Here is a 57,671-nt window from a genome sequence, read left to right as displayed (position 1 = left end):
AAGCGCGGTATTTTGGCAACCATTACCATGAAGTTGGCTGAAGGCGTGACAGAAAAACAGATACAAGAAGCCTTTGAGAAAGCTTATCAAGGTAAGCCAGCAGTGAGATTACTCGAAGAGACACTGCCAAGAATTCAAGATGTAGAACAGACACCTTTCTGCGATTTAGGTTGGAAGGTTCAAGGTCAGCACATCATCGTTGTTTCAGCGATTGATAACTTATTAAAGGGTGCATCTAGTCAAGCGATGCAGTGTTTAAATTTACGTTATGGTTTTGCACCATTAACTGCGTTAGTGTAAAGGAATCCAGATATGAGCCTGAATAATCAACCATTAATCATAAAGTTAGGTGGCGCTGCGCTATCTTGTGGTGAAACACTTAGCAAGTTATTTGGTGCAATTTCTGCTTACCAACAACAGGCACAACGACCAATCGTGATTGTGCACGGTGGCGGCTACCTTGTTGATGACTTGATGAAGAATTTAAACCTAAAGACGGTGAAGAAAGAGGGGCTACGTGTTACCCCTTACGACCAAATCCCTGTGATCGCCGGTGCACTAGCGGGCACGGCTAACAAACTGCTTCAAGGTCAGGCGATTAAAGATGGCATCAACGCTGTTGGTTTGAGCCTAGCAGATGGCGGCTTATGTAAAGTGAGCGAACTGGATCCTGAACTGGGCGCGGTAGGCAAAGCGGAGCCGGGAGACTCAACTGTTCTACAAGCCATTCTTAATGCTGGCGCATTGCCAATCATTAGCTCGATTGGTTTGACTGAACAAGGCCAACTGATGAACGTCAATGCAGACCAAGCGGCGGTTGCCGTTGCTGGCGCACTCGATGCTGAATTGGTGCTACTTTCTGATGTCAGTGGTGTGTTGGATGGCAAAGGCCACCTCATTCCAAGCCTTAACCAAAAACAAGCCGATGACCTGATTACCGGTAAAGTGATTACCGATGGCATGATCGTCAAGGTACAAGCCGCACTAGAAGCTGCTAACGACTTAGGACGACCTATCGAAGTTGCTACTTGGCGATATCCAGAAAAACTAACACAACTTTTTTCAGGTAAAAGTATAGGAACACAGTTTTTACCTCAGTAGGCCTCACAACGAGTTACTACTTAAAGAATTTAGACAAAAAAATTTAGTACAAACATATAACTATTAAAGTCATTTCCAACGCTGACCGCCATGTGCAGTATGGAAACTAGGAGAAAGAAAATGAGCAAAGTTAACGTAAAGAAAGTTGTAGTAGCCTACTCTGGCGGTCTAGACACATCAGTAATCATTCCATGGTTGAAAGAGAACTATGACTGCGAAGTTATCGCATTTGTTGCTGATGTAGGCCAAGGTGATGAAGAGCTGATTGGCATCGAAGAAAAAGCAAAAGCGTCTGGAGCATCTGAATGTTACATCGCTGACCTTAAAGAAGAAATGGTCGCAGACTACATCTACCCAACGCTAAAAACAGGTGCTTACTACGAAGGTAAATACCTACTAGGCACTTCAATGGCGCGTCCAATCATCGCGAAGGCACAGGTTGAAGTAGCGCGTAAAGTTGGCGCTGACGCACTTTGTCACGGTTGTACAGGTAAAGGTAATGACCAAGTTCGTTTTGAAGGCGCATTCGCTGCACTGGCACCAGATCTACACGTAATTGCGCCATGGCGTGAGTGGGATCTAGTGAGCCGCGAAGAGTGTCTAGATTACCTAGCTGAGCGTAACATTCCTTGTACTGCTTCTCTTACTAAGATTTACTCACGTGATGCAAACGCATGGCACATCTCTACAGAAGGCGGTGTTCTGGAAAATACATGGAATGCACCTGATGAAGATTGCTGGGCTTGGACGGTAGATCCAGAGCAAGCACCAAACGAGTCTGAAACAGTAACGCTGAAAGTTGAAAAAGGCGAAGTGGTAGCGGTAGATGGCGAAGCAATGACGCCATACAACGCACTGGTTTACCTCAATGAGAAGGGTGCTAAGCACGGTGTTGGTCGTATAGATATCGTAGAGAACCGTCTTGTTGGTATGAAGTCTCGTGGTTGTTACGAAACTCCAGGTGGCACAATCATGATGGAAGCACTGCGTGCAGTAGAGCAACTGGTTCTTGATAAAGCGGCATTCGAATTCCGTGAAGAGCTAGGTGTTAAAGCTTCTCACCTTGTATACGATGGTCGTTGGTTCACTCCGCTATGTAAGTCAATTCTTGCGGCGACAGATGAACTAGCACAAGACGTAAATGGTGAAGTGGTTATTAAGCTTTACAAAGGCCATGCAACGGTGACTCAGAAACGTTCTGACAACAGTTTGTACTCAGAAGAATTTGCAACCTTTGGTGAAGATGAAGTTTACGACCAAAGCCATGCTGAAGGCTTCATCCGTCTTTACTCACTATCAAGCCGTATCCGTGCTTTGAATAGTCAAAAGTAATCCTAACTATGAGTTAGTGAGCTAGCCTCCGCGAAAGGTTGAAGGCCAGTAAACAGACATTATTATGCAAAGCCCATTCACTATTGATTAGTGAGTGGGCTTTTTGCTTTCTGTTTGTTTAATAAATCAGCTTCGGTTTTTACTATCGAATGGCATATAATTCACGCTCCACAATGAAATAATCAATGGATTGAACTTTTTGTGAATAAATATGTGAAAATAATGAATTAATACTTTATTTTCATTTTGAATTGCCGTAAGTTTAAACCATCAGAAAAATACTGAATCTTAATCAGAATTATCATTTGCAAAAACAGTGAGCACTGTGCAATTAGGAGATACACAATGGCATTATGGGGCGGTAGATTTACCCAAGCAGCAGACACCCGGTTTAAAGATTTTAACGATTCTCTTCGTTTTGATTACCGATTGGCTGAGCAAGACATTGTGGGCTCAATTGCCTGGTCAAAAGCTCTACAATCGGTCAACGTATTAACAGAAGAAGAGCAACAGAAGCTTGAGTTAGCGCTGAATGAGCTAAAACTTGAAGTGATGGAAGACCCTGAACAGATCTTACGTTCTGATGCAGAAGATATTCACAGCTGGGTTGAGCAACAACTTATCGGCAAAGTCGGTGATTTAGGTAAAAAGCTCCACACTGGCCGTTCTCGTAACGACCAAGTGGCGACAGACCTTAAGCTATGGTGTCGTCAACAAGGCAACCAACTGTTGCTAGCGCTTGATCGTCTGCAGAGCCAAATGGTGAATGTTGCTTCTCAGCATCAAGAAACCGTGCTTCCTGGCTACACTCACTTACAGCGTGCTCAGCCGGTAACTTTTGCTCACTGGTGCTTGGCTTACGTTGAAATGCTTGAGCGTGACTATTCACGTTTGAATGATGCGATTAAGCGTCTAGATACATGTCCGCTGGGTTCTGGTGCCCTTGCAGGAACTGCTTACCCGATGGACCGTGAAGAGTTAGCTCACAACTTAGGTTTCCGTCGTGCAACGCGCAACTCTCTAGATTCAGTTTCTGACCGTGACCATGTGATGGAGCTGATGTCGATCGCTTCTATTTCAATGCTTCACCTTTCACGTCTTGCAGAAGATATGATTTTCTACAACTCAGGTGAATCAAACTTCATCGAGTTAGCGGATACCGTGACGTCAGGTTCATCTCTGATGCCACAAAAGAAAAACCCTGATGCGCTAGAATTGATTCGTGGCAAAACTGGCCGTGTTTATGGCTCATTAGCCGCAATGATGATGACAGTGAAAGCTCTGCCTTTGGCGTACAACAAAGACATGCAAGAAGATAAAGAAGGTCTGTTCGACGCTTTAGATACTTGGAATGATTGTATGGAAATGGCGGCATTGTGTTTTGACGGTATTAAAGTGAACGGCGAGCGTACACTTGAAGCGGCAAAACAAGGCTACGCGAACTCAACTGAACTGGCTGATTATCTAGTAGCGAAAGGCATTCCTTTCCGTGAAGCTCACCACATTGTCGGTGTAACGGTAGTGGCGGCGATTGCAAAAGGCTGCGCATTAGAAGAATTAACCATCGCAGAGATGAAAGAGTTCTCTGAGGTGATAGAAGAGGATGTGTATGACATCCTAACCATTGAATCGTGTCTTGAAAAACGTAGTGCGCTAGGCGGTGTATCACCACAGCAGGTGGCTTACGCGGTTGACCAAGCAGAGAAACGTTTATCACAGCGTGACACTTCTATTGTGAAGGTTCGTCCTGCTCGTCTGACCGATATTGAAGCATTAGAAGGCATGGTGGCCTACTGGGCGAATATGGGTGAAAACCTACCTCGCTCTCGTAATGAACTGGTGCGTGATATTGGCTCGTTTGCGGTCGCAGAACATCATGGTGAAGTCACTGGTTGTGCATCACTCTATGTGTATGACTCTGGCTTAGCAGAAATTCGCTCACTTGGTGTGGAAGCTGGCTGGCAAGGTCAAGGGCAGGGTACGGCGATTGTGCAACACTTGGTTGATAAAGCACGACAAATGGCCATCAAGAAGGTGTTTGTACTGACGCGCACTCCTGAGTTCTTTATGAAGCATGACTTCTTACCAACTTCAAAATCTTTGTTGCCAGAGAAAGTACTGAAAGATTGTGACCAGTGCCCTCGTCAACATGCATGTGATGAAGTGGCCTTGGAAGTAAACTTGGTAGAGCAGATTATCGCAAAGGTTAATGTGGCATAACGCATTGATTTTGTAGCTCCCTAAAAAAAGATCAAAAATCTGATCTTTTTTGGGAACAAATTAAGAAAAGTCCGGTCTATTAAAGTACCACTGCTTTTTCTTAGAATTTTCTAAGAAAGCCCTAGAATCGATTGGTTCTGGGGCTTTTTTCTATCTGTTGTTTGAGAAGTGATGATAACTCGAGTTGAGATTAATTCTTTGTGTATTGAATCTAGCACTTAGCCGTTATCCTCTATCCAACCAATCTCGTTATTAATGCTTTTTGTTCCTTAAAGGCAGCACGACAAACTTCATGAACCAATGCAGCGACAACAAACCACTGAACGCGAAAGCGGCCATCATCAAAGCGATGGCATTGATGGTTTTTGGATCTTCTCTGAAAAATAGCCACCATACTCCCCAACTCAAAATCGACAACACCATCAGCTGATTCATGCAACGCTGGCAGCGACCGAGTTTGTTACGGATTTTTTCACTTTTATTGCAATGAATGCATGTCATCTTGGGTTTGATTCGCGTTATGCTTGTTGCCCTGATAATAACACGTCACAAGATATTGGATCACGGTGACACAGAGAGAGAAAGTCGATGATTGAGCGCCAAGACACCAAACAACGCATGAGCCGTATTGTGAAACACAACGGCACTATCTACCTATGTGGCCAAGTGTGTGCTGATGCAACCAAAGACATCACTGAGCAAACACAGACGATGCTAGATAAAGTAGAAGTGCTACTTGAGCAAGCAGGCAGCGACAAAGAGCACATGCTGTCAGCAACGATTTACTTGAAAGACATGAAAGATTTCCAAGAAATGAACGCAGTTTGGGATGCATGGGTACCAGAAGGTCACGCTCCAGCTCGCGCATGTGTGACTGGCGATATGGCTCGCGAAGCGCTACTTGTTGAAATCTCTGTGATTGCTGCTGAGAAGTAACTGCTAAGTATTTAGCGACAGGCTATGGCTTCAAGAGACTCCAGATACCTCGTCCCTCGGTTCTGGAATGACGTAGAGGATTTTGTTCCTACCATATTGTGAAAATTATCGTCATTTCCGATAGTGACGAAGGAGCGTAATAGGGAGTCTGTTATTTGCTCGTTGCAAAAAAAGGAAAGCCAATGGCTTTCCTTTTTAGTATCTAGTGTTTGCTAACTGCTAACGATAATCTGAGATTAACAGCCCGGTCCGCAATCTAGACAGTGTTTCACCGTCTCTGGACCTAGGTGCAGTTTCGCATTCAAGTCACGTAGTGCTGTCCGTACACCTTCTTCAATCACTGGGTGGTAGAAAGGCATGTCTAGCATTTCCGAAATCGTCATCTTATTCTGATGTGCCCAAGCTAATAGGTGCGCCAAGTGTTCCGCATTTGGTCCCATCATCTCAGCACCAAGGAAGCGACCAGTGCCTTGTTCGCCGTAAACGTGCAGGATACCTTTGTTGCGTAGCATCACTCGTGAACGACCTTGGCTCTCAAACGACACTTCACCTGTTGCGAAACAACCACATGTGCCCAATCGTGTTGTGATCTCTTTGTACGTTTCACCAACCATCGCGATTTGCGGGTCAGAGAATACCGCTGAAATTTTAGAGCGGCGTAAGCCTGCTCGAATTTCAGGAAAACGACCTGCGTTGTCGCCCGCAATACGAGCTTGGTCTGCTGCTTCATGTAGTAGAGGCAGTTGGTTGCTTGCATCACCTGCAATGAATACTGATGGTAGCGATGTTTGTAGCGTGTAGTGGTCTGCGATTGGAACACCACGCTCATCAAGTTCTAGAGAGGTATTTTCTAGTCCAAGCTTGTCTGTATTAGGACGACGACCTGTTGCTGCCAGTACGAACTCAACGATGTTGGTTTCTAGTTCACCTTGCTTATTGATGAACTGGATTTCGACGCGAACTTCGCCTGATTCAGTCATAATACGCTTCATGCTTTCGATTTTTACGTCAGCATCTAGGTAGAACTCTTCATTGAAAGCTTTGTCTGCGTAAGCCATGATCTCTGGGTCGGTTACTGGGCCTACTTGACCACCTAAACCGAACAGTTTTGTTTTTACACCCAAGCGGTGCAGTGACTGACCAAGCTCAAGCCCAATAACACCAGGTCCAAATACTGCGACTGATTCCGGTAAATCATCCCAGCTGAACACGTCGTCGTTAATGATCAGACGGTCACCAAGCTCATTCCAAACTGCAGGATATGCAGGGCGAGAACCGGTTGCTATAACAATACGTTTAGCGGTGACAACCGTGTGATCATCAATTTGTAGCGTGTTGTCATCTAAGAACTTTGCGTAACCAGAGATCTTGTCTTGCTCTGGGATTTCATCAACACCTTCTAAAACAAAACCAACAAAACGGTCACGCTCAAACTTCACTCGATCCATCACTTCACGGCCGTTAATCACGATATCACCTTGTGGGTGAACGCCAAAAGCCGGAGCTTTCTCTATTTGGTGTACGCTTTCTGCAGCTGCAATAAGCAGTTTCGATGGCATACAACCAACACGAGCACAGGTTGTACCGTAAGGGCCGCCTTCAATCATCACAACACTGTCAGTGTGTGCTTTTGCAGCGCGGTAAGAACCTAGACCTGCCGTACCGCCCCCGATAACTGCTACATCTACATTGACTTGTTTCATAATAATCTTCTCGCAATGGCTAAATTTAGTTTGAACAAACCCCTCCAACTCTGGTGATTTGTTGAGAGTCAGGATAGCGGTTCAGTTTTGTGATTCTGTTTTATTAGGTTTAGCTTGTGATTCAGCTTTTTGTTACTAACTGCTTCTTGTTACTAACTATAGGTTAGTTAAAAGTTCGCGAGTCAGAAGCTTTATCTTTTCCAAAGCTCATATAAGAGTGATTTGGAATAGCTAACCCACAAGAGGTTGGGTTAGCTGGTATTACTTAGGTTATTTAATTGCTAGGCGTTTATTAGCGACTAAGTGATTAACCTAGGAAAGCTTCTAGTTCTTCGCTGCCACCGATGTGTTTGCCACCGATGAATACTTGAGGAACGGTAGTGCGACCAGAGATTGCACGTAGGCTTACTGTTGTTGCGTCTTTACCTAACACCACTTCTTCGTAGTTTAGACCTTTGTCGATTAGGTTTTGTTTCGCTTTCATACAGAAAGGACAGCCTGGCTTAGTGAATACTGTGATCGACTCTTGCTCTTTGTGCTCAGGAGCAATGTAGTTAAGCATAGTATCTGCATCAGAAACCTTGAACGGGTCGCCTGGTACATCTTCTTCGATGAACATTTTTTCTACCACGCCGTTTTTAACCAGCATGCTGTAGCGCCATGAACGTTTGCCGAAGCCGATGTCGTTTTTCTCAACCAGCATACCCATGCCGTCTGTGAAGTCACCGTTGCCATCTGGGATGAATGTGATTTTTTCAGCTTCTTGGTCTGCTTTCCATGCGTTCATTACGAACGTATCGTTTACTGAAACACAAAGGATGTCATCAACGCCGTTTTCTTTGAACACTGAGTGTAGTTCGTTGTAACGAGGTAAGTGGCTTGAAGAACATGTTGGTGTAAACGCACCTGGCAGGCTGAATACGATAACTGTCTTATCTTTGAATAGTTCTTCCGTCGTTACGTTAACCCATGCATCACCTTGGCGAGTTGGGAATGTTACTTGAGGGATTGATTGACCTTCTTTAGATGCAAACATATTGATTTCCTTAAATAGTATTTTAATTTTGTTCTATCAGAGCTTAACGTTTTTCTTTGCTCTGTTTCGTTTCGTTGAGCCCATTATTAGATAAAACCTTTGATAGTTCTAATCGTTTGATGTTATGGTTTTGATAGGTAAATTCTATCAAAAGTATTTTATTCCAAAATATTTATATTCAGACCTTTGTTCTTTTTAAAACTTGAGGTAAGAGACAGATCATGAACATTCGTGACTTTGAATACTTAGTGGCTCTTGCAGAGCATAAGCACTTTAGAAAAGCGGCAGAAGCGTGCTTTGTCAGTCAGCCCACCTTGAGCGGACAGATACGTAAACTAGAAGATGAAATTGGACTTCAGTTAACCGAGCGTAGCCCAAGGAAGGTAATATTTACAGAATCGGGTTTACAACTTGTCGAGCAGGCAAAGCGCATTCTTAATGAAGTGAAAACTTTTAAAGATATGGCGAGCGGGCATGGTGAAGCGATGACGGGGCCAATGCATATTGGTTTTATTCCGACCGTTGGCCCATACATCTTGCCGAAAATTATTCCTCATCTGAAAGAGTGCTTTCCAGATCTTGAGCTTTACTTGCATGAAGCACAGACAAATCAATTAGTGAGTCAGCTAGAAGATGGCAAATTGGATTGTTTAGTACTGGCTGCGGTTGATGAAACGGCTTCTTTTAAAGAAATTGATGTTTACGATGAGCCATTGAGTGTTGCCGTGCCATGCGACCATGAATGGGCGAATCAAGACAGTGTGGACATGTTGCAGCTTAACGGGAGAACGGTACTGGCTTTGGGCGATGGGCATTGTTTACGAGACCAAGCGTTAGGGTTTTGTTTTGCCGCAGGTGCAAAAGATGATGAACGCTTTAAAGCGACCAGTTTAGAGACGCTTCGTAACATGGTCGCCGCAGGGGCAGGCATTACCTTGTTACCTCAACTTTCCGTTCCAAAGGAAAAAAAGAAAGACGGTGTGTGTTACGTACCGGCTGTTAATCCAACACCTTCACGTCGTATTGTGGTCGCATATCGACCGGGCTCTCCATTGAAGGGACGTTTTGAGCAACTGGCGGACACTATCCGAGTTCAATTAGAGAAAGCAGTTTAGCGGTTTGTATTAAATAATAGATATAAAAAAGGGTTGATATGAATTCATATCAACCCTTTTTGTTGGTTCATGTTGCTAGGTTCAACAAACCCTAGTTAGAACAGCTCTTCTACGGCTTCACCTGATGATGTTGAGTAGATGTCATTGAAACGTTCAGTGATGTATTCGGTTGGCTCTGTGCCTTTCTCGAAGTACTCGAACATTGATGAACTATCGAACTTGTTTGTCAGTAAGCCAGTTTCGCGGTCGATACGAACACGGATGATGTTTTCCGGAAGTTCTTTACGTTGTGCTGGCACGCCAGCTAACGCTGTACCCATGAAATCTACCCATGCAGGCTCTGCTGTTTTAGCACCAGCTTCTGCACCTGTAATCTGGTTCTTGCCAAGGTTTGAGTTCGCTTTGGTTCTACCTAGGTTGCGGTTGTGGTTATCAAAACCCACCCATACCGTTGCAACCATGCCTGGGCCGTAGCCGCTGTACCAAGTATCTTTTGAATCGTTAGTGGTGCCAGTTTTACCGCCAATGTCACGACGCTTCAATGGCTGAGCACGCCAGCCTGTACCGTTCCAACCAGTACCAGCACTCCAATCTCCGCCACCCCAGATGTTGCTGTACATCATTTCACGAACAAGGAAAGCGTTCTGCTCAGAGATAACTTGAGGCGCGTATTGTACTTTCGCGTCAACATCTTGCTCTGCAAACTCATCGGCCATTGGGTCTGTAGCGACGTTCTGCTCGCAATTATCCTTACACACCACTTTTGGTGTCGCTTCAAATTCAATTTCACCAAATGGCGTTTCAATACGACTGATGTAGAAAGGCTCTACGTAGTAGCCGCCATTCGCAAATACTGAGTAACCTTGCGCTACTTTCATTGGTGTTAAGCTGCCAGCACCTAGAGCAATAGTTTCTGAGCGAGGTACTTCATCAATATCAAAACCAAAACGAGTTAGGTAATTACGAGTGTCATCCAACCCCACTTCACGTAGTACACGGACAGCCATTACGTTTTTAGATTGAGCTAAGCCAATACGTAAACGCGTAGGACCCACGTATGTCGGTGGTGAGTTCTTTGGTCGCCATGCCGTACCTTGGCTCTTATCCCATTGGTTGATAGGCGCATCGTTGATCAGTGATGCCAGCGTTAAGCCTTTATCAATCGCCGCCGAGTAAATAAATGGTTTGATACCAGAACCGACTTGACGAATAGATTGCGTCGCGCGGTTGAATTTGTTGTGAACAAAGTTAAAACCACCGACCATCGACAATACCGCGCCGTTATTTGGATTCATTGCAACAAAAGCGGTATTCGCATTGGGTACTTGGCTTAGTCGCCATACAACAGGTTTTGCAGGTTCAGTTATCGCTGATTCTTCTTTAGGCTCTTCAGATACTTCGTCGCCTGTAATTGCTTCATGGCGAACCCAAATTTGTTCACCAACAGCCAGAATCTCTTTTGCTTGAGAAGGCGCAGGTCCTTGGCGGTTGTCGGTTAGGAATTTACGCGCCCAATTCATACCCTGCCATTCGATAGAGCCTTCACCTTGGTTCTTAACCCAGATTTGTGCGCTTTTTGCATCGACGGCCGTAACCACTGCTGGGACTAGGTCGCCATAGGTTGGTTGAGATTTAAGGTGCTTAACGATTTGTTCATGCTCCCAAGCCGATTGCTCAGTTTGCCACAACACTTTTTCAGCACCGCGGTAACCGTGACGCTCATCATAACCAAGTAGGTTTTTAATCGCAGCTTGGTTTGCGGCTTTCTGCAGCTTTGAATCAACAGTCGTATAAACCTTCATACCTGATGTGTAAGCGGCTTCACCGTATCGCTCAACCATCCAAGCACGTGCGACTTCAGCAACATACGGTGCACTGAGTTCAATTTCGGCACCGTGGTACTTAGAGATAAGTTCTTCACTGCGAGCGTCATCGTACTCTTCTTGAGTGATGTACTGTTCGTCTAACATACGACGCAATACAACGTTACGACGATGAGTTGCGCGCTCTACCGAGTAAATAGGATTCATGGTTGACGGTGCTTTTGGCATACCAGCAAGCGTAGCGAGCTCACTGAGTGTTAGTTCTGGAAGGTCTTTACCGAAGTAAACACGAGCTGCGGCGCCGAAACCATATGAACGATGACCAAGGAAAATCTTGTTCACGTACAGTTCCATGATCTCTTCTTTACTTAGCAGCTGTTCAATGTGGATCGCAATAAAGATCTCTTTGATTTTACGCATGATCTTCTTCTCATTAGATAAGAAGAAATTACGTGCAAGTTGCTGAGTAATGGTACTCGCCCCTTGTTTTGCTGAACCCGACATCGCAACCACGATCGCTGCACGAGTAATACCGATTGGGTCAATACCTGGGTGCTCGTAAAAACGACTGTCTTCGGTGGCAATCAGAGCCTCAATTAAGTGGCGAGGGATCTCGTCATAAGTGACTGGGTTACGACGTTTTTCACCAAATTGAGAGATCAATTTACCGTCTTGACTGAAGACTTGCATTGGCGTTTGGAGTTCTACGTCACGCAAAGTGGCAACATCAGGCAACTCTGGTTTTACGTAATAATAAAACCCGAAAATTGTACTGACTCCAAGAATCATGCAAACCAATGTAAATATGAATAATCGCTTTATGAACTTCACCGGATAATCCCTGATTAGTTAAGGCTGATAAGCAGCAAACCCTTGTACTCTAGGTTAAAAACTTAGCTTTCGTTTATTAACGCTTATTTAACTAATAATCACAACCCCTAGATAATCAACGAAATGCTTGGCACTTCAGGAGCTAGGTCACATGGGTTCATCATTAATTACAGGTATAGATATAAATCACCACAGCATCAAAGCCGTGGTACTAAAACCCGTTGGGGAGTCGTATGCCCTGGTGGGATACAAAGAGCTGCCGATTTCGGACGACATTTTTACAGCTAACCATACTTTGGAGTATCAGAAAACTGTTAAGAAACTCAAAGAACTTAGGAAAGGGCTGCCTTTTGGAAGCCGCAACGTCGCTATTTCGGTACCGGATAACACGGTGATCAGCAAAGTACTGCAAATAGAGAGCGAATTAGAAGATAGAGAAAAGGAGTTCTCGATCTATCAAACCTTTGCTCATCAATCTCCCTTTCCTATCGAGGAGCTGAGTTTAGATTTTGTAAAGCTAGAAGACAAACGATTTGGTAAAGGAGCAACAAGCAGCTATCAAGTGTATGCGACTCGTAAAGAGGTGGTTGATAGCCGAGCTGACGCGCTAACGAAAGCAGGGTTTAAGCCCATCGTTGTCGACACTCAGGCCCATGGTTTACTCAACATTTGGCAATTGGCTTCGCATTTGTATCCAGAAAAAAAGAATTGGCTGTTGGTGGATGTTGGCGTTGATCAAACTTCATTAGGCATTATTCCCCAAGGTTCAGCGCCATTTTATAAAGATATTGCCTTTGGCATTCAAGATCTTTGCAGTACGGGTAACTCGATGGATATGGAGGGTGGGTTTAGTAACGTTGAGGAGAAGCATAAGTTTATTGTCAATTTGATTGAAAAACTCAAGCGTCAGTTACAGCTCTATTCATCGGTCAATGCGCTTCAACCTATCTCAGGAATTTGGCTAATGGGCGAAGGAGCAAGTATGCCGATGGTCGTTGAAGAGTTAGAGCGACATTTTCAGTTAAGTTGTGAGTCTTTGAACCCCCTATCTTTGTTTGAGAATAAGGTCGCGAAAAAACGTCGATTACCCATGGATTGGCAACATTTTGGTATTGCAGCAGGCATGGCGATGAGTGGACTCAAGTGGCAGGGAGAAAAGCATGTTGCATCAAATTAACCTGTTGTCGTGGCGTGATGAGATTCGCGCTCAGCATAAAAAGCGTTTCATTCATCTGGTCATTCTTGGCGTCATCATTGCGCTTGCCGGGCAATGGGCGGTGGGACACTATTTTCATGACCAACAAGCCAAGCAGCAAGCGCGCCTCAGTTATCTCGATAAGTACATCGCAATGCTCGACCGACAAATCCAGTCATTAAAAGTCGCAGAGCAAGAGCACAAAGCCATCCTTACACGACTTGCTGTCGTGGAGTCTTTACAGTTCGGGCGCAATAAAACCACCGACTTTATGAACCTGATGCCGGAGCTGATTCCTGAGGGCGTGTATGTCGACAAGATAAAGATGAATGGTCAGGAGATTGAAATGTCGGGCATCAGCGACAGCACCGCTCGTCTAGCCACCATGTTGGACAACCTAGAACGTTCTGACTCTCTTAAAGAAGTTGAGATGCACTCTATTGTTCATAACCGTAAGCGCTTCAATAAAGAGTTTCAGAGCTTCAAGGTCTCTTTTGTGTTTAGCCCTGTTTCTTTAGAAAACACAACCGCAGAGGGCACAACTGCGAACATAAAAGAGAAGGGGGCGAATCATGGCTAACCTTCAAAATAGGATTAGTTGGCAAAATAGGATGAGCTTGCAAGATCTTGATGTTGATGAAATCACCGAATGGCCGTTACTGCCTCAATTACTGGTGATTCTGTTGTTGATGGTGCTTATCCAAGGATTAGGGACTTGGCTCTATATTCTGCCTTTGGACGATGAGCTACAGAAAATGAAACAACAAGAGCAAACCTTAAAAGCGACCTTGAGAATAAAGGCCAATAAGGTTGCAGCCTTGCCTAAGTTGCAGAGTCAGTTAGATGAATTAACTAGCCGTTACGACTACTTGTTAGAGCAACTACCGGTTCAAAAGGAGCTGGCCAGCATGTTGGCCTCAGTGAATGAACTTGGCTTGGATAACAAGCTGACGTTTACACGGATTGATTGGGGGCAGAAGCAAAACAAAGCGTTTCTGTATCGGTTACCTCTCAATATCGAGTTGACGGGTGACTACCATGAGATTGGTGATTTCTCGGCGGCCATCGCTAAGCTGCCACGAATTATTAGCTTTGATGATGTGAACTGGCAGCGAGTCAGTCAAGAAAGTAGCACGCTGCACTTTAGGGTTCGCGCTTATACCTACCAGTTTAAGTCGGAGGTGAATGATGAAACCCAGTAACACGCTTTATTCGATCTTGTTATTACTTTTATTGTCGGGCTGCAAAGCAAATGAGGATTCGTTAGAAGACTTTGTTGTGCAAGTTGAGGTCAAGGCGAGGAAAGAGGTGGAACAGCTTGTTCCTGCCTCTGAGTTTGCTGCTGCCACTTATCAACGCCGAGCTTTTCGTCCTCCTTTTGAACTTCCTCAGGAAGCTATTGTGCAGAATCAACCTCTGGTTAAAAAAAACTGTTGGCAGCCCAGTACTCGTGCTCGTAATGGAAAATTAGAAAAGTACCCGCTAAATCAGTTGCGTTTAAAAGGTGTAATGGGAAGTGACTCAAGTGTATTTGGCCTTGTGCAGACGCCTATAGGTAACGTTGTGAATGTTAAGAAAGGTCAGTTCATCGGCTTAAACAATGGTCGAGTTACCAAGGTAACAAGCCAGTACGTTCTGATTAATGAAACTCTTCCAGATGGCTTAGGTTGTTGGCACAAGCGCAACGTTAGGCTGGCTCTGAAGTAAACCAATGTCACATGATGTGGATATGAGATGTAACTATGATTAAAGGAATAAGTGAGACAATGAACAGAGGGCTGCAAGGCATTGTGTTGTCGGTGGTGTTGTTTTTTACGGTGATGAGTCATGCAGAGACCTCCAACAAGCTGGAGAATATTGATTTCAGGGTCAACAAGGACAAAGAAGCGGTCATCATTATTGAACTGGCAACGACTACTGCGGTTGTCGATGTTCAGCGAGTGCAAGAAGGGTTGAGTATTGAACTGATCAATACTCAGGTTGACGACGATAAACTGTACCTACTGGACGTAAAGGACTTTGCGACTTTAGTTGAGGGGATTGAAGTCTTTAGGGAGTTGCCGAGCACTCGGCTGTTGGCAAACATCTCCAATGACTACCAATATGAGTACAACCTCAAAGGACGTTTTATTGAGGTTGTTGTGAGTCAGCCTAAGATCGATGAAGCTGCGATTGAGAAAAGTATCTTAGAAAAAGAGGGCAAACTGATATCGATTAACTTCCAAGATATCCCGGTACGAAATGTCTTGCAGCTGATTGCCGATTACAATGATTTCAATCTAGTCGTATCTGATTCGGTGGCAGGTAACCTAACTTTACGTTTAGATGGCGTACCTTGGCAGCAAGTTCTCGATATTATCTTGCAAGTTAAAGGCTTAGATAAACGTGTTGATGGCAACGTTATCTTGGTCGCACCGAAAGCGGAACTCGATCTTCGAGAGCAGCAAGCGCTCGAGAAATCGCGTTTAGAAGAGGAGTTGGGTGAACTCAAATCTGAAATCATCAAAATCAACTTTGCTAAAGCGACCGACATTGCCGACATGATTGGCGGTGAAGGTGCGGTGAGTATGTTGTCTGATCGAGGTTCAATTACCATTGATGAACGAACCAACTCAATGCTCATTCGTGAGTTGGAAGAAAACATTGCGGTGATCCGAGGCATCATTGAATCGCTAGATATTCCGGTGAAGCAAGTTCAGATAGAGGCGCGCATCGTAACTGTCACCGAGGGTAACCTGGATGAGCTTGGTGTGCGCTGGGGCGTTTCCTCAAACAACGGAAGCTTCACCGTTGGCGGTTCAATTGAAGGCAACCACCCATCGCAAATTACGCCGTATGACGATAATGGTGGGAATAGTGCGATTGATGATTATCTCAACGTCAATTTAGGGGCAACATCGCCGAACGCATCGAGTATTGCGTTTCAGGTTGCTAAGTTGGGTTCGGATACGCTGCTCGATCTTGAATTATCAGCGCTACAACAAGAATCTAAAGCCGAAATAATTTCGAGCCCACGCTTAATCACCACCAATAAAAAACCGGCTTATATTGAGCAAGGTACGGAAATTCCTTATTTGGAGTCCTCTTCAAGTGGTGCAACGTCGGTCGCATTTAAGAAAGCGGTATTAAGTTTGAAGGTGACACCGCAGATCACGCCAGATAACCGCTTAGTGTTGGACTTGAGTGTGACTCAAGATAGACCTGGGCAGGTAGTGAAAACAGGAACGGGCGAAGCAGTGGCCATTGATACTCAACGAATAGGAACGCAAGTGCTTGTTAATAATGGTGAAACGGTCGTACTTGGCGGGATTTTTCAACATAGTGTCAGCAGTACTGTCGACAAAGTTCCGCTGTTGGGCGACCTGCCAGTTTTAGGCGCATTGTTCCGTCGCAGCTATGAAAATGTAGGCAAAAGTGAACTACTTATTTTTGTTACACCTAAAGTTGTGATTCAGTAATGAACAATTAGATTAAAAATAAAGTTGCATTAGTGGCACCTAACCTTGATAATTTCGGGTCTTATCACGAATTATCTGTGAGGAATCGGTGCCACGGGCCTTTTAATTTCAGTACTTGTACTGACCTACCTTGTGGCGATGTCATTGAATTAACGTTGTAAATTACTGCTAAAAACATGGCTGAGAAACGCAATATTTTTCTTGTTGGCCCAATGGGCGCCGGCAAAAGTACAATTGGTAGACACCTAGCTTCCCAACTTCATATGGAGTTTTTAGACTCCGACACTGTGATCGAAGAGCGCACTGGCGCAGACATCGCATGGGTTTTTGATGTTGAGGGCGAAGATGGTTTCCGTAAGCGCGAAGAATCTGTAATCAACGATCTGACAGAAGAACAAGGTATTGTTCTTGCGACAGGTGGTGGTTCAGTGCTGAGCAAAGAAAACCGTAACCGTCTATCTGCACGAGGCATTGTTGTATACCTAGAGACAACAATTGAAAAGCAACTTGCTCGCACTAACCGCGACAAGAAACGCCCTCTACTTCAAACAGACAACCCGCGTGATGTGCTAGAAGATCTAGCTGTATCTCGCAACGCACTATACGAAGAAGTGGCGGACTACACAGTTCGTACTGACGACCAAAGTGCAAAAGTGGTAGCCAACCAGATCGTAAAAATGCTAGAAGAACGTTAAGTTCATTTTTCGGAGAGCAAACCCATGGAACGGATTACGGTCAATCTAGCTGAGCGTAGCTACCCTATCTCTATTGGCGCCGGGTTATTTGAAGACCCGGCGTACCTTTCTTTTTTATCAGGCAAACAGAAAGTTGTTGTTATCAGTAATGTAACAGTAGCGCCCCTTTATGCTGATAAAATTTTATCGTTATTGGATCAAGTTGGTTGTCAGACTTCTCTTTTAGAGTTGCCAGACGGCGAGCAGTATAAAACCCTTGAAACATTCAATTCAGTGATGAGCTACATGCTTGAAGGAAATTACAGCCGCGATGTGGTGGTAATTGCTTTGGGTGGTGGTGTTATCGGTGATTTGGTCGGTTTTGCTGCTTCTTGTTACCAACGCGGTATTGATTTCATTCAAATCCCGACGACACTTCTTTCTCAAGTGGATTCTTCTGTAGGCGGTAAAACTGCAGTGAACCATCCTCTTGGTAAGAACATGATCGGCGCTTTTTACCAACCAAAATCTGTCATCATCGATACTAACTGTTTAGCCACACTTCCTGAGCGTGAATTTGCAGCGGGTATTGCTGAGGTCATTAAATACGGCATCATTTATGATGAAGCTTTCTTTGATTGGTTGGAACTGAATCTAGAGAAACTTTATCAACTTGATGAACAAGCACTGATCACTGCTATTGCTCGTTGTTGTGCAATTAAAGCTGAAGTGGTTGCTATCGATGAAAAAGAGTCAGGAATCAGAGCGTTATTGAACCTAGGTCATACATTTGGTCATGCGATCGAAGCTGAACTAGGCTATGGTAATTGGCTACATGGTGAAGCTGTGTCTTCAGGTACTGTAATGGCAGCGAAAACTGCTCAATTACAGGGGCTGATTTCTCAGCAGCAACTTGAGCGAATTATTTCTATACTCAAGAATGCGAAACTGCCAATCCATACGCCAGAAAGCATGTCTTTTGAAGACTTTATGAAGCATATGATGCGAGATAAAAAAGTGCTGTCTGGTCAGTTACGTCTGGTATTGCCAACAAGTATTGGTACTGCTGAAGTGGTTGCTGATGTGCCTCAGGACATCATTAAACAAGCGATTGATTTCTGCCGTACTCTTTAAATTTGGTTGTGAGGTTGCCTAGCTAAACCCTAGGCAACTGAAGCGTTTTACTGATCGGTCTTATTCAGTAGGGATCCCCAATGAGTTTGGCTCATGAATTAAGAGTATTGGAGTTAGAGTCTCAAGTTGAGCTACTAGAACGCTTACAACTTTTGACGAACTTTGGTTCAAACCTTGTGACGGTAGCTGGTAAAGCTGGCTCTGGCCGTTCTTGGTTAGCTCAGCGTTATCTTGAAGCGTGGTCCACAGAAAAAAATCAGTGTTTACTGCTTTGCCATCCGAGCCAAGATGATCAACAACATCGAGCGCTTATTCTTAGCCAAATTGTTTCTGATCCACTGTTTAACCAACATGATTCCTTGTCAGATAGCCTTACTAGGTTACTTGACGGAGACTCGTGCAACGTGGTTATTGTTGTTGATGATGCCCACCGACTCTCAGAGCTATTAGTATCCGAATTATGGATGTTGGTACTTGAGGCTCAATCAAACCCTCAATGGACGATCAATATCGTTCTCTTTTCGGAAAGTGGCCACTTAGATACGTTATTAACACGTCTGAGTTACGGTCAGCAACACAAGCCTATCGATCTCGAGATCGATGACCTTTCACAATCAGAGGCTGAACATTTCTTTGAATCTCTGGTGATTCGATATGTAGATGATGAGTCTGAAACTCGCGTGCGACGTGCGTTTAATAAAGCACAACCTCTGCCCGGTGAGTTAATGGCTTTAGGAGAATTGAAAGTGGAAAAAAGGATTATTATTCGCTCAATTATTGGCTCGCCCATCAACATTGCAATAGTGGTGGCCTTGATGTTGGTTTTAATTGGTGGTGGTTATTGGTGGATGTTCAGTCAACCAACCCCTGACGATAAAGCGCAATCTCTTATTGCTCCCATTGAACAGACAGCTATCCCAACCTTTGAAGTGGAAAGTAGTTCCGAACAGGTTGGAGTCGACGGAGCGCTAAGTGCTGAAGCCGAAACTGACATGAGCTACCAAGGTGCTGATGATGATAGTTCATCTCTGCCACCAACCGTTGTTGAAGATACCGCTAGTGTTGGAGAGGTGGAGCAAGATCAGCAACGTGTCGTGATTACCTCTGATGTGGTTGATGCTCTACTTGACGATAAACCGGAGAGTGCCGATACCAGTGTGATTGATGCTGTTGTTGAAGAAAACACAGGTGACCCGGTTAGTCCACAGCCAGAATCAGAAAAGGTAGAGTCACAGCCTTCGATCGATGAAGAGTTAGACCTAACAAATTCAAATCCTCCGACGAAAAAGATCACTTTCTCATTTGCTCGCGAAGAGTTACAAGCTATCTCACCACGAGCTTATACTCTGCAGTTGAGTGCCATGACGTCATTAGAAGACGTTCAGTCTTTTATTGAAGAATATGAAGTCGAAGACAAGGTTCGTATCTATCCAACACTTCGTAATGACACCAAGTGGTTTATTATTACTTATCAAGATTATCCAACGATTCAAGTAGCTCGGGACGCGGTAAGTGCATTATCAAAACCACTTCAACAGTTGGAACCTTGGGCAAAATCGATGAATCAAGTGCATCGAGAGATAGAACGTGCGAAATAACCCTGAGCTTAGCCTCAAAATATGTTACATTCCGCAGCCTTATTTTTGAGTTGATAGATAGAGCAGTAAATGAAAAAGCAGCGTGCCTTTCTAAAATGGGCTGGTGGTAAATATGGCCTAGTTGAAGACATCCAACGTCACCTGCCACCTGCTCGTAAATTGGTAGAACCGTTTGTCGGTGCTGGTTCAGTATTTTTGAACACTGATTTTGAGCAGTACCTACTAGCCGATATCAATCCCGACCTTATCAACCTATATAACCTACTGAAAACCGACCCTGAAACGTACATCACTGAAGCAAAGCGTTGGTTCTGCCCTGAGAACAACCGCAAAGAAGTCTTTCTAGATATTCGAGCTCAGTTCAACGGTACAGATAACATCATGTATCGCTCGCTTGCTTTCTTGTATATGAACCGATTTGGCTTCAATGGCTTGTGTCGTTACAACAAGAAGGGCGGCTTTAACGTTCCGTTCGGTTCTTACAAAAAACCTTACTTCCCAGAAGCCGAGCTGGAGTTTTTTGCTGAGAAAGCGAAAAAAGCCACTTTCGTCTGTGAGGGATACCATGAAACCTTTAGCCGCGCCCGTAAAGGCTGCGTGGTTTATTGTGATCCCCCATACGCACCGTTGTCGAACACGGCTAACTTTACCTCTTATGCAGGTAATGGCTTCAGCTTAGATGATCAAGCGGCCTTGGCTGACGTTGCTGAAAGAGCAGCAATGGAGCGCGGTATTCCCGTTTTGATATCTAACCACGATACGACGTTAACACGTCGCTTATATCACGGGGCGGAGTTGAACGTGGTTAAGGTGAAACGCACTATCAGCCGTAATGGCGCGGGGCGTAATAAAGTTGATGAGCTACTGGCGCTTTTCCATAAAGAGAAAAACCAGCAACACGCATCTGCGGAATAGTACTGGTCAGAATAACCGCCAAACTCATTAAATTGAGTGACCAACGGATACTTTCTTAAACTAATCTTTCGAACTGCTAGGATCTGCTTAGGTGCTTAGGTAGAATTACGCCCTAAATAGCTTGTGTGTCTGTGTTTCTTTTGTGAACCAGCCATAGAGGCAGTGACGCCCGCATTTTACTCACTCTTAAGAGGTCAGGTATGAAAGATTTTCTAATCGCTCCATCTATTTTGTCTGCAGATTTTGCTCGTCTTGGTGAAGACGTAGAAAAAGTACTCGCAGCCGGTGCCGACGTTGTGCACTTTGATGTGATGGATAACCACTACGTACCTAACCTGACTTTTGGCGCGCCTATTTGTAAAGCACTGCGTGACTACGGTATTACTGCTCCTATCGATGTTCACCTAATGGTGAAGCCAGTAGACAGCATCGTACCTGAGTTCGCTAAAGCTGGCGCATCAATGATTACCTTCCACGTTGAAGCATCAGAGCACATAGATCGTACTCTACAGCTGATCAAAGAACACGGCTGTAAAGCAGGTGTTGTTCTAAACCCGGCAACACCGTTGTCTTGCTTAGATTACATCCTGGACAAAGTAGACATGATTCTACTGATGTCTGTGAACCCTGGCTTTGGCGGTCAATCTTTCATTCCACACACTCTTGATAAGCTGCGTGCTGTTCGTAAACTCATTGATGAGTCAGGCCGCGATATTCGCCTTGAGATTGATGGTGGCGTGAAAGTGGATAACATCCGTGAAATTGCAGAAGCGGGCGCTGATATGTTCGTTGCTGGCTCAGCAATCTTCAATCAACCGGATTACAAAGAAGTGATTGATGAGATGCGAGCAGAGCTTGCAAAAGTTAACGCATAAAAGTAGAACTAGGGTCTGTTGACCCAAACTAAAAATTTAGAATAAGGGGCTAATTAGCCCCTTTTTTACGTCTTGTAGCTCAACCTGTAAGATGAACATAATAAATAGGAAAGTAAGATGTCATTAAGCTCAATAAAACTGATCGCCTTTGATTTGGATGGAACCTTGTTAGACAGCGTACCGGATTTGGCTGTCGCGGCTGACCAAGCTTGTCGGGAGCTGGGTTTCCCTTCAGTAAGCGAAGAGCAAGTTCGCGACTATGTGGGTAATGGTGCTGACGTTCTTATCGGACGTTCACTCAGCCGCAACCTGACGGTTGATCCAAGCCTAGAGCCTGAGCTGCTAAAGAAAGCACGTATCCTGTTTGATGATTTCTACGAGCAGGGTGGTCATAAGCTGAGCCACCTTTACCCATCGGTTAAAGAGACACTCGCTGAGCTAGACAAAGCGGGCTTCACGATGGCGCTTGTCACCAACAAGCCCTCGAAATTTGTACCAGACGTTCTGGCGCAGCACGGTATCGGTAAGTACTTTGTTGATGTGTTGGGAGGCGACTCTTTCCCAGAGAAAAAGCCGAACCCAGTGGCGCTGAACTGGTTGCTAGAAAAGCACAATGTGAAGGCTGAAGAGATGCTGATGGTTGGTGATTCAAGCAACGACATCAAAGCCGCTAAGAATGCAGGCTGCCACTCGTTTGGTCTGACTTACGGCTACAACCACGGTGAGCCAATTTCAGCATCGAACCCTGACTATGTCGCAGACAACATTGCGCAATTACTAGATGTCGTTCTAGTTTCAGCATAAAGCGGACAAAAGTTAGCTAACCTACTAGCAAAATACTTATCAATGAGTACACTGGATGAGCCGTACAGAAGAGCTGTGCGGCTTTTCTATTTTAAAGTTAAGAAGCTAAGTTTTTCAGATACTACGTTAAGAAACTAAGTTAACGAGCTTAGCGAACAAGCAAAGGAATTAAAACCATGAGCAAGCCCATCGTATTGAGTGGTGTTCAACCATCTGGTGAACTAAGTATCGGTAACTACTTGGGTGCTCTACGTCAATGGCAACAGATGCAAGATGATTACGATTGCCAATACTGTGTTGTAGACCTTCACGCAATTACGGTTCGCCAAGATCCGAAAGCACTGCATGAAGCGACTCTAGACGCATTAGCAATCTGTCTTGCTGTCGGTGTTGATCCAAAGAAGAGCACGCTATTTGTTCAGTCACACGTACCAGAGCATGCTCAACTTGGTTGGCTTCTTAACTGTTACACACAAATGGGTGAACTGAGCCGTATGACTCAGTTCAAAGATAAGTCTGCACGTCACTCAAATGATGTAAACGTAGGCCTATACGACTACCCAGTTCTGATGGCTGCAGACATCCTGCTTTACGGTGCTCACCAGGTGCCGGTAGGTAGCGACCAGAAACAACACCTAGAGCTAGCGCGTGATATCGCAACTCGTTTCAACAACATCTACGGCCCTGAAACGCCAATCTTCCAAGTACCAGAACCTTACATTCCAACAGTGAATGCACGTGTTATGAGCCTGCAAGATGCGACTAAGAAAATGTCTAAGTCGGATGACAACCGTAAGAACGTAATTACTCTGCTAGAAGAGCCTAAGTCGATCATCAAGAAGATCAACAAAGCGCAAACCGATGCAGAAACGCCACCACGTATTGCTCACGATTGGGAAAACAAAGCGGGTATCTCTAACCTAATGGGTCTGTACTCTGCGGCGACGGGTAAAACGTTTGAAGAGATCGAAGCGCAATATCAAGGCGTTGAAATGTACGGTCCATTCAAGAAAGATGTAGGCGCAGCATTGGTTGAGATGCTTGAGCCGATTCAATCTGAATATCACCGTATCCGTGCTGATCGTGCCTACATGGATGCAGTAATGAAAGCGGGTGCTGAAAAAGCCTCTGAGCGTGCTGCAGTAACACTGAAAAAAGCATACGAAGCGGTAGGTTTTGTAACTCGCCCATAGAGTGAACTAAAATAACTCGCTTGAGAATTTGAGCCCAAAGTGACTTTGTTTACTTTGGGCTTTTTATTGCCCGCTCCATTTACCTTCCCAGTAAATCTCTTGTTTGAATTGATAATTTAAGCATTATTTAGCTAACATATTCATCATATTAATGCTGTGCAGACGATCCTGTTAATGAGTCTTTAAATTTATAAAATTCAGCTCGTTTCTATTTGTGTTGGAAATATATAACGTGCCAAACAATTGATGATTCCAAAGTGATAAGTTCCTCATTTTCTTGCCAACTGACTTATTCCTTTCATAAATAAACCTGATAGTTACCACAAAATACATGACTGCCCATAGATGGCAGTGACGATAAATCAATGTACTCAGGTGAAACGGATGGCTCTTTTACACAAACCTTCATTGCTAGCAGTGGCAATTGGTAGCTTGCTAACAGCAAGTGCACACGCTGATTTGTTTATTTCACAATATGTGGAAGGCGGCAGCTACAACAAAGCGGTTGAGATTGCCAATAACGGCGATAGCAGCATGAATTTAGATGGTTATTCACTGGCTAAGTCAGCGAACGGCAACGGATCATGGGGTGCCACTTTACCTTTGGATGGCCACGTTTTAGCGCCCGGTGATGTACTGGTAGTCGCACACTCTAGTGCGAGTGATGAGATTAAAGCGAAAGCTGACATCATTAATGCTTCTATCGCTAACCATAACGGTGATGACCCGTTAGCTATTTTGAATTCAGATGGTTCGATACATGATGTTGTTGGTTTGATGGGCGATGTAGACTGGGGCAAAGATGTTACTTTGGTTCGTGCGACACAAACACCTTCGGCGACGTTTGATGCTTCGCAATGGGTATCGCTACCAAAAGACAACATTGAAGGGCTAGGTTCATTAGACAGTGTTGAACTGCCAGAAGCGTTCACTTGTACACAAGATGGTTCTGACCCAGTATTCACCACCATTCAAGAGATCCAAGGTGAGGGCGCAACATCGCCGTTCGTTGATGGCTACCCATACATCACTGACGATGAGTATTTCGTCAAAGGTGTTGTGAGTGCGGTGACTACAGGCATAACCAAAGGTTTCTACCTGCAAGCACTTGATGACGACTTTAATTCAAGTACTTCTGAAGGCCTATTTATTCACACCAATCAATCGAGTTCAGAACTAGCTGCGGGCGATGTGGTGTGTGTGAAAGGTAAGGTTCAAGAATACTACAGCCATACTCAGCTTAAAGTTGAAAACAACCAATGGCTAAAACAGGGCGAACAACAAGCGCCTGAAGCAACTGCGATTGAAGCTCTAGACAGTGATGAGAACTTCGCTGCAACGCTTGAACGCTACGAAGGCATGTTGGTGAAAACGACGGAAGCGCTTGATATGCGTGTCACTCGTACCTTTGGTTATGACTACGCAGGTCGTCGTAACAACATGGTACTGGCGCATGAGCGTATTAACATGCAACCGAACCAGCTTTTCGCAGCAGGTTCTGAAGACGCGAAACAACAAACGGAAGATAACGCAGACCGTCGTCTTTTCGTTGAAACCGATCAAAAAGCGGCTGACGGACAAGTACCTTTCTACCCAGACTTTGGCCGCACCGATATCGACCAAGATGGTTCGACGGAAGACTACATCCGTATCGATGACACCATTGTTGGCCTAGAAGGTGTGCTGACTTACAGCTACGGCGAGTACCGCTTAGTGACAACCAACCAGATCTCGGCTGAGAACTTTGTACGTAATGACCCACGCACTGACAAGCCTGATATGGATGAAGGTGATCTACGTATCGCGACTTTTAATGTCTTGAACTACTTTAACTCTCCATTTGGTGGTGACGCGAATCAGCATGGTAACAATCGTGGCGCGAACACCATCACTGAATTTGAGATGCAGCAAGAGAAGATTGTGAATGCGATTCTTCGCTTAGACGCTGACATTATTGGTTTGATGGAAATTGAGAACAACGGCTTTGGTGAAGGCTCTGCCATTCAGCAGCTTGTTAACCAACTGAATGACCGCATTGAGCGCAAGAAAGACCGCTATACTTTTGTGGCTGTCGATTCGAACGAAGATGGCGTGACCGACGAGATGGACTCGATTGGTACTGATGTCATTACAACAGGTGTTATTTACCGTAAGAAAGTAGTTAAGCTTAAAGACAGCCGTGTTATCGCGATGCCAAGCCAACAAGCGCCAGAAGTGTTAGATGATTCTGGCAAGGTGATTGAAGACGGTAAGAACTACCAGCGCGACTCATTGGCGCCAACCTTTAAAGTTAAAGGCACCAAAGAGAAACTCACCGTAGCGATCAACCACTTTAAATCGAAAGGTTCTAAGTGTTGGGAAGATGCAGCTCCTGTCGAGCAGGGCGGTCAAGGTGGTGTTGATGCTGATAAGCAAGGTTCATGTGAGAACTTCCGTGTTGCTGCGGCAGTTGCATTAGGTGAAGCGCTAGACGGCATTAAAGGCCATAAAGTGATTCTGGGTGATATGAACTCGTACGGCATGGAAGACCCAATGCTGGTACTGACGGATTACTCTGAAGAGAAATACGGTAAGAAAATCAAAGCGGCGCGTAACACTTACATTGACGGCGTCGAGCAGTTTGGTGACAGCGGTGCTGTGATCACTAAGAACTACGGCTACATTAATGCTGTGGCTCAAAAGCACCCAAACAGCTGGAGCTACTCATACAATGATGAAGTCGGTGCCTTGGATCATTTGTTGATCAGTGACAGCTTGAAAGATAGGGTTGTTGATGCGACCGATTGGCACATCAATGGTGGTGAGTCGACGTTGTTTGACTACAACGAAGAGTTCAAAGCTGACCTACCTAAGTACCAAGATCACTTCCGTTCATCGGATCATGATCCTGCTGTTCTTGAACTGCGAGTAGGCGGTTCTTTCGGCTTCGGTGCACTGATGTCATTGTTTGGTTTAGCAATGTGGCGTCGTCGCCAGTAGCGACATCGTTAACTGCGCAAGCCAGCTGATACAGGTAACTGAAAGTTATCTGTAAACAATTAAGGTCAACTTAGGTTGGCCTTAATTATTGGCGAAATGCAGTTTCCACTTGCCTTTCGCCATGGGTATTGCACAATACCGCCCCTATATCTCTCAATCATTTAGTATTTAGCAAACGATTTCGACCCATGTTACTTATCATCGATAACTACGACTCTTTTACCTATAACTTGTATCAGTATTTCTGTGAGTTAGGGGTCACTGTGAAAGTTGTTCGCAACGATGAGATTGATATTGCGGGTATCGAATCGCTGAACCCTAGCCATCTTGTTATCTCTCCGGGTCCTTGTACGCCGAATGATGCGGGAATCTCTCTGCAAGTCATTGAGCACTTCGTGGGTAAGTTGCCGATCTTAGGTGTGTGTCTTGGTCATCAAGCCATTGCTCAAGTCTTTGGTGGTGAAGTGGTGAGAGCCAGACAAGTGATGCATGGTAAAACCTCTCCGATCCGTCATAACGGTAAGAGCGTTTTTCAAGGTCTCAATAATCCTCTGACTGTGACTCGTTACCACTCTTTAGTGGTGAAAAATGGTACGCTCCCTGACTGCTTTGAACTCACTTCTTGGACAGAGTTTGAAGATGGCAGTATGGATGAGATCATGGGTTATCAACACAAAACCTTGCCGATTGATGCCGTCCAATTTCACCCTGAATCGATTAAAACAGAGCAAGGACACCAGCTTCTTGCTAACTTCTTAGCGCGTTGAGTGTTTAAATTTGGCTTTTCATTCGTTCAAATAAGCCAGTTAAACGTATTACCTCGTTTGTTAAGCGTTTTAATTCGGGCGCGCCGCGTCTTCATCCCTCTGACGCCGATCACTTTTTATAACATTTCTCCCTCTTCAGGCTAAGTTTTTAGTCTATGCAATATTATTCGCCTTATTTCCTCTCGAACCCCTTATACCGCTGTACCAGTAAGGCTTTGCTGTTGATGGATAGACGTTTAGTTAAAAAAAGCTTCATAAAACAGATTGTTTGATGCATAAATAGTCATAGGTAGTGGCGTTTAGCTGGTTGTTAGGGATGGCTAAAGAATAATCTACTATTGAAAAGGTTAATTAAATGTAAATATAATGCTGCAGCGGGATTATGGCGGGACAAAATATCTTTATCTCACTTATGAACCATTACGCTTATTTGCGAAGCTTGCGGTATCGAGAAGGAATGTACGATGACAGTGGAAAATAATGTAGAACGTAGTCTTTTTAATGAGGTGATGGTGCCTTGTTATAACCCAATGGAAATGATCCCGGTAAAAGGGGAAGGCGCACGCGTTTGGGACCAACAAGGCCGAGAGTATATCGACTTTGCTGGCGGTATCGCTGTGAGCTGCTTGGGTCACTGTCACCCAGCAATGGTGAATGCCGTTACTGAGCAAGCAAACAAGATTTGGCATCTGAGTAACGTGATGACCAACGAACCTGCACTGCGTCTAGCGAAGAAGCTAACCGACGTATGTTTTGCAGAAAAAGTATTTTTTGCCAACTCTGGCGCAGAAGCGAATGAAGCAGCATTGAAGTTGGCTCGTCGTTGGGCGGCAGATGTTCATGGCCCTGAGAAATCTGAAATCATTGCATTCAAACAAGGTTTCCATGGTCGTACTTTCTTTACTGTAACTGTAGGTGGTCAAGAAGCTTATTCTGACGGCTTCGGTCCTAAACCGGGCGATGTAACTCACCTGCCTTACAATGATATTGCCGCGCTAGAAGCGCACATCTCTGATCGCACATGTGCAATCATGATGGAACCTCTGCAAGGTGAGGGTGGCATCATCTCTCCAACCTCTGAGTTTGTGAACACGGTTCGTGAGCTGTGTGACAAGCACAATGCGCTGCTTATTTTTGATGAAGTGCAAACAGGTAATGGCCGTACGGGCAATTTTTATGCGTATCAAGGCCTAGGTGTGACACCTGATATCTTAAGTACAGCAAAATCACTCGGTGGTGGTTTCCCTATCGGCGCGATGCTAACAACGACTGAACTCGCGACACACCTAAAAGTCGGTACGCACGGTTCAACATACGGCGGTAACCCACTAGCGTGTGCCGTTGCTGAAGCGGTTGTTGACGTCGTTAGCCAACCAGAAACCTTAGCTGGCGTAAAAGAGCGTGAAGCGCTGTTTCGTGACGGCTTAGCTAAGATTAATGACAAATATCAAATATTCAGTGAAGTTCGTGGTAAAGGCCTATTGTTAGGCGCTGCACTAAATGACGAGTGGCAAGGACGTGCACGTGACGTATTAGTAGCGGCAGGCGAACAAGGCTTGATGGTACTGGTTGCGGGTGCAAACGTGGTTCGTTTTACGCCATCACTGGTTATTACTACACAAGAAATTGAAGAAGGCTTATCAAAACTAGACAAAGCAATCGCTACGCTAGTTTAGCCTAAGCGGCGTCATCGGAATGATCGCCATTAGAGCGATCCCATGACGTTTTGCTAAAGGCCCAAGCTTCTGGTTTTGGGCCTATTTTGCATCTGGAGGGAATATTGATGCTAGTTGTTCGCCCAATTAAACTATCTGATTACGACGCGTTGCATACCTGCGCTGTTGAGTCAGGACATGGATTCACATCTCTTCCGGTTAACGAAGAACTGTTAACCAATCGTATTACTCACTCTGAATACAGCTTCGCGAAACAAGACGTGACCGAGCCCGGTGATGAAGGCTACCTGATGGTTGGCTACGATACCGAAACCGGAGAAGTGGCGGGTACGACCGGCATAGAAGCCTCGATTGGCTGGGATGTACCGTTTTATTCTTACCATATCAGCAAAGTAGTCCACTCATCACAAAAGCTAGGCGTGAACAACGTCGTTAAGCTACTGACTTTCGGTAATAACTACACCGGGTGCAGTGAGATCTGTACGCTATTTTTGCGTCCAGATTTCCGTGGCGGCTTGAACGGTCGTTTGATGTCGAAGTGTCGGTTTTTGATCATGGCGGAACACCCAGAGCGTTTCTCAAAAACGATTTTTGCTGAGATGCGTGGTGTATCGGATGTCGAAGGCAACTCTCCTTTCTGGCAATGGCTGCAAGAGCACTTCTTCTCGATTGATTTCACGCTTGCTGATTACCTAACCGGTATTGGTAAGAAAGGCTTCATTGCTGACCTAATGCCGAAGCTACCTATCTATGTGAACCTGCTGAGCAAAGAAGCTCAGGCGGTGATCGGAGAGGTACATGATAATACGCGCCCTGCACTTAAGTTGCTGGAACGTGAAGGTTTCACTAACCGAGGCTACGTTGACATCTTTGATGCGGGGCCAACGGTTGAATGTGATTTAAGAAACATTGAATCGGTACGTTATGCGATTCGTGCTCAAGTAAAAATTGCAGAGCACTCCAGCTCTAAAGACTTCCTAATTGGTAATACCTCGTTCGAGAACTTCCGCGCAGTCGCTGCGAAAGGTGCGTATGACCAAGCAAGTGACACAGTGATTTTATCATCTGAAGTAGCAAGCGCTCTTGAAGTAAAAGAAGGCGAATTCGTTCGCATGTTAGCTCAGTAAGAGCAGCGATTATCTGTCGAAGATTTTAAGGATAGAAGTATGACTCAGTGGATAGCAGGACAATGGGTGGCAGGTCAAGGTGACGCCATGGCATCAGTAAGCCCATACAATAATGAAGTAGTATGGCAGGGTGATAGCGCAACTCCTGCACAGGTTGAATCTGCAGTAGCAGCGGCTCGTGAAGCCTTCTTAGTTTGGAAAAAACTGAGCTTTGCCGAGCGTGAAGCGATCGTGTTGAATTTTGCTGAGAAAGTTAAAGAGAACAGCGAAGAAATAGCACAAATTATTGCAAAAGAGACGGGGAAACCGATTTGGGAAACGCGTACTGAAGCGGGCGCGATGGCGGGCAAAATTGCTATCTCTATTCGTGCTTACCATGAACGTACTGGTGAAGCTTCACGTGAAGCTGCAGGCAACCAAATTGTACTGCGTCATCGTCCATTAGGCGTAATGGCAGTATTTGGTCCTTATAACTTCCCTGGTCATCTACCTAACGGTCATATTGTTCCAGCACTGCTATCGGGTAATACCGTGGTATTTAAGCCGTCAGAGCAGACACCTTGGACGGGTGAGTTTGCGATGAAACTATGGCAAGAAGCTGGCCTTCCTGCTGGCGTAATTAACCTAGTACAAGGTGCCAAAGAGACAGGTATCGCACTGGCTGATGCTAAAGGCCTTGATGGCGTGCTGTTCACAGGTAGTGCCAATACCGGTCATATCCTGCATCGTCAATTCGCGGGCCAACCGGGCAAGATGCTGGCACTAGAAATGGGCGGCAACAACCCTATGGTGATCAGCGACCAATACGGTGATGCAGACGCAACGGTATACACTATCATCCAATCAGCTTTCATCAGTGCGGGTCAACGTTGTACATGTGCACGTCGCTTGTATGTTCCAATAGGAGATAAGGGCGATCAACTACTGGATAAGCTCGTTGCTGCGACCTTGAAAATTCGTGTCGATCAGCCATTCGCTGAGCCAGCACCCTTCATGGGCCCACAGATCTCTGAAGCTGCGGCTAAGTTCATTCTGGACGCACAAGCGAATCTGCAATCGTTAGGCGGTGTAAGTCTAGTAGAAGCAAAAGCGGGTCAAGCGGCGTTTGTTTCTCCTGGTATTATCGACGCAACCAACATTGCTGAACTGCCGGATGAAGAGTACTTTGGTCCATTGCTACAAGTGGTCCGTTATCAATCGCTAGAGCAAGCGGTTGAGCTAGCTAACGACACACGCTTTGGTTTATCTGCTGGCTTAGTATCAACAGATGATTCTGAATGGGAATACTTTGTTGACCATATCCGTGCGGGCATTGTTAACCGTAACCGCCAGCTAACAGGCGCAAGTGGCGATGCTCCATTTGGTGGTCCAGGTGCTTCGGGCAACTTACGCCCAAGTGCTTACTACGCGGCTGACTACTGTGCTTACCCTATGGCTTCAATGGAAGGTGGCGAAACTCAACTTCCGGCAACGTTTAGCCCAGGTATTGAGCTTTAATTTAGGCTAATGAGTCTTAGGCTTATGCGTTAAGTTTGAAATAGGAAGCGGTGCTATCGCTTCCTTTTTCCATCACGCCCAACACCTAGATTGGGCGGTAGATAATAATAGAAAAGTATGTCACAGGCTGATGGCTGCTGACTCTGTGTCTCAGCCTCTCCCTTTCTAATCCAAATTACTAGCTTGCTAGAACCTCTGACAAGGAGTCACCATGACGCCCGATCTACTCTTTAAATCACTTTGGGACGATTACATTCACAGGCTTTGTCCATCGGCTGAGAAAGTACATCACTTGCTGAAAGAAGACGAAGCTCTGATTAATGATCACATTGCACTGCGTACTTTCAATGTTGCTCCGCTAGGTATTGAAACATTGGCTAAGCCTTTCCTTGAGCTAGGTTATAAAGCGTGTGGCGATTACTTGTTTGAGAGTAAGAAGCTAGTCGCGAAGCATTACGAGCACCCAGATCCAAATCAACCTAAAGTGTTCATTAGTGAGTTGAAGGTCGAAGAGTGTTCAAGTGACTTACAACAGATCGTTGCTAAATTGGTTGAGCAAGTCGACGTAAGCAAGCTTCAAGGCCATGAATTCTTATTTGGTGGTCGTCTATGGGACTTGAGCTTCGCAGATTTCCAAGTGCTTGCAAAAGAAAGTGAATACGCGTCTTGGCTCGCAGCTCATGGTTACGGTGCCAACCACTTTACAGTGAGCGTTAATCAACTCGATGCTTTTGATGAAGTGCAGGCAGTGAATGATTATTTGAGCGAATCAGGCTTCACGATCAATGCATCTGGTGGCCAGGTTAAAGGCTCTCCAGAGGTCTTATTAGAGCAATCATCAACAATGGCAGATAAAGTCCCAGTTTCATTTGTTGAGGGCAATGAGATGATTCCTGGAGGCTTCTATGAGTTCGCTAAGCGTTATGCGATGGCTAATGGTGAGCTTTATACCGGTTTTGTGGCAGCATCGGCTGACAAGATCTTCGAAAGCACTAACGGTTAAAGAAAGATACGAGTACGGACTTTACCCTAAAGATGCAGATAGGCTTCGCTTCGAGAGTGTTTGCGCTTCGAAGCTGTAGGTGTTTCATTCGTATTTTCTTTGTAGATCTTTAGAAAACAAAAAAGCCACCAAATTTGCATTTGGTGGCTTTCAAATTTTAGGCTCAGTTAATCGAGATTAACGAGTGCCATATACCACGATAGTTTTACCGTGTGCAGAAATTAGGTTCTGCTCTTCTAGCATCTTCAAGATACGACCAACTGTCTCACGAGAACAACCAACGATCTGGCCAATCTCTTGGCGAGTGATCTTGATTTGCATGCCGTCAGGGTGAGTCATTGCATCTGGTTGTTTTGCTAGGTTTAGTAGCGTTTGTGCGATACGACCAGTTACGTCAAGGAACGCTAAGTCACCAACTTTTTGGCTAGTTACTTGTAGACGGTTTGCCATTTGCGCTGATAGACGCATTAGGATGTCTGGGTTCACTTGGATAAGTTGACGGAATTTCTTGAAAGAAATTTCAGCTACTTCACAAGGAGATTTTGCACGAACCCAAGCTGTACGCTCTTGGTCTTCTTCGAATAAGCCTAGCTCACCGATGAAGTCGCCTTGGTTTAGGTAAGAAAGAATCATTTCCTTACCTTCTTCGTCTTTGATAAGAACTGCCACAGAACCTTTAACAATGTAGTACAAGGTTTCTGCCTTTTCACCAGCATGAATCAAAGTACTTTTTGATGGGTACTTATGAATATGACAGTGTGAAAGGAACCACTCTAATGTTGGATCGGTTTGAGGTTTACCTAGAACCATAATATCTCACTTCCTCTGCAGGGTATGCTTGCCGCTTTCCGTATTTTAGCTAAGCCTGGATTGACTTGTAGGATAAGAGCACTCGTTGAGCGCTGCAAGCTATCTTGTGTTTCGTTTAAGAATAGTATCCTTTTTCAGGTACTATTTCTTGATTTTAATCGTGACCAAGCTACGATTTTTTACGCAAAATTGTGCACATGATCACGGTATGAAAAGTAATCAACCAGAATGGTGCTCTGTTAACCAATTTTTCCGGTTTCGATGAGTTGTTGTAGGATCGGCCTTACAATGAGCTCCATAGCAAAACTCATCTTCCCTCCTGGTACCACAAGCGTGTTGTGGCGAGACATAAATGAGCCATCAATCATAGCTAAAAGGTAAGGGAAATCGACGTTTTTGATGCCGCGCAAACGTATAACAACGAAGCTTTCGTCTAAACTTGGGATCCCTTTAGCGTTGAGAGGGTTTGATGTGTCTACCGTTGGAACACGCTGAAAGTTGATGTGAGTACGCGAAAACTGAGGAGTAATGTAGTTAAGGTAATCATCCATCGAGCGAACAATCGAGTCCATTACTGCTTCACGAGAATGACCACGATCGCGTGTGTCGCGAACGAATTTCTGGATCCATTCTAAGTTGACGATAGGTACCATGCCGATCAGCAAGTCGACGTGTTGAGAAACATTGATATCGCCATCAACCACACCGCCGTGCAGGCCTTCGTAAAACATCACATCTGAATTTTCTGGGATCTCTTGCCATGGCGTAAAGGTGCCTGGCATTTGATTGTAAGGAACGGCTTCATCGAACGTGTGCAGGTAGCTACGTACCTTGCCTGTACCTTCGTTACCGTATTTACGGAAGAACTCTTCTAGCGCACCAAAGTCGTTGGCTTGTGGACCAAAGTAGCTGATGTGCTTACCTTGCTCGCGCGCTTTACGGATCTCGACATCCATCTCTGGTCGAGTGAAGCGATGGAAACTATCCCCTTCAACCCAAGCGGCCTTCACGTCCATCATATTGAACATTTTACGGAAGGCTTCTGAGGTGGTGGTGGTGCCGGCTCCTGATGAACCCGTCACCGCAATAATTGGATGTTTAGCGGACATGACAACCCTTGTCTTTTGAGTAACTTACTTGTTAGCAATCGTTTACCACTATAACACGGCTCCTTTATGAGCGCAGCCTAGAAGCGTTTTGTGACTTGAATATCAACGGTTTCATGCAGCTCAGAAAATACGATACTGACTTCTCCTGAGGCTAATTGATGTTTCACTTGGTCAATCTTGTTTTGCAATGAAACCTCTACATCACCGTAGTCTGTACCTTCACGCAGCACGAACTCTTTGATGAGGTTTTCCAGTGTTTCTGGTGCAATGTCTTGCCATGGGATGATCATAAATACTTCTCTCTTTTATGTTCATGGATATGTTGATAACTATGTTTATTAATTAGTAATGTTTTTACTTCTATTTACTAAGGCTCGGTCATTATGCCGAATCTTGGATACTTTCATAGTAGGCTGGCAATGCTTCTTCTAGCCAAAACCTGGGCTTGAGCGTGCTACCGGTAATGAACCCCACATGGCCACCTTTCTGAAACAGGCGATAATCAATATTGTCTGGTAGTACGAATTTTGGAATAACATCATCAGTCATGAAAGGATCGTCTTTAGCATGAATGATCTGAGTCGGTAGCTTAATCTTATTCAGTTTTGGAAGCGCTGAACATTGAGCATAGTAGTCTTGAGCATTCTTAAATCCATGCAGAGGCGCAGTGATCCTTTCATCAAACTCATACAGTTTGTCTATTTTTTTGATGGTTTCAGCGGAGATACCTATTTTTTCTTGTAACAGCTTAACCTTTTTCAAGGCATTCGATTTGAGTGAGTTGAGCAGGTATTTTTTATAGAGCCTAGAGAAGCCTCTTTCAATACGACTGGAGCAGCAAGCTAAATCAAAAGGAGCAGAAACTATCGTTGCCGCCGACAGTAATGGGTCGTCCGCATACTCAGCCAAGTAGTTCGCCAGCATGTTTCCGCCTAGAGATATACCAACCGCAACCTTTGGGTTATTGGGAAATTGCGCGTGTAAGTGTCGTAGAAAGAAACGAGCATCTTCTACTTCTCCTGAATGGTACGCGCGAGCCAAGCGATTCGGTTTTCCGCTGCATCCTCTAAAGTGCATCATCACGGATAACCAACCATCTTTAGCAAACGCATTCATCAGTCCATTGGCGTAAGGGCTTTCAAAGCTGCCTTCCAAACCGTGGAATAGAACGAAAATGGGCTTATTATTCGCATCTCCTCTGCTTTTATTATCACTATTGGGGCTATCTCCCTTCGGGTCCTCGCTCCATGCAAGGTCGAGGAAATCACCGTCGGGAGTTTCTAAGGTTTGCCATTGAGGATCAAATAACGCCTGCTTTCTAATAAACCGTGGCACTAAGGTTTGTAAGTGCGGATTAGAGAGACCAGCCGCTGCGGTAAATATTGTCATAAAACAGTCCATGCTTCTTTTATGGGCTTTGATAAAGTGTTGAGCTTTTAGTGAAACGCCCATGTTTTTATTTGAGCTTGGTTGATTCTCGGCATAAGCGCAAGAGTTTCACTCATACAGGTTACAAAACAGGTTGTAGGTAACTGGTTGAATACTATCGAGGTTAAGCTCTATATATTGCTAATAATCCGAGCCACCATCGCGTGAACACGAAGAACGATAGTCCCCAATAAGCTTGGATCTTGATCTAACAAAAGGAAAAGGGAATGCCTTAGGGCTGAGGGGTTGGTTCAGAAAAAGCAACATAGAGGTTTTCTGCCCCTAATAATCGACAGTATTGAAAAGCGAGAGGCGCTTGTTGGTTTGCGAAAAGCTGAAGAGAGTTTATGTAGTCGACGAGATCAGATTGTTGTTGTTTCTCTAGTTGTAATTCGAACTGTAAGGCTTCACGGTAGAGTGAATCAACAACGTGTGCTTTGAGATGCTTACGTAGCTCTCGATAACTATGAAGCAGGGTTTCAGATCGGCTCAAGCACTGTTGAACTTTGTGCCACTCTTCTTCGGCAAAAGACAATTGCTGCTCATCAAGCCATTTGAGCAGCAGCAGTAGATTGACGTTGCCGTGAAACTGGTTTTGTAAAGCTAGGCACGCATCCTTTACACCACGCACACTGTAATACTGAAGGCTAAATTGCCATAGTCGTTCCAGTGTTAGTGATATTGGGGCGTGCTCTGGGCTCATAAGCTATCCATATCCTGTTCCATCTGCTCAAGCTCTTCTTGAGTGGACATCCAATCCATTTCAACTTCTTCTAGCTGTGACTTACTGCTCGCTTGGAGAGCGAGTACTTTATTCAGTTTAGCCTTATTTTCAGCTTCATACAGTGAAGTGTCGGATAATTCTTGCTCGGCTTCTTCAAGAGCCAACGTTAATTTATCCATCTGCTTTTCAAATTGACTCAGCTTTTTACGAATTGGTGCCGTTAGTTTACGGAACTCTGCTTCTTTACGTTTCTGATCTTTTTTTGCTGCCGCACTGTTGGCGCCGTCTTTTGCTGGTGCCAATGCTTGTGCTTCTTTGCGTTCAACTTTCTGCTGTTCGGTTAGCCACTTGTAGTAATCGCTTAGGTCACCATCAAACGGTGCAACTTGACGGTCGTGTACCAAATACAAATCATCGGTAGTCGCACGGAGTAGGTAACGGTCATGCGATACGATAACCATTGCGCCTTCAAACGTCTGCAATGCAAACGTCAGCGCCTGACGCATGTCGAGATCCAAGTGGTTGGTTGGTTCATCGAGCAGCAAAAGATTCGGTTTTTGCCATACTAGTAGCGCCAGAACTAAACGCGCTTTTTCACCGCCTGAGAAGGGGGCTACTTTATCGAGCGCTTTTTCACCTTGGAAACCGAAGCTACCTAGGTAATCACGCAGTTGTTGCTCTGTGTGTTTAGGGGCAATCTGCATCATGTGTTGCAGCGGTGTTTCTTCTGGGTGCAGCGTCTCTAATTGGTGCTGTGCAAAGTAACCCATCTTAACGCCTTGTGAATAGCTCAGTTCACCACCTTGCTGTTTCAGTTCGCCAGAAAGGAGTTTAATCAGCGTTGACTTACCAGCGCCATTTCGGCCAAGTAGACCAATACGACTGCCCGGTACTAGGTTCAAGCGAATCTTCTCTAGAATCAGGTTGTCATCGTAACTCGCAGAGACTTCATCCATCATCATGATTGGATTTGGTAGCGCGTCTGGTTCTCTAAACTCAAAGCTGAATGGGTTATCAAATTGAGCGGGCAGCACTTGTTCCATTTTCTCTAATGCTTTGATACGGCTTTGCGCTTGGCGAGCTTTTGAGGCTTTGTAGCGGAAACGGTCAATGTAGCTCTGCATATGAGACATTTGTTTCTGCTGTTTTTGGTACATCGCTTGTTGCAGGATCAGTTTTTGCGCGCGTTGAGTTTCGAACGATGAGTAGTTGCCGGTGTATTCATTGAGCAGCTGGTTTTCAACATGCACGATGCGGTTGACGATAGGATCCAAGAAATCTCTATCGTGCGAGATAAGAACGAGTGTGCCAGGGTAGTTTTGTAACCAGCGTTCTAGCCACATTACTGCGTCTAAATCCAAGTGGTTGGTTGGCTCATCGAGTAGCAGTAGGTCACTGCGGCACAATAGGGCTTGCGCTAAGTTCAAACGCATACGCCAACCACCCGAGAACTGGGTTAGGTTCCATGTCATTTGTTCTTGGCGAAATCCTAAGCCATCCAATAGCTCAGCAGCACGTGCTTTGATGCTGTAACCACCAATGGTTTCAATTTTGCCGTGGATCTCTGCTACTAATGTGCCGTTGTCGGCTTGTTCAGCTTTCTCTAGTTGATCTTCAAGGCCGCGATATTCACGGTCGCCATCAATCACGTATTCAATCGCTGTTCTTTCTAGTGCTGGCGTTTCTTGAGCAACCCAAGCCATTTCCCAATGGGCTGGTTTACTGAATGAGCCAGCATCAATAGACAGCTCGTCTTTAATTAAGGCGAACAGCGTAGATTTACCACAGCCGTTTTTACCAACCAAACCGATCTTGTCGCCAGGATGAAAAGTCGCAGATGCTTGGTCGAGGAGTGGCTTACCGCCGCGTAGCAATTGAATATCAGAGAAAGTAATCATATAGAGGTAGCATAGAAATTAGAGGTGAACAGACGCCTGCATAGTAGGCTGAATCCAGATAAAAGTCGATCACAATGCAATTTGCGTTATGATGCCAATAACATATTAATAACTTTTATTTAAATTCTAGTGGCCTTGCCACCGTTTAGCCCTTAAAGGAATGTTTCAAAGGAATGAGTATTACTCCCTCGATAGACAAACCCGTGCCAAAGGTATTAGTGATCTATGCGCACCCAGAGCCGCAAACCTCTATCGCTAACCAGATCATGGTTAAAAAGATAGAGTCGCTTGGGAATGTTAAAATCCACGATCTTTATGCCCTCTATCCTGACTTCTTTATTGATGTGCCTTATGAGCATGAACTGCTTCTGCAGTACGATGTGATTGTATTCCAACATCCTTTGTTTATGTACTCATGCCCTTCGTTATTGAAGGAATGGTTTGACCGAGTATTAGGCAAGGGCTTTGCGTTTGGTGAGCAAAGTGCACTTAAGGGTAAGCATTGGCGCAGTGTTATCACCACGGGTGGTAAAGAAGAGGCGTTTGGTGCTGCAGGCTATAATAAGTATCCCTTACAAGAGATCTTGCAACCGTTTGAGCTAACTGCCGCTTTGTGCCAGATGCACTGGATGTCACCTTTAGTTTTACATTGGGCTCGAAATGTCTCGGATATGACGCGTTACCAACACGCTGAAGAATATCGAAATTGGTTGCGAGATCCGCTACAAGATATAGGAGCAAATGATGGCTCTGACTAATGATTTCCTACAAAGTAGCGCTATATTTTTAGCGGCGGCTGTGGTTGCGGTTCCTATCGCGCAGCGAGCAGGCTTAGGTTCAGTATTAGGTTACTTATTAGCGGGTGTCGCTATTGGTCCATGGGGGCTTGGCCTAATCAGTGACGTAGAGGCCATTCTACATTTCTCAGAGTTCGGGGTGGTGCTGCTGCTCTTCCTTATTGGTTTAGAGCTTAACCCCAAAAAACTGTGGCAGATGCGGGCGCCTATTCTCGGCTTAGGGGGGGCGCAAGTGTTGATCACCACCTTGATTATTACCGCCATCGCCTGTTTGTTCGGATTGACTTGGCAAACTAGCCTCGTGATAGGTATGGGGTTAGCCTTATCTTCGACAGCCATCGCCTTGCGCGTTATTGAAGAGCGAGAGCTTGGTGGTAAAGAAGCGGGACAGTCAGGCTTTGCAGTCTTACTTTTCCAAGATATTGCAGTAATCCCTATGTTAGCGGTGTTGCCTCTGCTTGCGGGCAATACGGGCGGTAGTTGGGCTGACATGTTGTGGATGCTAGGCGGCGTGATTGGCTTACTTGTTGGTGGTCATTTCTTACTGAGACCACTATTCCGCTATGTGGTCATGAGCGGTGTTCGTGAGTTGTTTACCGTTGCAGCGCTGCTATTGGTGATTGGTATTGCCGTCATCATGCAGCAGATTGGTTTGTCGATGGCGCTGGGTACTTTCTTAGCGGGTGTTCTTCTAGCAGAAAGTGAATATCGACACGAGCTTGAAATTGCGATTGACCCATTCAAAGGGTTATTGCTTGGCCTGTTCTTTATCTCTGTGGGTATGGCGGTGAACTTAGGTTTACTAGCCGAAAGCCCATTCGCGATACTGATTGCAGTTTGTGCATTGGTCGTGTTGAAAGGTTTGGTACTGTATGCACTTGCCCGTATCTTTGGTACACAGACAAAAGCGCGTAGCCGAATGGCGATGATACTCAGCCAAGGTGGTGAGTTTGCCTTTGTTATTTTTACTGCGGCGAGTGCACAGGGTATTTTAAGTGGTGAACAGGTATCGTTCTTACTGGTCGTGGTGAGTTTATCAATGGTGACTACGCCATTGATGCTTAAGCTGCAAGACCGATTCTTTGCTCGTCAACTTAATCAAATCAGTGAAAGCGCGATGTCTTCTGATGTGGTTGATCGTAGCCCTAGAGTGATCATTGCTGGTTTTGGTCGTTTCGGTCAGATCATTGGTCGCTTGATGTACGCTAATAAGATTCGTATCACCGTCCTTGAAAGTGATGCCAGCCAAATACATATCCTTAGAAAATTCGGCTACAAGGTATTTTACGGTGATTCAACTCATCTAGAACTGTTACGTGCCGCAGGCGCTGATAGAGCGGAGGCGATTGTACTGTGTACTGACTCTCCCGATGAAATCATGAAAACCGTCGATTTATGTAAGCAGCACTTCCCGCGCTTAAAGATCTTAGCGCGTGCACGAAGCCGTGTTGAAGCCTATCAATTACTTAACCATGGTGTGAGCAACTACTCTCGTGAAACTTTCCTTGGAGCATTAGATTTAGGGCGTCAAACATTGACTGAACTTGGCATGCATCCATATAAAGCGAAGCGAGCAGAAGCACATTTTAGGAAATTGGATAATGGTATGCTCAAAGAGTTACTTCCTCAGCACAACGAAGATGCCGAGCTAGCTCAAAGAGCGAAAGAGGCTCGTAAAGAGCTGGAAGAAATTTTTGGACACGAGATGGAAAATGATCATCAGTCTCGAAACTATTGGCAGTAGCCTGAGTCTAGAGTGAATAACCCGAGCTTAGGAATATAGCTGAACTCAGAAATAGCAGTCTAAAGAACCAACCTAATAATAAACGCGGTCTCTGCTTAGTTTCTAATAGAGTGGGCGGGATGAACTGCGAATCCAGAGTAGTAAAGGACATTAACGTGAAACAGAAAAAACGCTTTATCGCTGGGGCGAGCTGCCCAAGCTGCAATACTCAAGATACTCTTCGCTGGTGGATAGAGAATAATATCGAATTGGTGGAATGTGTTGATTGTAATTTCAATGAGCAGCGGAAACCGAAAACTGTAGAGAAATCTGAACACGCGAATCAAGAAATGATCGGTATTTTTAAACCAGAATGATTGAGTTTCACTAATTCATCCCCATAATATCGGGTGTATAAAATTTATTCCTAGGCTCAACTGTTCGAGCCTAGTCCAAACCTCCTTGGAGCTCTCATGAAAATTGAAAAGAACGTAGTAGTTAGTGTTGCATATCAAGTGAAACTTGAAGATGGCGTAGTAGTTGACCAATCAACTGCAGAAGCTCCACTAGATTACCTTCACGGTCACAACAACCTAATTACAGGTCTTGAAAAAGAGCTTGAAGGCAAAGTTGCTGGTGACAAGTTCTCTGCAACGGTTACTCCAGAAGACGCTTACGGTGAACACAACGACGACCTAGTTCAACGTGTTCCTGCTGACGTATTCCAAGGTGTTGAGCAAATCGAAGTTGGTATGCGTTTCTTAGCGGATACTGACCAAGGTCCAATCCCAGTTGAAGTGACTGAAGTAGATGGCGACGAAGTTGTTGTTGACGGTAACCACATGCTAGCTGGCCAAACTCTAACGTTTGACGTTGAAGTTGTAGCGGTTCGTGAAGCGACTGAAGAAGAAGTTCAACATGGTCACGTACACCAAGAAGGTGGCTGTGGTGATCACGACCATGATCACGAAGGTGGTTGTTGTGGTGGCGAAGGCCATGACCACGGTGAAGAGAAAAAAGAAGGCTGCTGCGGCGGCGGTAGCTGTGGTTCTCACTAATACCGAATGAACGGTTTAGATTAAGAACGCTGAAAACCTCCCTTGTGGAGGTTTTTTCGTATTGGAGCCGAGGCTTGTTTGGATTAACTGTTTATCTAATAAGGCAACCATCCGAAAAAGTTTAGTTTCTACTATCAGACATCGGATCATGGATGTGGTATTGATAGAACAACATTATAAAAATACGTCAGTGGAGAATTCACATGTCACAGCCTTTTTCAATTGCCATTCATGGTGGTGCAGGAACCATCTTGCGAGAGCAAATGAGTGATGAATTAAAAACAGGCATCACAGAAGCTTTAAAAAAATCGGTGTTAGCTGGTTACCAGGTGCTGCAATCGGGCGGTGATGCTGTGGATGCTGTAGTTGCTTCGGTAAAAGTGATGGAAGACAGCCCACACTTTAATGCTGGTAAAGGCTCGGTGCTGACTCATGATGAGTTTGTTGAGATGGATGCTTCTGTTATGCATGGTAGTGAAATGGATGCCGGTGCGGTTGCGGGTGTTCGTCATATCAAGAATCCCATTGAACTTGCACGTGATGTAATGCTGAAAAGCGATCATGTGTTGTTGATTGGTGAAGGCGCTGAGAAGTTCGCCTTTGAGCATGAGTACACCTTCACCGAGCAGGATTACTTCTTTACCGAGCGTCGTTATGACCAACTTCTATCAATGAAAGAGAAGGGCATTTTTGCTTTGTCTGAAGCGAAATATGATGAACAGCAAGCCCATAAATATCCAGATGATAAGAAGTACGGCACGGTTGGCGCCGTGGCGTTAGATCAATCCGGGAACTTAGCTGCAGCAACCAGCACTGGTGGTGTGACCAATAAGAAATACGGTCGTGTGGGAGACTCTCCAATTATAGGCGCAGGCACTATTGCTGAAAATGGCAACGTGGCTGTTTCAACAACAGGTATGGGCGAGTTCTTCCTACGTAAAATGGTCGCAAGTGATGTGGCAGCACGAATGCGTTATCTCAAAGAAGATGTACATACGGCTTGTGAAACTATCATTCAAGGTGAGTTGAAGGCCATGGGTGGAGAAGGTGGCTTGATCGCTATTGATGGCCAAGGTGATATTCATTTTGGCATGAACAGTTCAGGGATGTATCGCGCGAGTGTTGATACTAACGGTTGTGTGGAAGTGAAAATTTATGCTGATGACTAAGCTTTTATTAGCTTAACTAGCTTTAGTTGAATTAGCGAAGATTAAACGAACAAAAGGGCGACAGATAAGCATCTGTCGCCCTTTTAGTTTTCTATGTCCCGTCCTGAAATGAGTTTACACATCGAGGGCGAGAGACTAGCGATATGCGTCACTAGAATCTATTCGTCATTTTGAACTGCGCTTAATAGTGCGGAGGTGGCGTCTCTTCTGATGCGTCAGCTAAGTTGGAGCCGTCCATATTTTTTACTTTACCCACCACGAACTTCATTTGATCTTGCATTCTCGTGATCAACATCTGTTGTTGGCTAAGCGCTTCATTGAGTTCTTCAATGGTTTGTTCTTGGAAAGCCAACTGACATTCTAGGTCATTCACACGGCTTTCTAGTTGTTCAATTCGCTTTTCTGTCATCGTTCTAATCCACATTCCAAGCTTGGGCGATGCCCGCAGAGGTGCCCGATATCACACGGTTCTTTTCATCAAAGGCTGCATCATACACTACCGCACGGGGAGGGCGAGCATCTTTTAGTGGCTCAGCATCGTGACGAGAAATTCGTTTTCCATCTTGAGTATTCCACACACTCACTTGGCTTGATGGCGTACCTGTCACCAGCATACTGCCGTTATCAGAAAAGCGAGCGCTAGAGAATATCAGCTGTCGAGACCAGCTTTGCAATTGCGCTTGAGGTTCACCTGTTTCCAAATCCCATATCATCGCTTGGTTGCCGCCATCGGAAGTAAAAGCTAATTCTCCATCCCGTTGTAGTGCAACTCGTACTACTCTTTGTTCATGCTTGAAGGTACGTAACACTAAGCCTGATTCGGTGTCCCAAAGGTAAGCTTTGTAGTCGTTACCGCCTGATAATGCGTAGCGCCCATTCGAAGAAAGGGAGACTGAATTTACTTTTTCTCTGTGAGCGAGGAACTCAAGACGGCGTCCGGTGACTAAGTCCACATAGATAGCTTTGCCATTAGATAGGCCAAGCAAGACTTTTTCACCATTGCTAGAAATATCGACATCACGAATCAAGCCATCGGAAATAGACCAGAGCCCCTCAGCCTGAGTCCAAGATAAGTCCCAAACGGCGAAGTTCATCTGGCTGGCGGTAATGGCAAAGCGGCCATTGTCTGAGATGCGGATTCGCGATACTTGGTTTTCGGATTGGTCTTGGGGGCCAAGTTGAGCGAGTTCTTTGTTTTGATCTAAATCCCAAAGGAGCAGTTGTTTTTCTTGAGAGTAGAGCAGGGCAAAACGTCCATCTCTGCTGAGTGCAAAGCTGGTGGCGCCATTGGGTTCTATTTCCCAACGCTGATCATCATCCTGGAAGAAAAAGCAACCATTTAACAAGGTGATGACAATTGTATATAGCAATGAGTGGAAAAATATTCGCATCACATCTAATAATCCGGTTTGTGTCGAAAGACATATGACTAGTATATTGTTATAACTAACGTATTCACACCAATCTAATCATTAGATTTGTGCACAATAACCAATGGCTTGGCCATTAATTGGAGAATTCAATGAAATCAGTTTTAAAAGTATCACTGCTTGCCGCAACGGTTATGCTAGCAGTTGGTTGTCAGAAAGAAGAACCAAAGGCAGAAGCTCCACAGGTTGAAGAAGTTAAAGTAGAAGCAGTAAACTTTAAAACAGAAGATGACAAAGCGGCTTACGCAATCGGTGTATCTTTCGCAAACTACCTAAGCACAAGTATTGATAAGCCAAGTGAGCTAGGCATTAACCTAGACAAAGACATGGTTCTTCAAGGTATCGAAGACGTATTCGCAGAGAAAACAGCACTGAACGAAGAAGAAACTCGCGCTGCTCTTGAAGCTCTAGACAAGCGTGTTGCTGAAACGATGCAAGCACAAGCTGCAGAAAAGTCAGCAGAAGTGAAAAAAGCGGGCGATGAGTTCCGCGCTGAGTTCGCAAAAACTGAAGGCGTAAAGCAAACTGAATCTGGCCTACTTTATCAAGTAATGACTGCTGGTGAAGGTGCTTCTCCAAAAGACACTGATACCGTTCAAGTACACTACAAAGGTACGCTAACAGACGGTACTCAGTTCGACAGCTCTTACGATCGTGGCGAACCAGCAACATTCCCACTAAACCGCGTAATCCCGGGTTGGACTGAAGGCGTACAACTGATGCAAGTTGGTTCTAAGTACAAGTTCGTTATTCCGCCAGAGCTAGCATACGGTGAGCAAGACACACCGACTATCCCTGCTAACTCAACGTTAGTGTTCGAAGTTGAACTATTAAACATTGATAACGCTGAAGCGGCTCCTGCTCAGTAATATCAGTGAGAACTCTTGTTCTCAAATTCGTTGATTGAACAAAAAGCCTAACTTCAAGTTAGGCTTTTTTTATGATTTGAAGGTGAGTATTTGATTTTTAAACTTGTTCTAAATCACTAGTTGCAATGTTAGCTAGGTGTGCAATTAAAATTTTCTGATAAACTTACATAAATTTGTTGATTTTTCACACGAAGGTAAGGAATAAGTGACTACTACAGAAACAGTCAATGCGGACGTGTTACTCGAAATGGAATCAGTCCATGTCATGCCATTCAGTGAACACGATAAAATTATCTTAAGATCTTACGAGGCCGTGGTCGACGGTATCGCGAGCCTGATTGGTCCGTTTTGTGAAATCGTTTTACACTCTCTAGAAGACCTCAATACTTCTGCAATCAAAATTGCCAATGGCGAAAACACAGGTCGTCAGGTTGGATCACCGATCACCGATCTTGCGCTAAAGATGCTAAAAGATATTGAAGGTTCTAAGCGTAACTTCTCTCGTTCATACTTTACTCGCGCTAAAGGTGGAGTATTAATGAAGTCAATCACGGTTGCTATTCGCAATGGTGAAGACCGAGTGATTGGCTTGTTGTGTATTAACGTCAACTTAGATGCACCTTTCTCACAAGTGCTGCAATCTTTTATGCCGACGCAAGATGCTGACGAAGCTGCATCTTCGGTTAACTTTGCTAGTGATGTTGAGGAACTTGTTGACCAAACGGTTGAACGAACCATTGAAGAAATCAATGCAGACAAGTCTGTATCGAACAACACCAAGAACCGTCAAATAGTGATGGAGCTTTACGACAAAGGTATTTTCGACATCAAAGACGCGATTAACCGTGTTGCTGAGCGTTTGAATATCTCTAAGCACACCGTGTACTTGTACATCCGTCAACGTAAAACAGAGGATGAAGAGGGTTGTTAAGTTATACGCTCTTAGTCAATGGACCTGTTTATGGTTCACAATCTGCCAGAAGTGCTTACCAGTTTGCATTGGCTCTACTAAAGCAGGGCCATAAGCTACACAGTGTATTCTTCTATCAAGACGGTGTGAGCAATGGCTCGAATCTCACTGTGCCTGCTAATGATGAATTTGATTTAGCTTCTGAGTGGCAAAAGCTTGCAAGTGAATATGATATTAGCCTTGAAACTTGTGTCGCAGCGGCCTTAAGACGAGGTGTGGTAAGCTCTGAAGAATCTGAGCAACATCAATTAATCGGTTCTAATCTAGCATCTGGCTTCACTCAAACTGGGTTGGGAAGCTTATCTGAAGCGTTACTAACACAAGATAGGGTTGTGCAGTTTTGAGAAAATTAGCCTTTATATTTAATAGTTTTCCTCACACAACCGCGGCTGGTAGAGAAGGGCTAGATGCATTGCTCGCGGCTTCAGCTTTCAGTGAAGATATTATCGTGTTCTTTGTCGGAGATGGTGTGACACAGCTTCTCAAAGCACAGCAGCCAAGCGAAACACTATCACGTGACTACATCTCTGCATTTAAATTAATGGACCTATACGACATCGAACAGGTGTATGTGTGTAAACGTAGCCTAAATCAATTTGGTTTATCGACGGACAATTTACTGATTGATGTGACGGTTGTTGAAGTGGATCAATTAGCGCGAAAGTTAGCTCAATGCCAACAAATACTGACTTTTTAGGAAACGCTATGCTTCATATTGTAAAATCGGCAGAGAAACTAAAACTCGCATTATTGTATTCCCAACCACAGGATCAGTTTATTTTGGTCGAGGATGCTGTGTATGTTTGCCTTCCAAATCATGAGTTATACACTCAAATTTCTGCAGTTGAAGATGTGTCGGTATTAAAACCGGATCTCGACAGTCGAGGTTTACAACAGTTGGCTTCAAGTTCATTGGCTCAAGTAGACTTCGATGGATTTGTTAAATTAACGGTTTTAAACGACAAATCAGTAACTTGGTAACTATCTTTTATCATTGTGGTCAAAAATAAACCATCCTGAGCTCTAGATGGCTAAAAAAGATCTGTATATTTCTTGACACACCTCCCACTGCTGAATAGAATTTTGCGTCCCTAATTACGACTTGTAATTAGGGATAGATTTTTCACAAAGCTTACTTTCAAGTAAATTTCAGGAGCTAGTTAATGGCAACTATTAACCAGTTGGTTCGCAAACCTCGTGTAAAGCAAGTTGTTAAAAGCAACGTGCCTGCACTAGAAGCGTGCCCACAAAAACGTGGTGTATGTACTCGTGTTTACACTACTACACCTAAAAAACCTAACTCGGCACTACGTAAAGTATGTCGTGTACGTCTAACCAACGGTTTCGAAGTAACTTCGTACATCGGTGGTGAAGGTCACAACCTTCAAGAGCACAGTGTTGTATTAATCCGTGGCGGTCGTGTAAAAGACCTTCCGGGTGTACGTTACCACACTGTTCGCGGCGCGCTTGACTGTGCTGGCGTTAACGACCGTAAACAAGGTCGTTCTAAGTACGGTGTGAAACGTCCTAAGTCTTAATGCATTTTCTTTTTTAAAAGAAAGCGTTAAGTAAGGCCAAACACTATTTTATTTATTATTCTGAAAAGTTTTGGAAAAAACCTGAAGAAGACAACGGAGAATATCCATGCCACGTCGTCGCGTAATAGGTCAGCGTAAGATCCTTCCAGATCCTAAGTTCAAATCTGAATTGCTGGCAAAATTCGTTAACATCCTTATGGTTGACGGAAAGAAATCTACTGCAGAGAAAATTGTTTACACTGCACTAGATTCAATGGCTGAGAAGTCTGGTAAAGACCACTTAGCTGTATTTGAAGAAGCTCTTGAAAATGTTCGCCCAGCGGTAGAAGTTAAATCTCGCCGTGTAGGTGGTTCAACTTACCAAGTACCTGTAGAAGTTCGTCCGGTTCGCCGTAACGCTCTTGCTATGCGTTGGGTAGTTGAAGCTGCGCGTAAGCGTGGTGAAAAATCTATGGCTCAACGCCTAGCTGCTGAAATGCTAGACGCGTCTGAGAACAAAGGTACTGCGGTTAAGAAACGTGAAGACGTTCACCGCATGGCTGACGCAAACAAAGCGTTCGCACATTACCGTTGGTAATACCTTTTTAGTACTGCAAGGTTCCTTGCAGTACTTCTTTAGTTCCTATGCTTATGCTAGGAACTATTGCTATTTCTAGGGCAAGCCTTTTTTAGCGAAGTATCGCCATTAACGCATAATCTAGACATAGCAATAGTCCCTAAGTCTCGAATAAGAGGATTCAACCGTGGCTCGTAAAACTCCTATAGAGCAATACCGAAATATTGGTATCGTTGCTCACGTAGATGCAGGTAAAACAACCACAAGTGAACGTATTCTGTTCTATACCGGTCTTTCTCACAAAATCGGCGAAGTTCACGATGGTGCAGCAACCATGGATTGGATGGAGCAAGAGCAAGAGCGCGGTATTACGATCACTTCGGCTGCAACTACTACGTTTTGGCGTGGTATGGAAGCTCAGTACCCAGACCACCGTATCAATATCATCGATACTCCAGGACACGTTGACTTCACTATTGAAGTCGAACGTTCTCTGCGTGTACTTGATGGAGCCGTTGTCGTGTTCTGTGGCTCGTCGGGTGTTGAACCTCAGTCAGAGACAGTTTGGCGTCAAGCTGATAAGTACCAAGTTCCACGTATGGTTTTCGTTAACAAAATGGACCGTACAGGCGCAGACTTCTTGCGTGTAATTGAACAGATCAAGGACCGCCTAGGCGCGACTCCTGTTCCAATTCAACTGAACATTGGTGCTGAAGATAATTTCCAAGGCGTTGTCGATCTTATCAAGATGAAGGCAATCAACTGGAACGACGCTGATCAAGGCATGACTTTTACGTACGAAGATATTCCTGCAGACATGCAAGAAATGGCTGAAGAGTATCGTACAGAACTTGTTGAAGCAGCTGCAGAAGCATCTGAAGAGCTAATGGATAAGTACCTTGAAGAAGGTGAACTGACTGAAGCTGAAATCAAACAAGGTCTACGTACTCGTACCCTTAGCAATGAAATCGTACTCGCAACTTGCGGTAGTGCGTTCAAAAATAAAGGCGTACAAGCTGTTCTAGATGCCGTCGTTGATTTCCTTCCTTCTCCTGTTGATGTACCTGCTATTAAAGGTATCGATGAGAACGAGAATGAAGCAGAGCGTCACGCAGACGACAAAGAACCGTTCTCTGCACTGGCATTTAAAATTGCAACAGACCCATTTGTTGGTACTTTAACTTTCATCCGTGTTTACTCTGGTGTTGTTGAAAGCGGTAAAACGGCTTACAACTCAGTGAAGCAACAACGTGAACGTTTAGGTCGCATTGTTCAAATGCACTCAAACAAACGTGAAGAAGTAAAAGAAGTACGAGCAGGTGACATCGCAGCTATTATTGGCCTTAAAGATGTGACCACTGGTGAAACGCTTTGTGACCAGAACCATAAAATCGTTCTTGAGCGCATGGAGTTCCCAGATCCAGTTATTCAGATCGTTGTAGAGCCGCGCTCTCAAGCTGACCAAGACAAAATGACGATCGCTCTAGGTAAGCTAGCAGCAGAAGATCCATCGTTCCGTGTTGAAACGGATGACGAAACAGGCCAGACACTAATTTCTGGTATGGGTGAACTGCATTTAGATATCATCGTTGACCGCATGAAACGTGAATTTAACGTTAACTGCAACGTTGGTAACCCGCAAGTTGCTTACCGTGAAACCATTCGTGGTACAGCGAAAGCGGAAGGTAAGTTCATCCGCGAACATGGTGGTAAAGGTCAGTACGGTCACGTATGGCTTAAGCTCGAACCATCAGAAGTTGGCGAAGGTTTTGTCTTTGTAGACGAAATTGCCAACGGTATCGTTCCAAAAGAGTTTATCGCTTCAGTTGCTAAAGGTGTTGAAGAGCAGATGAACAATGGTGTACTTGCTGGCTATCCAGTTTTGGATATCAAAGCTACACTATATGATGGTTCTTACCATGAAGTAGATTCAAGTGAGATGGCGTTTACAATCGCTGCCTCTATGGCTTTCAGAACGGGTGCACTTGAAGCGCAACCAGTTCTGCTTGAGCCTATGATGAAAGTTGAAGTAACTACTCCAGAAGACTGGATGGGTGATGTTGTTGGTGATATTAACCGTCGCCGCGGCCTCATTGAAGGTATGGACGAGGGGACAGCTGGCCTGAAGATAATTCGTGCACAAGTTCCGTTGTCTGTCATGTTCGGTTACGCAACTGATTTACGTTCTGCGACACAAGGTCGTGCTTCTTACTCTATGGAGTTTAGTGAGTACGCTGAAGTGCCTAACAATGTTGCAAAAGCAATCATTGCAGAACGTGGTTAAACAAGACGGACGCATTTTTTTTCATTTTTTGAAAGAACAATGCGTCCAAATATTGCGCTAACGAGAGTTGGCGCATAAAATAGCAATTTCTGGCGCGTCTCGCTCAATAATGAACGTGGCGAATCATAACTAGGAAGGAACACGATTGTGTCTAAAGAAAAATTTGAACGTACGAAACCGCACGTAAACGTTGGTACTATCGGCCACGTTGACCACGGTAAAACAACTCTAACTGCTGCTATCTGTACTACTCTTGCAAAAGTGTACGGCGGTGTTGCTAAAGATTTCGCATCTATCGATAACGCTCCAGAAGAGCGTGAGCGCGGTATCACAATCGCAACTTCTCACGTTGAGTACGACACTCCAGCACGTCACTACGCACACGTAGACTGTCCAGGACACGCGGATTATGTTAAAAACATGATCACTGGTGCTGCACAAATGGACGGCGGTATCCTAGTTGTTGCTGCGACTGACGGCCCTATGCCTCAAACTCGTGAGCACATCCTACTTGGTCGTCAAGTTGGTATCCCTTACATCATCGTATTCATGAACAAATGTGACATGGTTGATGACGAAGAGCTACTTGAGCTAGTTGAGATGGAAGTTCGTGAACTTCTTTCTGAATACGACTTCCCAGGTGATGACCTACCAGTAATCCAAGGTTCAGCACTTGGCGCACTAAACGGCGAGAAGCAATGGGAAGACAAGATCGTTGAGCTTGCAGAAGCACTAGATTCTTACATTCCTGAGCCAGAGCGTGCAGTAGACCAGCCGTTCCTACTACCAATTGAAGACGTATTCTCAATTCAAGGTCGTGGTACTGTTGTAACTGGTCGTATCGAGCGCGGTATCCTACGTGTAGGTGACGAAGTAGAAATCGTTGGTATCAAAGAGACTACTCTTACTACTTGTACTGGTGTTGAAATGTTCCGTAAACTGCTTGACGAAGGTCGTGCAGGTGAGAACGTTGGTGCACTTCTACGTGGTACTAAGCGTGATGACGTTGAACGTGGTCAAGTACTTTCTGCGAAAGGTTCAATCAACCCACACACTAAGTTTGAGTCTGAAGTATACGTACTTTCTAAAGACGAAGGCGGCCGTCACACTCCTTTCTTCAAGGGTTACCGTCCACAGTTCTACTTCCGTACAACTGACGTAACAGGCGACATTACTCTACCTGAAGGCGTAGAAATGGTAATGCCAGGTGACAACGTTCAAATGACTGTTGAGCTAATCGCTCCAATCGCAATGGACGAAGGTCTACGTTTCGCAATCCGCGAAGGTGGCCGTACAGTTGGTGCTGGTGTTGTAGCTAAAATCTTTGCATAAGATTTGACGAACCACTAGTAAAAAGGGCATCATTTGATGCCCTTTTTCTGCGCTGAAAAAAGAGTTGGATGTTTTGACATCGATTTTCGCTATTAGCAAAGAATTAAACGGTCTTTTTGACTAAAATGACTGTTAGATGTGTTGTTTTGCAACGCAAAGGAATGTGCCCTGCAACAGCGGGGTTATTGTCGTCTATATTTAAGACTTATCACAGGTTGGTTTTATGAAAGCAAACGCTGAAACTCCTGATAGCTCAGGTGCAGCAGATACAATGAAGTGGATCGTCGCTTTTGTTCTGTTGGCTGCTGCTGTTGTGGGTAATTACCTGTATGGTGAATTGTCTGTTGTAATTCGCGCTGCAGGTGTAGTTGTGCTGATTGCTGCCGCACTAGGCGTTGCAGCAACAACAACTAAAGGTAAAGCTGCGATCGATTTTGCAAAAGAATCTCGTATGGAGATTCGTAAAGTTGTTTGGCCTACTCGCCAAGAAACTATGCAAACTACATTGATCGTTTTAGCTGTATGTATTGTTATGTCTCTAGTGCTTTGGGGAATTGACGGCATTATGGTCCGTCTAGTTTCTCTAGCAACTGGGGTGTAGAGGGTTCTGATTCATGAGTGAAGCTCCAAAAAAACGTTGGTATGTAGTTCAAGCCTTTTCTGGCTTTGAAGGTCGTGTTGCACAATCGCTACGCGAGCATATTAAAATGCACAACATGGAAGAACTATTTGGCGATGTGCTAGTACCTACTGAAGAAGTAGTGGAAATGCGTGCAGGTCAACGCCGTAAAAGTGAACGTAAGTTCTTCCCTGGCTACGTATTAGTTCAAATGATCATGAATGATGAATCATGGCACTTAGTACGCAGCATTCCGCGTGTTATGGGCTTCATTGGTGGTACCTCTGATCGTCCTGCACCAATCACTGATAAAGAAGCTGATGCTATCTTGAACCGTCTAGAGAAAGCGAGCGAGTCTCCACGTCCTAAGACAATGTTCGAAGCGGGTGAAGTGGTTCGTGTGAACGATGGTCCATTTGCTGACTTTAACGGTACTGTTGAAGAAGTAGATTACGAGAAAAGCCGCATTAAGGTATCTGTATCGATCTTTGGTCGTGCAACTCCGGTTGAGCTTGAATTCGGTCAGGTTGAAAAACTGGACTAATACTCGAACCTTTGATCAAGCTGTGGATAAATACTTCATAAGCTGTTCAAAATAAAAGAGTATAAAAAATCACCTTTTTAGGGTTGTTAAAGGCGCGAATTATGATTATAATTTCGCGCCTTTTTGCTTCTTCGGAAGTAAAAAAGAGTTAATTTAATTTATGGGGAGCTTGCCTTACGGTTAGCGCACGTACCCAAAATATTAGGAAATATCATGGCTAAGAAAGTTGAAGCTTATATCAAACTGCAAGTTGCAGCTGGTATGGCAAACCCAAGTCCACCGGTTGGTCCTGCTCTAGGTCAACACGGCGTGAACATCATGGAATTCTGTAAAGCGTTCAACGCAAAAACAGAATCTGTTGAGAAAGGTCTACCTACTCCAGTAGTTATTACTGTTTACAATGACCGTTCTTTCACGTTCGTAACTAAGACTCCACCTGCTGCTGTTCTTCTTAAGAAAGCTGCTGGCGTTAAGTCTGGTTCAGGTCGTCCAAACACTGAGAAAGTTGGTACTGTAACTGACGCTCAAGTTCAGGAAATCGCAGAAACTAAAGCTGCTGATATGACTGGCGCTGACATCGAAGCAATGAAGCGTTCTATTGCTGGTACTGCTCGTTCAATGGGCCTAGTGGTAGAGGGATAAGATCATGGCAAAACTTACTAAGCGTATGCGCGTAATCCGCGACAAAGTTGACTCAACTAAAGAATACGAAATCAACGAAGCTGTTGCTCTTCTTAAAGAACTAGCTACTGCTAAATTCGTTGAGTCTGTAGATGTTGCTGTTAATCTAGGCATCGATGCTCGTAAATCTGACCAAAACGTACGTGGCGCAACTGTGCTACCTCACGGTACTGGCCGTGAAATCCGCGTTGCTGTGTTCACTCAAGGTGCAAACGCAGAAGCAGCTAAAGAAGCTGGCGCAGATATCGTTGGTATGGAAGATCTTGCTGAGCAAGTGAAAAAAGGCGTAATGGACTTTGACGTTGTTGTTGCTTCTCCTGATGCAATGCGCGTTGTTGGTCAACTAGGTACAATCCTAGGTCCACGCGGTCTAATGCCAAACCCTAAAGTTGGTACTGTAACTCCTAACGTTGCTGAAGCGGTTAAAAACGCTAAAGCTGGTCAGGTTCGTTACCGTAACGACAAGAACGGCATCATCCACACTACTATCGGTAAAGCATCTTTCGAAGCTAACCAGCTTCAAGAGAACCTAGAAGCTCTTCTAGTTGCTCTTAAGAAAGCTAAACCTTCTTCAGCGAAAGGTACTTTCCTGAAGAAAGTAAGCATCTCTACTACGATGGGTGCTGGTGTTGCTGTTGATCAAGCTAGCCTTGATACTCAAGCAAACTAATTTGCTTAGGCGCAGATTTAGTGTATACTTCTGCGCCTAATATTTGTGGTTGGGTGGTTTTTGAAGCAATTCAAAATCATCTATCCCAAGACCGTAGGCGCTAAATCTTTTTAAGATGAAGCTTAATAAAACCTACGTAGGCGATGTTGTTGTTTGAAGTGAATTTATTTGCTTTTAAATAACGTCGTAAACGCTCAATACATTTTGTACTGAGTGCTGTAATCACAACCAGAGGTTAATCCAAATGGCTTTAAATCTTCAAGACAAAAAAGCAATTGTTGCTGAAGTCAACGAAGCTGCCAGTGGTGCACTTTCTGCAGTTGTAGCTGATTCTCGTGGCGTTGAAGTTGGCGCAATGACTTCTCTACGTAAACAAGCTCGCGAAGCGGGTGTTTACATGAAAGTTGTTCGTAACACACTAGCACGCCGTGCGGTTCAGGGTACAGACTACGAGTGTCTAGTAGACACTTTCACTGGTCCAACTCTGATCGCATTCTCTAATGAGCACCCAGGTGCTGCAGCGCGTCTTTTCAAAGACTTCGCTAAAGAGAATAAAGATTTCGAGATCAAAGCTGCTGCATTTGAAGGCGCAGTTACTGATGCTGAAGTACTAGCGACACTACCAACTTACGACGAAGCTATCGCACGCCTAATGATGTGCATGAAAGAAGCTTCTGCTGGCAAGCTGGTTCGTACTATCGCTGCTGTTCGCGACCAAAAAGAAGAAGCTGCGGCATAAGCCTTGCTTTTCACTGGTTGCTATTTAAACTTATTGTTGACTTAAAAGAGAATTGTTATGTCTATTACTAACGAGCAAATCCTAGACGCAGTTGCAGAAATGTCTGTAATGCAAGTTGTTGAGCTTATCGAAGCTATGGAAGAGAAATTCGGTGTTACTGCTGCTGCTGCAGTTGTAGCTGGTGGTGCTTCTGCTGAAGCTGCTGCTGAGCAAACTGAATTCGACGTTATCCTTACTGCTGCTGGCGCTAACAAAGTACAAGTTATCAAAGCTGTACGTGGCGCAACTGGCCTAGGTCTTAAAGAAGCTAAAGGTCTTGTAGACTCAGCTCCTGCAGCGCTTAAAGAAGGCGTTGACAAAGCTGAAGCTGAAGCTCTTAAAGCACAGCTAGAAGAAGCTGGCGCTTCTGTTGAAATCAAGTAATTATTACTTAATTTCTTAGCCGCAAGGCTAATGGCTGGTGGTTAATTAACCACCGGCCTTTTTGCGCTGTAGGGCTATGACGAATTTTCCGCTGTTTAACCGTCATAATCCGAGCAAAAAAACAGTCATTTTTTCGAAATGATTGTTCACTACAGTAAACAGCTGTTTGTCACCGCCCCCTCTGAAGAGTGTTTTGGGTGGTTTGGGTCACTTATCAGCGAGCTGAGGAACCCCATGGTTTACTCTTATACCGAGAAAAAGCGCATCCGTAAGGATTTTGGTACTCGTCCACAAGTTTTGGACATTCCATACCTGTTATCGATCCAGCTTGATTCTTTCGATAAATTCATCGAACAGGATCCAGAAGGTCAATACGGTCTTGAAGCTGCTTTCCGTTCTGTATTTCCAATTCAGAGCTACAACGGCAATTCTGAGCTGCAATACGTTAGCTACCGTCTTGGTGAGCCAGTTTTTGACGTTAAAGAATGTCAAATCCGCGGTGTTACTTACTCAAAGCCACTACGCGTAAAACTACGTTTAGTTATCTTTGATCGAGATGCACCAGCAGGTACTGTAAAAGACATTAAAGAACAAGAAGTCTACATGGGCGAAATTCCGCTTATGACAGACAATGGTACTTTCGTAATTAATGGTACCGAGAGGGTTATCGTATCCCAGCTGCACCGAAGCCCAGGCGTGTTCTTCGACAGTGATAAGGGTAAGACCCACTCATCAGGTAAAGTTCTTTATAACGCACGTGTAATTCCTTACCGTGGCTCATGGTTAGACTTTGAGTTCGATCCTAAGGATAACTTATTCGTACGTATCGACCGTCGTCGTAAACTACCTGCATCGATTATTCTTCGTGCACTTGGTAAATCGACAGAAGAGATCTTAGATCTGTTCTTCGACAAGGTGAACTTCGAAGTGAAAGACCAAACTCTACTTATGGAGTTGGTCCCTGATCGTCTACGTGGTGAAACTGCGTCATTCGACATCGAAGCAAATGGTAAAACTTACGTTGAGACTGGTCGTCGTGTTACTGCTCGCCACATCCGTCAACTTGAAAAAGATGGCGTTGAGCACATCGAAGTACCAGTAGAGTACATCGTTGAAAAGATTGCTGCGAAAGATTACATCAACGAAGCAACTGGCGAGATCATTGTTGGTGCAAACCAAGAGATCAGCCTAGAGGCTCTTGCTAACTTATCTCAAGCAGGTCACAAGACTCTAGAAGTTCTGTTCACGAATGACCTAGACCATGGTCCATTCATGTCAGACACTCTACGTGCAGATAGCACAGTAGAT

56 protein-coding genes and 1 pseudogene (1 of these 57 running past the window's edge) are annotated in these 57,671 nt (G+C 44.7%); 45 read left to right on the top strand and 12 right to left on the bottom strand.

The window, feature by feature from the left end; all coding sequences use genetic code 11:
* The 4 genes from argC to argH form a co-directional block, all read left to right on the top strand.
* Positions 1-300, top strand: the final stretch of a protein-coding gene (gene argC, locus IQO02_RS02660; protein ID WP_016799295.1) for an N-acetyl-gamma-glutamyl-phosphate reductase. Its footprint begins 705 nt before the window's first position; only the last 300 of its 1,005 coding nucleotides appear in the window; its start codon lies beyond the left edge, outside the window; it ends in the stop codon at positions 298-300.
* Positions 301-312: 12 nt separating this feature from the next.
* Positions 313-1,101: an acetylglutamate kinase gene (argB, locus tag IQO02_RS02655; RefSeq protein ID WP_010435314.1), complete on the top strand. Its 789-nt coding sequence runs from the start codon at positions 313-315 to the stop codon at positions 1,099-1,101.
* 120 nt (positions 1,102-1,221) lie between these two features.
* Positions 1,222-2,433, top strand: coding sequence for an argininosuccinate synthase (locus IQO02_RS02650; protein WP_010435312.1), 1,212 nt, complete (start codon positions 1,222-1,224; stop codon positions 2,431-2,433).
* Positions 2,434-2,778: 345 nt separating this feature from the next.
* Positions 2,779-4,653 carry an argininosuccinate lyase gene (argH, locus tag IQO02_RS02645; RefSeq protein ID WP_010435308.1) on the top strand — a complete coding sequence of 625 codons (1,875 nt, stop codon included), beginning with the start codon at positions 2,779-2,781 and terminating at the stop codon, positions 4,651-4,653.
* Positions 4,654-4,905: 252 nt separating this feature from the next.
* Here the strand turns inward: argH and IQO02_RS02640 are convergent, their stop codons facing one another.
* On the bottom strand, positions 4,906-5,154 hold the full coding sequence (locus IQO02_RS02640; protein ID WP_080572706.1) for a DUF3624 domain-containing protein: 249 nt from the start codon (positions 5,152-5,154) through the stop codon (positions 4,906-4,908).
* An 87-nt stretch (positions 5,155-5,241) separates the two neighbouring features.
* Here IQO02_RS02640 and IQO02_RS02635 point away from each other — a divergent pair, with 87 nt between their 5' ends.
* Positions 5,242-5,589, top strand: coding sequence for a RidA family protein (locus tag IQO02_RS02635; RefSeq protein WP_010435305.1), 348 nt, complete (start codon positions 5,242-5,244; stop codon positions 5,587-5,589).
* A gap of 236 nt (positions 5,590-5,825) precedes the next feature.
* Here the strand turns inward: IQO02_RS02635 and IQO02_RS02630 are convergent, their stop codons facing one another.
* Both IQO02_RS02630 and IQO02_RS02625 read right to left on the bottom strand, forming a co-directional pair.
* Positions 5,826-7,292: a dihydrolipoyl dehydrogenase gene (locus IQO02_RS02630; protein WP_010435302.1), complete on the bottom strand. Its 1,467-nt coding sequence runs from the start codon at positions 7,290-7,292 to the stop codon at positions 5,826-5,828.
* Between the two features lie 307 nt (positions 7,293-7,599).
* Positions 7,600-8,328, bottom strand: a complete 729-nt coding sequence (locus tag IQO02_RS02625) for a glutathione peroxidase (RefSeq protein ID WP_010435300.1) — start codon at positions 8,326-8,328, stop codon at positions 7,600-7,602.
* A 221-nt stretch (positions 8,329-8,549) separates the two neighbouring features.
* Here IQO02_RS02625 and oxyR point away from each other — a divergent pair, with 221 nt between their 5' ends.
* Positions 8,550-9,443: a DNA-binding transcriptional regulator OxyR gene (gene oxyR / locus IQO02_RS02620; protein WP_010435297.1), complete on the top strand. Its 894-nt coding sequence runs from the start codon at positions 8,550-8,552 to the stop codon at positions 9,441-9,443.
* Positions 9,444-9,538: 95 nt separating this feature from the next.
* Here oxyR and IQO02_RS02615 read toward each other — a convergent pair whose 3' ends face one another.
* Positions 9,539-12,097 (bottom strand): penicillin-binding protein 1A, encoded by a 2,559-nt coding sequence (locus tag IQO02_RS02615; RefSeq protein ID WP_010435294.1) that lies wholly within the window; start codon positions 12,095-12,097, stop codon positions 9,539-9,541.
* Positions 12,098-12,248: 151 nt separating this feature from the next.
* Between IQO02_RS02615 and pilM the strand changes: the two genes are divergently transcribed.
* The 18 genes from pilM (at position 12,249) to IQO02_RS02525 (ending at position 32,992) form a co-directional block, all read left to right on the top strand.
* Positions 12,249-13,274 carry a type IV pilus assembly protein PilM gene (pilM, locus tag IQO02_RS02610; protein WP_016767986.1) on the top strand — a complete coding sequence of 342 codons (1,026 nt, stop codon included), beginning with the start codon at positions 12,249-12,251 and terminating at the stop codon, positions 13,272-13,274.
* A complete protein-coding gene (locus IQO02_RS02605) occupies positions 13,258-13,872 on the top strand; it encodes a PilN domain-containing protein (RefSeq protein ID WP_102282641.1) in 615 nt (204 codons plus the stop codon). The genes pilM and IQO02_RS02605 overlap by 17 nt, the downstream gene beginning before the upstream one ends.
* On the top strand, positions 13,865-14,494 hold the full coding sequence (locus IQO02_RS02600) for a type 4a pilus biogenesis protein PilO (protein WP_010435284.1): 630 nt from the start codon (positions 13,865-13,867) through the stop codon (positions 14,492-14,494). Before IQO02_RS02605 ends, IQO02_RS02600 begins: the two co-directional genes overlap by 8 nt.
* Positions 14,481-14,999 carry a pilus assembly protein PilP gene (locus IQO02_RS02595; RefSeq protein ID WP_016767989.1) on the top strand — a complete coding sequence of 173 codons (519 nt, stop codon included), beginning with the start codon at positions 14,481-14,483 and terminating at the stop codon, positions 14,997-14,999. Before IQO02_RS02600 ends, IQO02_RS02595 begins: the two co-directional genes overlap by 14 nt.
* A gap of 59 nt (positions 15,000-15,058) precedes the next feature.
* Positions 15,059-16,750 carry a type IV pilus secretin PilQ gene (locus IQO02_RS02590; RefSeq protein ID WP_010435279.1) on the top strand — a complete coding sequence of 564 codons (1,692 nt, stop codon included), beginning with the start codon at positions 15,059-15,061 and terminating at the stop codon, positions 16,748-16,750.
* A 176-nt stretch (positions 16,751-16,926) separates the two neighbouring features.
* Positions 16,927-17,445: a shikimate kinase AroK gene (gene aroK / locus IQO02_RS02585; RefSeq protein WP_009848907.1), complete on the top strand. Its 519-nt coding sequence runs from the start codon at positions 16,927-16,929 to the stop codon at positions 17,443-17,445.
* Positions 17,446-17,469: 24 nt separating this feature from the next.
* A complete protein-coding gene (gene aroB / locus IQO02_RS02580; RefSeq protein ID WP_010435273.1) occupies positions 17,470-18,558 on the top strand; it encodes a 3-dehydroquinate synthase in 1,089 nt (362 codons plus the stop codon).
* 80 nt (positions 18,559-18,638) lie between these two features.
* Entirely contained in the window at positions 18,639-20,156 is a 1,518-nt protein-coding gene (locus IQO02_RS02575) for an SPOR domain-containing protein (protein ID WP_016767990.1), read from the top strand.
* Positions 20,157-20,225: 69 nt separating this feature from the next.
* Entirely contained in the window at positions 20,226-21,071 is an 846-nt protein-coding gene (locus IQO02_RS02570) for a Dam family site-specific DNA-(adenine-N6)-methyltransferase (protein ID WP_010435266.1), read from the top strand.
* 200 nt (positions 21,072-21,271) lie between these two features.
* Positions 21,272-21,946 carry a ribulose-phosphate 3-epimerase gene (rpe, locus tag IQO02_RS02565; protein ID WP_010435263.1) on the top strand — a complete coding sequence of 225 codons (675 nt, stop codon included), beginning with the start codon at positions 21,272-21,274 and terminating at the stop codon, positions 21,944-21,946.
* A gap of 117 nt (positions 21,947-22,063) precedes the next feature.
* Entirely contained in the window at positions 22,064-22,750 is a 687-nt protein-coding gene (locus IQO02_RS02560; protein WP_016767991.1) for a phosphoglycolate phosphatase, read from the top strand.
* Between the two features lie 176 nt (positions 22,751-22,926).
* Positions 22,927-23,943, top strand: a complete 1,017-nt coding sequence (trpS, locus tag IQO02_RS02555) for a tryptophan--tRNA ligase (RefSeq protein WP_010435234.1) — start codon at positions 22,927-22,929, stop codon at positions 23,941-23,943.
* Between the two features lie 384 nt (positions 23,944-24,327).
* Positions 24,328-26,922, top strand: a complete 2,595-nt coding sequence (locus IQO02_RS02550) for an ExeM/NucH family extracellular endonuclease (protein ID WP_016792192.1) — start codon at positions 24,328-24,330, stop codon at positions 26,920-26,922.
* A gap of 188 nt (positions 26,923-27,110) precedes the next feature.
* Positions 27,111-27,689: an aminodeoxychorismate/anthranilate synthase component II gene (locus IQO02_RS02545; protein ID WP_010435229.1), complete on the top strand. Its 579-nt coding sequence runs from the start codon at positions 27,111-27,113 to the stop codon at positions 27,687-27,689.
* 464 nt (positions 27,690-28,153) lie between these two features.
* Positions 28,154-29,365, top strand: coding sequence for an aspartate aminotransferase family protein (locus IQO02_RS02540; protein ID WP_010435225.1), 1,212 nt, complete (start codon positions 28,154-28,156; stop codon positions 29,363-29,365).
* 107 nt (positions 29,366-29,472) lie between these two features.
* Complete coding sequence (gene astA, locus IQO02_RS02535) at positions 29,473-30,492, top strand: arginine N-succinyltransferase (protein WP_010435223.1); 1,020 nt, start codon at positions 29,473-29,475, stop codon at positions 30,490-30,492.
* 39 nt (positions 30,493-30,531) lie between these two features.
* Complete coding sequence (gene astD / locus IQO02_RS02530; RefSeq protein WP_010435219.1) at positions 30,532-31,989, top strand: succinylglutamate-semialdehyde dehydrogenase; 1,458 nt, start codon at positions 30,532-30,534, stop codon at positions 31,987-31,989.
* 211 nt (positions 31,990-32,200) lie between these two features.
* Positions 32,201-32,992, top strand: a complete 792-nt coding sequence (locus IQO02_RS02525) for a DUF1338 domain-containing protein (RefSeq protein ID WP_010435216.1) — start codon at positions 32,201-32,203, stop codon at positions 32,990-32,992.
* A 177-nt stretch (positions 32,993-33,169) separates the two neighbouring features.
* Here IQO02_RS02525 and crp read toward each other — a convergent pair whose 3' ends face one another.
* The 6 genes from crp to IQO02_RS02495 form a co-directional block, all read right to left on the bottom strand.
* Entirely contained in the window at positions 33,170-33,802 is a 633-nt protein-coding gene (crp, locus tag IQO02_RS02520; protein ID WP_004729651.1) for a cAMP-activated global transcriptional regulator CRP, read from the bottom strand.
* Positions 33,803-34,041: 239 nt separating this feature from the next.
* A complete protein-coding gene (locus IQO02_RS02515) occupies positions 34,042-34,911 on the bottom strand; it encodes a phosphoribulokinase (RefSeq protein ID WP_010435210.1) in 870 nt (289 codons plus the stop codon).
* Positions 34,912-34,988: 77 nt separating this feature from the next.
* Positions 34,989-35,201, bottom strand: a complete 213-nt coding sequence (locus tag IQO02_RS02510) for a YheU family protein (RefSeq protein WP_010435208.1) — start codon at positions 35,199-35,201, stop codon at positions 34,989-34,991.
* Positions 35,202-35,292: 91 nt separating this feature from the next.
* On the bottom strand, positions 35,293-36,300 hold the full coding sequence (locus tag IQO02_RS02505; protein ID WP_016783703.1) for a hydrolase: 1,008 nt from the start codon (positions 36,298-36,300) through the stop codon (positions 35,293-35,295).
* A gap of 271 nt (positions 36,301-36,571) precedes the next feature.
* Positions 36,572-37,042, bottom strand: a complete 471-nt coding sequence (locus tag IQO02_RS02500) for a TIGR02444 family protein (RefSeq protein ID WP_016799294.1) — start codon at positions 37,040-37,042, stop codon at positions 36,572-36,574.
* The gene (locus IQO02_RS02495) at positions 37,039-38,961 is read right to left on the bottom strand and encodes an ABC transporter ATP-binding protein (protein ID WP_102305903.1); all 1,923 of its coding nucleotides are present in this window, start codon (positions 38,959-38,961) and stop codon (positions 37,039-37,041) included. Before IQO02_RS02495 ends, IQO02_RS02500 begins: the two co-directional genes overlap by 4 nt.
* Positions 38,962-39,134: 173 nt before the next feature.
* On the opposite strand from IQO02_RS02495, the gene kefG reads away from it, so the two are divergent.
* From kefG to IQO02_RS02470, 5 genes are all read left to right on the top strand, one after another.
* On the top strand, positions 39,135-39,719 hold the full coding sequence (kefG, locus tag IQO02_RS02490; RefSeq protein WP_010435196.1) for a glutathione-regulated potassium-efflux system ancillary protein KefG: 585 nt from the start codon (positions 39,135-39,137) through the stop codon (positions 39,717-39,719).
* On the top strand, positions 39,706-41,502 hold the full coding sequence (kefB, locus tag IQO02_RS02485; RefSeq protein WP_010435193.1) for a glutathione-regulated potassium-efflux system protein KefB: 1,797 nt from the start codon (positions 39,706-39,708) through the stop codon (positions 41,500-41,502). Before kefG ends, kefB begins: the two co-directional genes overlap by 14 nt.
* Positions 41,503-41,657: 155 nt before the next feature.
* Positions 41,658-41,858, top strand: a complete 201-nt coding sequence (locus tag IQO02_RS02480; RefSeq protein ID WP_022570897.1) for a YheV family putative zinc ribbon protein — start codon at positions 41,658-41,660, stop codon at positions 41,856-41,858.
* 96 nt (positions 41,859-41,954) lie between these two features.
* Positions 41,955-42,539, top strand: coding sequence for a peptidylprolyl isomerase (gene slyD / locus IQO02_RS02475; protein WP_016783707.1), 585 nt, complete (start codon positions 41,955-41,957; stop codon positions 42,537-42,539).
* A gap of 203 nt (positions 42,540-42,742) precedes the next feature.
* A complete protein-coding gene (locus tag IQO02_RS02470; protein ID WP_010435184.1) occupies positions 42,743-43,708 on the top strand; it encodes an isoaspartyl peptidase/L-asparaginase family protein in 966 nt (321 codons plus the stop codon).
* 181 nt (positions 43,709-43,889) lie between these two features.
* Here the strand turns inward: IQO02_RS02470 and IQO02_RS02465 are convergent, their stop codons facing one another.
* Both IQO02_RS02465 and IQO02_RS02460 read right to left on the bottom strand, forming a co-directional pair.
* On the bottom strand, positions 43,890-44,117 hold the full coding sequence (locus IQO02_RS02465) for a SlyX family protein (RefSeq protein WP_004729640.1): 228 nt from the start codon (positions 44,115-44,117) through the stop codon (positions 43,890-43,892).
* Between the two features lie 4 nt (positions 44,118-44,121).
* Positions 44,122-45,099 (bottom strand): WD40 repeat domain-containing protein, encoded by a 978-nt coding sequence (locus tag IQO02_RS02460; protein ID WP_010435178.1) that lies wholly within the window; start codon positions 45,097-45,099, stop codon positions 44,122-44,124.
* Between the two features lie 131 nt (positions 45,100-45,230).
* Here IQO02_RS02460 and fkpA point away from each other — a divergent pair, with 131 nt between their 5' ends.
* The 16 genes and pseudogenes from fkpA to rpoB form a co-directional block, all read left to right on the top strand.
* Positions 45,231-46,007, top strand: a complete 777-nt coding sequence (gene fkpA / locus IQO02_RS02455) for an FKBP-type peptidyl-prolyl cis-trans isomerase (RefSeq protein ID WP_010435176.1) — start codon at positions 45,231-45,233, stop codon at positions 46,005-46,007.
* 205 nt (positions 46,008-46,212) lie between these two features.
* Positions 46,213-46,938 carry a helix-turn-helix transcriptional regulator gene (locus tag IQO02_RS02450; protein ID WP_004729851.1) on the top strand — a complete coding sequence of 242 codons (726 nt, stop codon included), beginning with the start codon at positions 46,213-46,215 and terminating at the stop codon, positions 46,936-46,938.
* On the top strand, positions 46,932-47,321 hold the full coding sequence (gene tusD / locus IQO02_RS02445) for a sulfurtransferase complex subunit TusD (RefSeq protein WP_016788480.1): 390 nt from the start codon (positions 46,932-46,934) through the stop codon (positions 47,319-47,321). Before IQO02_RS02450 ends, tusD begins: the two co-directional genes overlap by 7 nt.
* The gene (gene tusC, locus IQO02_RS02440; RefSeq protein WP_016788481.1) at positions 47,318-47,674 is read left to right on the top strand and encodes a sulfurtransferase complex subunit TusC; all 357 of its coding nucleotides are present in this window, start codon (positions 47,318-47,320) and stop codon (positions 47,672-47,674) included. The genes tusD and tusC overlap by 4 nt, the downstream gene beginning before the upstream one ends.
* Positions 47,675-47,682: 8 nt before the next feature.
* Positions 47,683-47,958, top strand: a complete 276-nt coding sequence (gene tusB / locus IQO02_RS02435; RefSeq protein ID WP_010435170.1) for a sulfurtransferase complex subunit TusB — start codon at positions 47,683-47,685, stop codon at positions 47,956-47,958.
* Positions 47,959-48,140: 182 nt separating this feature from the next.
* Positions 48,141-48,515, top strand: a complete 375-nt coding sequence (gene rpsL, locus IQO02_RS02430; RefSeq protein WP_004737194.1) for a 30S ribosomal protein S12 — start codon at positions 48,141-48,143, stop codon at positions 48,513-48,515.
* Between the two features lie 106 nt (positions 48,516-48,621).
* Complete coding sequence (rpsG, locus tag IQO02_RS02425; protein ID WP_010435163.1) at positions 48,622-49,092, top strand: 30S ribosomal protein S7; 471 nt, start codon at positions 48,622-48,624, stop codon at positions 49,090-49,092.
* A gap of 166 nt (positions 49,093-49,258) precedes the next feature.
* Positions 49,259-51,355 (top strand): elongation factor G, encoded by a 2,097-nt coding sequence (gene fusA, locus IQO02_RS02420; protein WP_016768003.1) that lies wholly within the window; start codon positions 49,259-49,261, stop codon positions 51,353-51,355.
* A 147-nt stretch (positions 51,356-51,502) separates the two neighbouring features.
* Positions 51,503-52,687, top strand: coding sequence for an elongation factor Tu (tuf, locus tag IQO02_RS02415; protein ID WP_010435158.1), 1,185 nt, complete (start codon positions 51,503-51,505; stop codon positions 52,685-52,687).
* Between the two features lie 223 nt (positions 52,688-52,910).
* The gene (secE, locus tag IQO02_RS02410; protein ID WP_010435558.1) at positions 52,911-53,288 is read left to right on the top strand and encodes a preprotein translocase subunit SecE; all 378 of its coding nucleotides are present in this window, start codon (positions 52,911-52,913) and stop codon (positions 53,286-53,288) included.
* A gap of 13 nt (positions 53,289-53,301) precedes the next feature.
* A complete protein-coding gene (nusG, locus tag IQO02_RS02405; RefSeq protein ID WP_010435556.1) occupies positions 53,302-53,850 on the top strand; it encodes a transcription termination/antitermination protein NusG in 549 nt (182 codons plus the stop codon).
* A gap of 213 nt (positions 53,851-54,063) precedes the next feature.
* On the top strand, positions 54,064-54,492 hold the full coding sequence (gene rplK, locus IQO02_RS02400; protein ID WP_010435555.1) for a 50S ribosomal protein L11: 429 nt from the start codon (positions 54,064-54,066) through the stop codon (positions 54,490-54,492).
* Between the two features lie 4 nt (positions 54,493-54,496).
* The gene (rplA, locus tag IQO02_RS02395) at positions 54,497-55,201 is read left to right on the top strand and encodes a 50S ribosomal protein L1 (protein ID WP_010435553.1); all 705 of its coding nucleotides are present in this window, start codon (positions 54,497-54,499) and stop codon (positions 55,199-55,201) included.
* A gap of 244 nt (positions 55,202-55,445) precedes the next feature.
* Positions 55,446-55,940 carry a 50S ribosomal protein L10 gene (gene rplJ, locus IQO02_RS02390; RefSeq protein WP_010435550.1) on the top strand — a complete coding sequence of 165 codons (495 nt, stop codon included), beginning with the start codon at positions 55,446-55,448 and terminating at the stop codon, positions 55,938-55,940.
* A 57-nt stretch (positions 55,941-55,997) separates the two neighbouring features.
* Entirely contained in the window at positions 55,998-56,363 is a 366-nt protein-coding gene (rplL, locus tag IQO02_RS02385; RefSeq protein ID WP_010435548.1) for a 50S ribosomal protein L7/L12, read from the top strand.
* A 234-nt stretch (positions 56,364-56,597) separates the two neighbouring features.
* Positions 56,598-57,671, top strand: a pseudogene (gene rpoB / locus IQO02_RS02380) (DNA-directed RNA polymerase subunit beta); the annotation flags it as partial.

It is taken from the genome of Vibrio sp. OPT24, assembly GCF_015163545.1.
GTDB lineage: Bacteria > Pseudomonadota > Gammaproteobacteria > Enterobacterales > Vibrionaceae > Vibrio > Vibrio cyclitrophicus.
Note: the sequence above shows the minus strand (reverse complement) of the source record. Positions and strands in the feature narration are given on the sequence as shown.

Bases quoted from the DNA above. Each gene is read 5' to 3' on its own strand.
- argB (WP_010435314.1), top strand. From the start codon at position 313: ATGAGCCTGAATAATCAACCATTAATCATAAAGTTAGGTGGCGCTGCG.
- IQO02_RS02650 (WP_010435312.1), top strand. From the start codon at position 1,222: ATGAGCAAAGTTAACGTAAAGAAAGTTGTAGTAGCCTACTCTGGCGGT.
- argH (WP_010435308.1), top strand. From the start codon at position 2,779: ATGGCATTATGGGGCGGTAGATTTACCCAAGCAGCAGACACCCGGTTT.
- IQO02_RS02640 (WP_080572706.1), bottom strand. From the start codon at position 5,154: ATGACATGCATTCATTGCAATAAAAGTGAAAAAATCCGTAACAAACTC.
- IQO02_RS02635 (WP_010435305.1), top strand. From the start codon at position 5,242: ATGATTGAGCGCCAAGACACCAAACAACGCATGAGCCGTATTGTGAAA.
- IQO02_RS02630 (WP_010435302.1), bottom strand. From the start codon at position 7,292: ATGAAACAAGTCAATGTAGATGTAGCAGTTATCGGGGGCGGTACGGCA.
- IQO02_RS02625 (WP_010435300.1), bottom strand. From the start codon at position 8,328: ATGTTTGCATCTAAAGAAGGTCAATCAATCCCTCAAGTAACATTCCCA.
- oxyR (WP_010435297.1), top strand. From the start codon at position 8,550: ATGAACATTCGTGACTTTGAATACTTAGTGGCTCTTGCAGAGCATAAG.
- pilM (WP_016767986.1), top strand. From the start codon at position 12,249: ATGGGTTCATCATTAATTACAGGTATAGATATAAATCACCACAGCATC.
- IQO02_RS02605 (WP_102282641.1), top strand. From the start codon at position 13,258: ATGTTGCATCAAATTAACCTGTTGTCGTGGCGTGATGAGATTCGCGCT.
- IQO02_RS02600 (WP_010435284.1), top strand. From the start codon at position 13,865: ATGGCTAACCTTCAAAATAGGATTAGTTGGCAAAATAGGATGAGCTTG.
- IQO02_RS02595 (WP_016767989.1), top strand. From the start codon at position 14,481: ATGAAACCCAGTAACACGCTTTATTCGATCTTGTTATTACTTTTATTG.
- IQO02_RS02590 (WP_010435279.1), top strand. From the start codon at position 15,059: ATGAACAGAGGGCTGCAAGGCATTGTGTTGTCGGTGGTGTTGTTTTTT.
- aroK (WP_009848907.1), top strand. From the start codon at position 16,927: ATGGCTGAGAAACGCAATATTTTTCTTGTTGGCCCAATGGGCGCCGGC.
- aroB (WP_010435273.1), top strand. From the start codon at position 17,470: ATGGAACGGATTACGGTCAATCTAGCTGAGCGTAGCTACCCTATCTCT.
- IQO02_RS02575 (WP_016767990.1), top strand. From the start codon at position 18,639: ATGAGTTTGGCTCATGAATTAAGAGTATTGGAGTTAGAGTCTCAAGTT.
- IQO02_RS02570 (WP_010435266.1), top strand. From the start codon at position 20,226: ATGAAAAAGCAGCGTGCCTTTCTAAAATGGGCTGGTGGTAAATATGGC.
- rpe (WP_010435263.1), top strand. From the start codon at position 21,272: ATGAAAGATTTTCTAATCGCTCCATCTATTTTGTCTGCAGATTTTGCT.
- IQO02_RS02560 (WP_016767991.1), top strand. From the start codon at position 22,064: ATGTCATTAAGCTCAATAAAACTGATCGCCTTTGATTTGGATGGAACC.
- trpS (WP_010435234.1), top strand. From the start codon at position 22,927: ATGAGCAAGCCCATCGTATTGAGTGGTGTTCAACCATCTGGTGAACTA.
- IQO02_RS02550 (WP_016792192.1), top strand. From the start codon at position 24,328: ATGGCTCTTTTACACAAACCTTCATTGCTAGCAGTGGCAATTGGTAGC.
- IQO02_RS02545 (WP_010435229.1), top strand. From the start codon at position 27,111: ATGTTACTTATCATCGATAACTACGACTCTTTTACCTATAACTTGTAT.
- IQO02_RS02540 (WP_010435225.1), top strand. From the start codon at position 28,154: ATGACAGTGGAAAATAATGTAGAACGTAGTCTTTTTAATGAGGTGATG.
- astA (WP_010435223.1), top strand. From the start codon at position 29,473: ATGCTAGTTGTTCGCCCAATTAAACTATCTGATTACGACGCGTTGCAT.
- astD (WP_010435219.1), top strand. From the start codon at position 30,532: ATGACTCAGTGGATAGCAGGACAATGGGTGGCAGGTCAAGGTGACGCC.
- IQO02_RS02525 (WP_010435216.1), top strand. From the start codon at position 32,201: ATGACGCCCGATCTACTCTTTAAATCACTTTGGGACGATTACATTCAC.
- crp (WP_004729651.1), bottom strand. From the start codon at position 33,802: ATGGTTCTAGGTAAACCTCAAACCGATCCAACATTAGAGTGGTTCCTT.
- IQO02_RS02515 (WP_010435210.1), bottom strand. From the start codon at position 34,911: ATGTCCGCTAAACATCCAATTATTGCGGTGACGGGTTCATCAGGAGCC.
- IQO02_RS02510 (WP_010435208.1), bottom strand. From the start codon at position 35,201: ATGATCATCCCATGGCAAGACATTGCACCAGAAACACTGGAAAACCTC.
- IQO02_RS02505 (WP_016783703.1), bottom strand. From the start codon at position 36,300: ATGACAATATTTACCGCAGCGGCTGGTCTCTCTAATCCGCACTTACAA.
- IQO02_RS02500 (WP_016799294.1), bottom strand. From the start codon at position 37,042: ATGAGCCCAGAGCACGCCCCAATATCACTAACACTGGAACGACTATGG.
- IQO02_RS02495 (WP_102305903.1), bottom strand. From the start codon at position 38,961: ATGATTACTTTCTCTGATATTCAATTGCTACGCGGCGGTAAGCCACTC.
- kefG (WP_010435196.1), top strand. From the start codon at position 39,135: ATGAGTATTACTCCCTCGATAGACAAACCCGTGCCAAAGGTATTAGTG.
- kefB (WP_010435193.1), top strand. From the start codon at position 39,706: ATGGCTCTGACTAATGATTTCCTACAAAGTAGCGCTATATTTTTAGCG.
- slyD (WP_016783707.1), top strand. From the start codon at position 41,955: ATGAAAATTGAAAAGAACGTAGTAGTTAGTGTTGCATATCAAGTGAAA.
- IQO02_RS02470 (WP_010435184.1), top strand. From the start codon at position 42,743: ATGTCACAGCCTTTTTCAATTGCCATTCATGGTGGTGCAGGAACCATC.
- IQO02_RS02465 (WP_004729640.1), bottom strand. From the start codon at position 44,117: ATGACAGAAAAGCGAATTGAACAACTAGAAAGCCGTGTGAATGACCTA.
- IQO02_RS02460 (WP_010435178.1), bottom strand. From the start codon at position 45,099: ATGCGAATATTTTTCCACTCATTGCTATATACAATTGTCATCACCTTG.
- fkpA (WP_010435176.1), top strand. From the start codon at position 45,231: ATGAAATCAGTTTTAAAAGTATCACTGCTTGCCGCAACGGTTATGCTA.
- tusB (WP_010435170.1), top strand. From the start codon at position 47,683: ATGCTTCATATTGTAAAATCGGCAGAGAAACTAAAACTCGCATTATTG.
- rpsL (WP_004737194.1), top strand. From the start codon at position 48,141: ATGGCAACTATTAACCAGTTGGTTCGCAAACCTCGTGTAAAGCAAGTT.
- rpsG (WP_010435163.1), top strand. From the start codon at position 48,622: ATGCCACGTCGTCGCGTAATAGGTCAGCGTAAGATCCTTCCAGATCCT.
- secE (WP_010435558.1), top strand. From the start codon at position 52,911: ATGAAAGCAAACGCTGAAACTCCTGATAGCTCAGGTGCAGCAGATACA.
- nusG (WP_010435556.1), top strand. From the start codon at position 53,302: ATGAGTGAAGCTCCAAAAAAACGTTGGTATGTAGTTCAAGCCTTTTCT.
- rplK (WP_010435555.1), top strand. From the start codon at position 54,064: ATGGCTAAGAAAGTTGAAGCTTATATCAAACTGCAAGTTGCAGCTGGT.
- rplA (WP_010435553.1), top strand. From the start codon at position 54,497: ATGGCAAAACTTACTAAGCGTATGCGCGTAATCCGCGACAAAGTTGAC.
- rplJ (WP_010435550.1), top strand. From the start codon at position 55,446: ATGGCTTTAAATCTTCAAGACAAAAAAGCAATTGTTGCTGAAGTCAAC.
- rplL (WP_010435548.1), top strand. From the start codon at position 55,998: ATGTCTATTACTAACGAGCAAATCCTAGACGCAGTTGCAGAAATGTCT.